General features: G+C 71.8%; 42 protein-coding genes. 23 read left to right on the forward strand and 19 right to left on the reverse strand.

Annotation, left to right across the window (positions count from 1 at the left end):
• Positions 1-39: 39 nt before the first annotated feature.
• Complete coding sequence (locus ACFVJX_RS29580) at positions 40-915, reverse strand: alpha/beta fold hydrolase (protein ID WP_384128096.1); 876 nt, start codon at positions 913-915, stop codon at positions 40-42.
• A 430-nt stretch (positions 916-1,345) separates the two neighbouring features.
• On the opposite strand from ACFVJX_RS29580, the gene ACFVJX_RS29585 reads away from it, so the two are divergent.
• Positions 1,346-2,431, forward strand: coding sequence for a S1 family peptidase (locus ACFVJX_RS29585; RefSeq protein ID WP_384128097.1), 1,086 nt, complete (start codon positions 1,346-1,348; stop codon positions 2,429-2,431).
• Positions 2,432-2,505: 74 nt separating this feature from the next.
• On the opposite strand, the gene ACFVJX_RS29590 is transcribed toward ACFVJX_RS29585, so the two are convergent.
• Positions 2,506-2,712: a DUF397 domain-containing protein gene (locus ACFVJX_RS29590; RefSeq protein ID WP_384128099.1), complete on the reverse strand. Its 207-nt coding sequence runs from the start codon at positions 2,710-2,712 to the stop codon at positions 2,506-2,508.
• Positions 2,709-3,554: a helix-turn-helix domain-containing protein gene (locus ACFVJX_RS29595; protein ID WP_384128101.1), complete on the reverse strand. Its 846-nt coding sequence runs from the start codon at positions 3,552-3,554 to the stop codon at positions 2,709-2,711. The genes ACFVJX_RS29590 and ACFVJX_RS29595 overlap by 4 nt, the downstream gene beginning before the upstream one ends.
• A 250-nt stretch (positions 3,555-3,804) precedes the next feature.
• On the opposite strand from ACFVJX_RS29595, the gene ACFVJX_RS29600 reads away from it, so the two are divergent.
• Positions 3,805-4,260, forward strand: coding sequence for an ATP-binding protein (locus tag ACFVJX_RS29600; protein WP_384128102.1), 456 nt, complete (start codon positions 3,805-3,807; stop codon positions 4,258-4,260).
• Positions 4,261-4,506: 246 nt separating this feature from the next.
• Here ACFVJX_RS29600 and ACFVJX_RS29605 read toward each other — a convergent pair whose 3' ends face one another.
• Positions 4,507-5,007, reverse strand: a complete 501-nt coding sequence (locus ACFVJX_RS29605) for a phospholipase (RefSeq protein WP_384128104.1) — start codon at positions 5,005-5,007, stop codon at positions 4,507-4,509.
• 180 nt (positions 5,008-5,187) lie between these two features.
• Positions 5,188-6,408: an MFS transporter gene (locus ACFVJX_RS29610; RefSeq protein ID WP_384128105.1), complete on the reverse strand. Its 1,221-nt coding sequence runs from the start codon at positions 6,406-6,408 to the stop codon at positions 5,188-5,190.
• A gap of 99 nt (positions 6,409-6,507) precedes the next feature.
• On the opposite strand from ACFVJX_RS29610, the gene ACFVJX_RS29615 reads away from it, so the two are divergent.
• Complete coding sequence (locus tag ACFVJX_RS29615; protein ID WP_384128107.1) at positions 6,508-7,593, forward strand: DUF5937 family protein; 1,086 nt, start codon at positions 6,508-6,510, stop codon at positions 7,591-7,593.
• An 84-nt stretch (positions 7,594-7,677) separates the two neighbouring features.
• On the opposite strand, the gene ACFVJX_RS29620 is transcribed toward ACFVJX_RS29615, so the two are convergent.
• On the reverse strand, positions 7,678-8,733 hold the full coding sequence (locus ACFVJX_RS29620) for a DUF3533 domain-containing protein (RefSeq protein WP_384128108.1): 1,056 nt from the start codon (positions 8,731-8,733) through the stop codon (positions 7,678-7,680).
• A 154-nt stretch (positions 8,734-8,887) separates the two neighbouring features.
• Here ACFVJX_RS29620 and ACFVJX_RS29625 point away from each other — a divergent pair, with 154 nt between their 5' ends.
• From ACFVJX_RS29625 to ACFVJX_RS29635, 3 genes are all read left to right on the forward strand, one after another.
• Positions 8,888-12,367 (forward strand): DNA polymerase III subunit alpha, encoded by a 3,480-nt coding sequence (locus ACFVJX_RS29625; RefSeq protein ID WP_384128110.1) that lies wholly within the window; start codon positions 8,888-8,890, stop codon positions 12,365-12,367.
• Positions 12,364-13,362, forward strand: coding sequence for a hypothetical protein (locus ACFVJX_RS29630; protein ID WP_384128111.1), 999 nt, complete (start codon positions 12,364-12,366; stop codon positions 13,360-13,362). Before ACFVJX_RS29625 ends, ACFVJX_RS29630 begins: the two co-directional genes overlap by 4 nt.
• A 187-nt stretch (positions 13,363-13,549) precedes the next feature.
• Positions 13,550-14,443, forward strand: coding sequence for an esterase/lipase family protein (locus ACFVJX_RS29635; RefSeq protein ID WP_384128113.1), 894 nt, complete (start codon positions 13,550-13,552; stop codon positions 14,441-14,443).
• 60 nt (positions 14,444-14,503) lie between these two features.
• Here ACFVJX_RS29635 and ACFVJX_RS29640 read toward each other — a convergent pair whose 3' ends face one another.
• Complete coding sequence (locus tag ACFVJX_RS29640) at positions 14,504-15,508, reverse strand: lytic polysaccharide monooxygenase (RefSeq protein ID WP_384128115.1); 1,005 nt, start codon at positions 15,506-15,508, stop codon at positions 14,504-14,506.
• Positions 15,509-15,737: 229 nt separating this feature from the next.
• Between ACFVJX_RS29640 and ACFVJX_RS29645 the strand changes: the two genes are divergently transcribed.
• Positions 15,738-17,216, forward strand: a complete 1,479-nt coding sequence (locus ACFVJX_RS29645; RefSeq protein WP_384128117.1) for a trifunctional class I SAM-dependent methyltransferase/NUDIX hydrolase/VOC family protein — start codon at positions 15,738-15,740, stop codon at positions 17,214-17,216.
• Between the two features lie 42 nt (positions 17,217-17,258).
• Here ACFVJX_RS29645 and ACFVJX_RS29650 read toward each other — a convergent pair whose 3' ends face one another.
• Together ACFVJX_RS29650 and ACFVJX_RS29655 are read right to left on the reverse strand one after the other, a co-directional pair.
• The gene (locus tag ACFVJX_RS29650) at positions 17,259-17,756 is read right to left on the reverse strand and encodes a DUF402 domain-containing protein (RefSeq protein WP_384128119.1); all 498 of its coding nucleotides are present in this window, start codon (positions 17,754-17,756) and stop codon (positions 17,259-17,261) included.
• A complete protein-coding gene (locus ACFVJX_RS29655) occupies positions 17,737-18,657 on the reverse strand; it encodes a GNAT family N-acetyltransferase (RefSeq protein ID WP_384128121.1) in 921 nt (306 codons plus the stop codon). Before ACFVJX_RS29655 ends, ACFVJX_RS29650 begins: the two co-directional genes overlap by 20 nt.
• Before the next feature lie 69 nt (positions 18,658-18,726).
• On the opposite strand from ACFVJX_RS29655, the gene ACFVJX_RS29660 reads away from it, so the two are divergent.
• The gene (locus tag ACFVJX_RS29660; RefSeq protein ID WP_384128123.1) at positions 18,727-19,101 is read left to right on the forward strand and encodes a GntR family transcriptional regulator; all 375 of its coding nucleotides are present in this window, start codon (positions 18,727-18,729) and stop codon (positions 19,099-19,101) included.
• 136 nt (positions 19,102-19,237) lie between these two features.
• Here ACFVJX_RS29660 and ACFVJX_RS29665 read toward each other — a convergent pair whose 3' ends face one another.
• On the reverse strand, positions 19,238-20,353 hold the full coding sequence (locus tag ACFVJX_RS29665) for a DUF5925 domain-containing protein (RefSeq protein WP_384128125.1): 1,116 nt from the start codon (positions 20,351-20,353) through the stop codon (positions 19,238-19,240).
• 198 nt (positions 20,354-20,551) lie between these two features.
• Between ACFVJX_RS29665 and ACFVJX_RS29670 the strand changes: the two genes are divergently transcribed.
• The 3 genes from ACFVJX_RS29670 (at position 20,552) to ACFVJX_RS29680 (ending at position 22,595) form a co-directional block, all read left to right on the forward strand.
• Positions 20,552-21,361, forward strand: coding sequence for an SGNH/GDSL hydrolase family protein (locus tag ACFVJX_RS29670; protein WP_384128127.1), 810 nt, complete (start codon positions 20,552-20,554; stop codon positions 21,359-21,361).
• Between the two features lie 185 nt (positions 21,362-21,546).
• Positions 21,547-21,810 carry a hypothetical protein gene (locus ACFVJX_RS29675; protein WP_384128129.1) on the forward strand — a complete coding sequence of 88 codons (264 nt, stop codon included), beginning with the start codon at positions 21,547-21,549 and terminating at the stop codon, positions 21,808-21,810.
• Between the two features lie 176 nt (positions 21,811-21,986).
• Positions 21,987-22,595, forward strand: a complete 609-nt coding sequence (locus tag ACFVJX_RS29680; RefSeq protein WP_384128131.1) for a TetR/AcrR family transcriptional regulator — start codon at positions 21,987-21,989, stop codon at positions 22,593-22,595.
• A gap of 15 nt (positions 22,596-22,610) precedes the next feature.
• Here the strand turns inward: ACFVJX_RS29680 and ACFVJX_RS29685 are convergent, their stop codons facing one another.
• Together ACFVJX_RS29685 and ACFVJX_RS29690 are read right to left on the reverse strand one after the other, a co-directional pair.
• Entirely contained in the window at positions 22,611-23,447 is an 837-nt protein-coding gene (locus ACFVJX_RS29685; protein WP_384128133.1) for an ABC transporter permease, read from the reverse strand.
• Positions 23,444-24,421, reverse strand: a complete 978-nt coding sequence (locus ACFVJX_RS29690; RefSeq protein WP_384128135.1) for an ATP-binding cassette domain-containing protein — start codon at positions 24,419-24,421, stop codon at positions 23,444-23,446. The genes ACFVJX_RS29685 and ACFVJX_RS29690 overlap by 4 nt, the downstream gene beginning before the upstream one ends.
• A gap of 63 nt (positions 24,422-24,484) precedes the next feature.
• On the opposite strand from ACFVJX_RS29690, the gene ACFVJX_RS29695 reads away from it, so the two are divergent.
• A complete protein-coding gene (locus tag ACFVJX_RS29695; protein ID WP_384128136.1) occupies positions 24,485-25,195 on the forward strand; it encodes a TetR/AcrR family transcriptional regulator C-terminal domain-containing protein in 711 nt (236 codons plus the stop codon).
• A 15-nt stretch (positions 25,196-25,210) separates the two neighbouring features.
• Here the strand turns inward: ACFVJX_RS29695 and ACFVJX_RS29700 are convergent, their stop codons facing one another.
• From ACFVJX_RS29700 to hmgA, 3 genes are all read right to left on the reverse strand, one after another.
• Complete coding sequence (locus tag ACFVJX_RS29700) at positions 25,211-26,365, reverse strand: type ISP restriction/modification enzyme (protein ID WP_384128250.1); 1,155 nt, start codon at positions 26,363-26,365, stop codon at positions 25,211-25,213.
• Positions 26,366-26,542: 177 nt separating this feature from the next.
• Positions 26,543-27,328, reverse strand: coding sequence for a GntR family transcriptional regulator (locus ACFVJX_RS29705; RefSeq protein ID WP_384128138.1), 786 nt, complete (start codon positions 27,326-27,328; stop codon positions 26,543-26,545).
• 43 nt (positions 27,329-27,371) lie between these two features.
• Complete coding sequence (gene hmgA / locus ACFVJX_RS29710) at positions 27,372-28,700, reverse strand: homogentisate 1,2-dioxygenase (RefSeq protein ID WP_384128140.1); 1,329 nt, start codon at positions 28,698-28,700, stop codon at positions 27,372-27,374.
• Between the two features lie 404 nt (positions 28,701-29,104).
• On the opposite strand from hmgA, the gene ACFVJX_RS29715 reads away from it, so the two are divergent.
• From ACFVJX_RS29715 to ACFVJX_RS29740, 6 genes are all read left to right on the forward strand, one after another.
• The gene (locus ACFVJX_RS29715) at positions 29,105-29,725 is read left to right on the forward strand and encodes a TetR family transcriptional regulator (protein ID WP_384128252.1); all 621 of its coding nucleotides are present in this window, start codon (positions 29,105-29,107) and stop codon (positions 29,723-29,725) included.
• Positions 29,726-29,951: 226 nt separating this feature from the next.
• The gene (locus ACFVJX_RS29720; protein WP_384128142.1) at positions 29,952-32,204 is read left to right on the forward strand and encodes a molybdopterin oxidoreductase family protein; all 2,253 of its coding nucleotides are present in this window, start codon (positions 29,952-29,954) and stop codon (positions 32,202-32,204) included.
• Between the two features lie 120 nt (positions 32,205-32,324).
• Positions 32,325-33,764, forward strand: a complete 1,440-nt coding sequence (locus tag ACFVJX_RS29725; protein WP_384128144.1) for a CitMHS family transporter — start codon at positions 32,325-32,327, stop codon at positions 33,762-33,764.
• Between the two features lie 259 nt (positions 33,765-34,023).
• On the forward strand, positions 34,024-35,385 hold the full coding sequence (locus tag ACFVJX_RS29730) for an ABC transporter ATP-binding protein (protein WP_384128145.1): 1,362 nt from the start codon (positions 34,024-34,026) through the stop codon (positions 35,383-35,385).
• 219 nt (positions 35,386-35,604) lie between these two features.
• Entirely contained in the window at positions 35,605-36,999 is a 1,395-nt protein-coding gene (locus ACFVJX_RS29735; protein WP_384128147.1) for an aldehyde dehydrogenase family protein, read from the forward strand.
• Between the two features lie 72 nt (positions 37,000-37,071).
• Positions 37,072-38,151, forward strand: coding sequence for a zinc-binding dehydrogenase (locus ACFVJX_RS29740; RefSeq protein ID WP_384128149.1), 1,080 nt, complete (start codon positions 37,072-37,074; stop codon positions 38,149-38,151).
• A gap of 18 nt (positions 38,152-38,169) precedes the next feature.
• Here the strand turns inward: ACFVJX_RS29740 and ACFVJX_RS29745 are convergent, their stop codons facing one another.
• Positions 38,170-39,180: a DMT family transporter gene (locus ACFVJX_RS29745; protein WP_384128151.1), complete on the reverse strand. Its 1,011-nt coding sequence runs from the start codon at positions 39,178-39,180 to the stop codon at positions 38,170-38,172.
• A 64-nt stretch (positions 39,181-39,244) separates the two neighbouring features.
• A complete protein-coding gene (locus tag ACFVJX_RS29750; protein WP_384128153.1) occupies positions 39,245-39,934 on the reverse strand; it encodes a TetR/AcrR family transcriptional regulator in 690 nt (229 codons plus the stop codon).
• A gap of 63 nt (positions 39,935-39,997) precedes the next feature.
• Here ACFVJX_RS29750 and ACFVJX_RS29755 point away from each other — a divergent pair, with 63 nt between their 5' ends.
• From ACFVJX_RS29755 to ACFVJX_RS29765, 3 genes are all read left to right on the forward strand, one after another.
• Positions 39,998-41,149, forward strand: a complete 1,152-nt coding sequence (locus tag ACFVJX_RS29755) for an acyl-CoA dehydrogenase family protein (RefSeq protein ID WP_384128155.1) — start codon at positions 39,998-40,000, stop codon at positions 41,147-41,149.
• Positions 41,150-41,238: 89 nt separating this feature from the next.
• On the forward strand, positions 41,239-41,529 hold the full coding sequence (locus ACFVJX_RS29760; protein WP_199884559.1) for a YiaA/YiaB family inner membrane protein: 291 nt from the start codon (positions 41,239-41,241) through the stop codon (positions 41,527-41,529).
• 96 nt (positions 41,530-41,625) lie between these two features.
• Positions 41,626-42,249, forward strand: a complete 624-nt coding sequence (locus ACFVJX_RS29765; RefSeq protein ID WP_384128157.1) for a TetR/AcrR family transcriptional regulator — start codon at positions 41,626-41,628, stop codon at positions 42,247-42,249.
• A 46-nt stretch (positions 42,250-42,295) separates the two neighbouring features.
• On the opposite strand, the gene ACFVJX_RS29770 is transcribed toward ACFVJX_RS29765, so the two are convergent.
• Positions 42,296-42,757: a MaoC family dehydratase gene (locus ACFVJX_RS29770; RefSeq protein ID WP_384128159.1), complete on the reverse strand. Its 462-nt coding sequence runs from the start codon at positions 42,755-42,757 to the stop codon at positions 42,296-42,298.
• 132 nt (positions 42,758-42,889) lie between these two features.
• Between ACFVJX_RS29770 and soxR the strand changes: the two genes are divergently transcribed.
• The gene (gene soxR, locus ACFVJX_RS29775; protein ID WP_384128161.1) at positions 42,890-43,471 is read left to right on the forward strand and encodes a redox-sensitive transcriptional activator SoxR; all 582 of its coding nucleotides are present in this window, start codon (positions 42,890-42,892) and stop codon (positions 43,469-43,471) included.
• A 72-nt stretch (positions 43,472-43,543) separates the two neighbouring features.
• On the opposite strand, the gene ACFVJX_RS29780 is transcribed toward soxR, so the two are convergent.
• Positions 43,544-44,155 carry a hypothetical protein gene (locus ACFVJX_RS29780; RefSeq protein WP_384128163.1) on the reverse strand — a complete coding sequence of 204 codons (612 nt, stop codon included), beginning with the start codon at positions 44,153-44,155 and terminating at the stop codon, positions 43,544-43,546.
• A gap of 230 nt (positions 44,156-44,385) precedes the next feature.
• On the opposite strand from ACFVJX_RS29780, the gene ACFVJX_RS29785 reads away from it, so the two are divergent.
• Complete coding sequence (locus ACFVJX_RS29785; protein WP_384128164.1) at positions 44,386-47,232, forward strand: penicillin acylase family protein; 2,847 nt, start codon at positions 44,386-44,388, stop codon at positions 47,230-47,232.
• Positions 47,233-47,334: the final 102 nt, after the last annotated feature.

Consider the following 47,334-nt stretch of genomic DNA (forward strand, 5'->3'; position numbering starts at 1 on the left):
CTTCGCCGGCCGCTCCCGCCCGTCACCGCCCTCCGCTGCTCAGCGGCCGTCCGTGTCGAGCAGCCAGGTGAGGATCCGGGGGAGGGCGTGCAGCGCGTCGAAATGCGCGGCCGTCGGCTCCACCACGACGGTGGAGCCCGTGATGCGGCTCGCCAGCCAGCGCGTGTGCCCGACCGGTGAGAAGACGTCCTTCTCACCGTGCCACAGCAGCACCGGACCGGTGATGTCGGCCGGGTCGAACCCCCAGGGGCGGCTGAACGCGAGCGCGTCGTCGATCCAGCCGTATGCCGAGGTGCGCAGCCCCTCACGGTAGTTGCGCAACAGCATGGAACGGACTCCGGCGTCGTTGACCACCAGCCGGTCGGAGTCGGTCAGCTCCCGGCGAAGGTCGTCGATGAGCCGGACCGGGTTGTTCCTGATCACCGCCGACCGTGAGATGAACGACTCCGCGAGCCCGTCCGGATCGGCGGCCGCCGTGGTGTACGCCAGCACATTGGACGCGGCCATCCCCTCGAACCAGTCGAGACCGTCGGCGTCCCAGGGGGCCAGCCCCACCAGAGCGGCGGTCCGGGTGACCCGTTCGGGCATCAGCGCGGCGCAGGCCAGGGCGTGGGAGGCACCTCCGGAACGGCCCACGACGGCGAACCGTTCGAGCCCGATATGGTCCGCGATGGCCCGGACGTCCTCCACCGCGTCGGCGACGCAACGGCCCGGCTGCCGGTCGGAGTCGCCGTAGCCCGGCCGGTCGTAGGTGATGAGCTGGGTCTTGCGCTGGTACAGCACCATGCCGCGCGGAGCCGGACCGAGCCGGCTCCCCGGCATTCCGTGCAGAAGGAAGACGGGTCTGCCACGTGGATCCCCCAGTCGCTCAACCACCAGTTGCCGTCCGTCGGTTGCGCGCACCCGACTGCGCACTCCGTGCCTCCTCGTATCCACGCGGGCACGACGTGCCCGACTTTCCCCGCACTGTTTCGATGATGGACCATCAAGGCCCGTATCGGGACAGTGCGTTGAGCGATTACGGGAGCGCTCGAAGGGGGCGCGCGGAGGCGGATCCCGCCGGATGTACCGGCAACCGGACGTGCAAGGGCGAATACCGGACAGGACTAGTCCTCACCCATTGCTGACCCCGCGTCGCACGGGGTGTTCGCGGAAGGGGACGGGAGGGCAACGGTGAGGGTCGACCCCCGATAAGTGAACGAGGTGAGGTCGAAGGGGTGGCGTCGTGTGTGCGTCCTGAAGTCGACCTTGTGTGCTACCTGCTCCGTCGGAATAGTGGGCGCCTCAACCTCCGTGTACGGACGACCCCACATCCTCCGTGCACGGCCCCCACAGGAGGTCGAAGTTGAAGCATCGACGCATATCCAAGCAGCGTGCAGTGCTCGCAGGTTCGGCGGTAGTCGCCCTGGTCGCAGCGGGTGCGACGTTCCAGAGCGCGAACGCCAGTGAGTCGACCCCCCAGGTCACCGCGCGCACGCTGACCGCCGACGCGGCCGGAAAGCTCGCCACCGGCCTCGGCAAGGAACTGGGCAGCGACGCGGCCGGTTCCTACTACGACGCCAAGTCGAAGAGCCTCGTGATGAACGTGGTCGACCAGGCCGCGGTCGAGCAGGTGCAGCAGGCGGGCGGCAAGGCCAGAGTCGTACAGAACTCGCTCGCCGATCTGAAGTCGGCGCAGAAGACCCTGGCCGGCAAGGCCTCGATCCGCGGCACCTCGTGGGCCCTCGACCCGGTCAGCAACAAGGTCGTCGTCACGGCCGACCGCACGGTCAAGGGTGCCGATCTGCAGAAGCTCACCTCGGTGGTCGAGTCGCTGGGTGGCAAGGCGCAGCTCAAGAAGTCCGCCGGTGAGTTCAAGGCGCTCATCGCGGGCGGCGACGCGATCTGGGGCAACGGCGGGCGCTGCTCGCTCGGCTTCAACGTGGTCAAGGGCGGCGAGCCGTACTTCCTGACCGCAGGGCACTGCACCGACGCGATCACCAGCTGGTCGGCGACGCAGGGCGGCTCGGTGATCGGCACCAACGCGGCGTCGGAGTTCCCCGACAACGACTTCGGCCTGGTGAAGTACACCTCGTCCACCGCGCACCCGAGCGAGGTGGACCTGTACAACGGTTCCACCCAGAAGATCACCAAGGCGGGCGCGGCGACCGTCGGTATGACGGTGACGCGCAGCGGTTCCACCACCCAGGTGCACGACGGCGAGGTGACGGGGCTGAACGCCACGGTCAACTACGGCAACGGCGACATCGTCAACGGGCTCATCCAGACGACGGTCTGCGCCGAGCCCGGTGACAGCGGCGGCTCGCTCTTCGCCGGTGACACGGCGATCGGCCTGACCTCGGGCGGCAGCGGCGACTGCTCCGCTGGAGGCGAGACGTTCTTCCAGCCGGTGCCGGAGGCGCTTTCGGCCACCGGGGCTCAGATCGGCTGACGGTTTCGACCGTCTCCGTGCAGTGACGAACGGCCCCCGGCAGTGCTTCATGCCGGGGGCCGTTTCGTGTCGCTCTATCCCCGTGCGAGCGTCACGAACGCCGCCCACCCGGTCCGGCCGACCCGCAGCACCGGCCCGCCGCCCGTGACCTTCGAGTCCCGTACGTACACGGCACCGGCACCGGCGGCCACCTCCACGCAGTCACCGCCGTCCGATCCGCTGTAGCTGCTCTTGAACCAACGCAGCTTCTCGACGTTCCCGGTTTCCTGCTCCACGCTCATGTCTCTCCCACCAGCCGTTCGATGAGCCGCGCAGACGCCTCGACGTTCAGGGCCTGCGATCGCAGCTTGCCATATCGCAATCCGAACGAGCTGACCTCTGCCGGATCACTGACGACGCACCCGACACCCTGCGACTCGAAGTAGCCGAGGTGGCGGAGTTCCTTCGTCTGGACCGTCACGAAGGGCCCGTTCTTCCCTGGATGGAACCCGAGTCCGGCAGGCATGACCTGAATCTCGGCATTACGCAACCTGCCGACCGACAAGAGATGTTGCCACTGGGCGCGCATTACCTCGCTGTCGCCCACCGGATCGCGCAACGCCTCCTCCCCGATGATGAACGACAACTCCGCCAGCGGATTCCGGGTCAGCAGCTTCTGCCTGCTCAGCCGGGCCTCCGTGTGCTGGTCGATGATCTCGTCGCTGAACGGCGGGCAGTGGCCGCCGAACACCGCCCGCGCGTACGCCTCTGTCTGCAACAGGCCCGGCACCAGCAGCGGGTCGTACGAGAAGCGGCTCAGTACCGACGCCTCGATGAGGGCGAAGTTGCGGAAGAACTTGGGGAGCTTGGCCCGGTCCACATCGTCCTGGAGTACCTCCAGCACCCCGTCCGCATCCAGCACCTGGTCCGCCGCGACCGTGAACTCCTCCTTCGCCGGCCGCCGCCCCTGCTCGACCGAGGCGACCTGCTCCAGGGAGTAGCCGATGGCGTCCCCCAGGGCAGGCTGGCTCAACCCGGCCCGTTTCCGCAGGTGCTGGAGGATTTTGCCGTAGGCCACCCACACGCCCGGCAGTTCGCTCTCCTGCTTCGCCTTCGCCGCCCGGCCGTTCCGCGTATCACGCATGCGCCTTCACGTTCCTTCCGCCGCCCGCTCGTGCCCGCCCGCAGCCATCCGTAGCCTCGCTCAACTCCATTACGGCCGGGCAAGGTTCAACGGATGAGCCCTTTCCTGGGATACGGCTCCCGTCCCGTACAGCACCCGTACAAGACCCGTACAACTCGGGGTGGCGCGCTTTCACCGGTCCCGTACCGGCTCACCTCCGTACGGCCGTCGGACCTGGTCAGCGACGTGCGCGGGGTTTCACGATGACGGGGTGAACCAACAGAAGAACGCCCAGGAGGCTCGGTGCCCGGCCCCCGAGTTCAGCCTTCGTCTGAGCGGCACTCCACGGGGCGCCCGTCTGGCCCGCACCCTCGCCGTTCAGCAGCTGACCGAGTGGTGCGGCTGCCCGTACGACTCCGACGCGGCCCGAACCGTCGCTCTGGTCACCGCGGAGCTGGCTGCCAATGCCATCACCCACGGCCGGCTCCCCGGCCGCGACTTCCGGCTGACGCTTCTCCTCCTGCCCCGCGCCCTCCGTATCGAGGTGACGGACACCCGCCCCGAGCGGCTGCCGCCCAGGCCGGCGGTCGGCCCCGCGTCCGCTGACGCGGCATCCGGCCGTGGCCTGCTGCTGGTGGAGGCCTACGCGGACCGTTGGGGGTGCACGGTCCGCGACGCGTACACCAAGGCGGTCTGGGCGGAGGTGGACCTGTCGACAGCATGGTGAGGTTGCTCGGTCCGGCCGGTCAGCCCGGAGCCGGCTCCTCGATGGTGGGGCGGGCCCGGTGCCGCGCGGGTCATTCGCGCGGTGTCTCCTTGCCGACGCGCACCCACGTGCCTTTCGTGGTCGGCGCGCCGTCATCGAGGACCGGCTCAGGGGTGACGGACCCGTAGGAACTGCTCATGCGGAGTCCGTCGGCCGAACCGGGCGGAGGCCCGGGCCGTGGCCCGGGCCTCCGAGTGGCGGTTCCGGTCAGGCGGACTGGGGCAGTCTGCCGGCACCCGCCTTCGCCGGTGCGACGCCGAAGATGTCCACCGCGTGGTAGTACGTCCAGGCCGTGGAGTTGCACGAGGTCAGCTTCGCGCCCGAGTAGGCGGCGCATACGCGCTTCAGGTCCTCGTAGAGGGCGGAGTCGATGCGGGCCTTGTTGGCGGAGAACGTGCCGGCGGCCTTGTAGTTGCGGTAGCCGAAGTCGTGGCGGGCGCAGGCCGTCTGGAAGGGGAAGCCGAACGGGTTGTCGGGCGAGGAGCTGCAGTAGTCCGTCGACCAGTCGAAGCCGTAGGCGGACCATGCGCCCTGGTTGTTGCGGGCGGCGTTCCAGGAGTTGTAGCTGGAGGCGCTCGTCTGGGTCCAGGAGCTGAGGACCTGAGGCTTGTCCGCGGGGGCGGCCGAGGCGGATGTGGCGGGCAGCAGGACGAGGGGGAGCGACAGGGCGGCCGTGGCGAGTGCTGTGGCGGCGAAGCGGCGACGCATGAGTAACCTCCGGGCGTTTTAGGGGAGTTGTTGCGGTCGTGCGTCTCGTGGATCACACGAGATCGACTAAGGATGCCGTCATGCACCTGTCAATGCCTAGCTGTTGCGTCAATTGGACACCAAGGATTGGTGTGGGCGTCGGGGGTTGAAGAGCATTCGAACGAAATGTGGCGCTACGGATCAGTCGGCCCGGACGGACGGCGGGCGGAGATCCTTCTCGGTGGCAACGGCGGAGGCGGACAGGAGCGTCGCAGTGGCGAGGCTGCCCCAGAGTGCGGCCGAGCCGTGGGAGGCGAGGGAGGTGATGGCCGCCGGGGAGACGGCCAGGCCGAAGCCCGTGGAGAGCTGGAAGCGGGCGAGGGCGCGTCCAAGGACATGGGCCGGGGCGAGCGCGGTGACGAGCGCGGTGGCGCTGCCGGCGTAGATGATCTCGCCGATGGTGCAGACCACGGACACCGCGGCGACGGCCGGAGCGACCCAGCCGTGCCCCAGCGCGGTGGCCGCGAGGAAGCCGAGGTAGGACGCGGTGAGTACCACGCCGGCAAGGGCCAGCACGGCCCGCCGGGAGAAGCGGGACATCAGGACGGTGACCGGAACCTGCAGGGTGACCACCAGCACCGTGTTCGCCACGAAGATGGCGCCCGACCACATCGGGGAGGCGTGGGTCTGCGTCAACAGGACGAGAGGCAGAGCGATTTCGGGGACGTTGAGGCAGAAGACGTAGATCACGTTGGCGGCCAGCAGCACGCGCATCCGAGGTGCGGGCCCGTCGGCCCGGTCCTCGGCCGGTGCGGTGGACGGACGCGTGCGCAGGCGGACCGACCGGGCCAGGGCCGCCGCGGCGAGATAGGCGAGCCCGGTGACGGCGGCCAGCGCCTGCAACGCGGTCGCGCCGCCCGCCAGGCACGCGGTGGCGAGGAGGGCGCCCGCGCCCAGGCCGGCGTTGCGCAGGGCGCGGCCTCCCGCGAGGGCGGCGTCGCGTTCGCGGCCGTGGGCGACCGTGGCGACGAGAGCCGCATGGGCGGCCGGCCATGCCTGGTTGCCGATGCCGAGGAAGAGCGCCGCCGTCGCGAACAGCCAGACGTGCCCGGCCGGGGCGATCAGCAGCAGCGCCACGCCCACCACCCGCACCAGCATCGACGCCGCCACGACCGTGCTGCGTGCGCCCCGGTCCAGCCAGCGGCCCACCGCGGGCATGCACACCAGACCCACGACGACGCCGGCCGTCATCGCGATGCCGGTGGCCGCCGCGGACAGCCTCAGCACCGTCACCCCGTAGAGCAGCAGAAAGGGCCGCAGCAGGCCGGTGCCGAGCGCGTCCACGAGCAGGGCGACGGCATAGCGGGGGCCGCCGGAGGCCCGGACGAGGGCGCGCGGCTGGATCTTGGTGGTGGTTGCCATGGCGTCAACGGTGCGTTCGGCCGCCGGACCGGCTGTGCCGGTTGACGGAGACCGTCAACCGACGCGGTCGTCGGCCGTCCTGCCGGTGAGAATGAGGGAATGACGTTGAGGATCGACATCGGCGGCCGGCCGTCCGGGCGGCTGCGGTTCGCCGCCTCCCCCCTGGCCGAGCTGACCGCGATGCTGCACGTGCTGGCCGAACCCGCGCACCACCCCCAGCTCGCCGGCTGGGCCGGGGACGTCTGGGCCGGGCTGCGGCCGGAGCTGGCCGAGCGGCTCAGGGAGGCGGAGTTCCTCTGGCGTTCCTCACGGGCCGACTTCCTGGTTCCCGCTCGCCCCCGGTCGACCCTCACCGACGAACTGGACGATGTGGACCGGATCGACGACGAAACCTATGTGACCGCCGCGCTCATCACCACGTGCGGCAGCAACCGGGTCCACTTCGCCGCGCCGTCACCGCTCGCCGACGCGACGGCGCGCGAGCGCGCCCTGGACCTCGCGCAGGCCCGCGGCGCGCTCCAGGAGGCCTTCGCGGAACGGCTGCTCGCGGACCCGGCAGCCGTGCGGGCGCGGGTACGTCACACCCTCGAACAGTGCGCCGAGGCCTTCTTCGACGCCGCCTGGGCGGACGTCGCCGTGCGGCTCGCCACCGACCTGCGCCTGAAGAACGACCTGCTGAAGCACCAGGGAGTCGGGGCGGCACTCGCGTCGGTCTCCGGCGCCGTCACTCTGGCACCGGACGGCAACGGCATCATCGTGGACAAGCTGCAGGACAGTGCGACGACCGCCAACGGCGCCGGCGTCACCTTCCTCCCCAGCGTCTTCGGCCGCCCGCACCTGGTGGCGGTCTACGCCCCCGGGTGGCAGCCGGTGGTGCAGTACCCCGTCGCGGAGCCGAGTCCGCCGGAGCCGGTATCGCTGGAGACGGTCACGCTCCGGCTGGAGGCGCTCGCGCATCCGGTACGGCTGCGGTTGCTGCGCACCCTGGCCCGCGGACCGCACACCACCGGGGAGCTGGCCCACGCCTGGGCACTCTCGGCCCCGGAGGTTTCCCGCCACCTCGCCGTCCTGCGCCGCGCGGGCCTGCTCACGGCCCGGCGGCAGGGCCGCTACGTCCGGTACACGGTCAATCTGCCCGATCTGACGGCACTGGGGTCGGACCTGCTGGCGGCCGTACTGCGCTGAGCGGCTCCGGTCCGCCGGAACGCGGCCGGCCGCCGCCGTCGCGACAGCGTCCGACCCGGCAGGCCGCCGGGAGCCGCATCGCCGTCAGGCCGGTGTCGAGCCGCGCCCGCCGGCGTCCACCGCGCCCGCGAGCGGGGCGCCCGCCGCCTCCGGCTTCTTCCGCATCGCCATCAGCAGGGTGACGACCGTGCCCACCACCGCCCACGCGGACAGCACCAGCAGTGATCCGGTCACCGCGTTGCCCCTGAAGTACGCGATCGAGCGCGCCGCCCACGTCCCGGCCCCCGGCGGCAGCGCGGGGCCGATCGCGCGCCAGAAGTCCGGCAGCATCGGGAGCGGGAAGGCGCCGCCCGCGCTCGGGTTGCCCGCGATCACCACGAGCAGGACGGCCAGGCCGATGCCGACGATGCCGGTGAGGGCCTGCAGGGCGAGCGTGATCATGCCGACCGCGAAGACGGTCAGCGCGCCCAGACCCGACAGCGCCCAGAAGGATCCGGGGAGCGCGCCGAGGATCGGCCCGATGATCACCGCGCCGCCGATTCCGCCCGCGATCGAGTACAGCGCCATGACCCCGGTCCTGATCACCGCGCGCTGACGGTTGGCGGGGCGGCTGCCGGCGCTGATCGCCAGGATCGAGGCGCAGAGGTAGCCGCCGACGCACCAGCCCACGACCAGGTAGAAGGACGACAGCCCGTCGAAGTCCTGGCCCGAGGCCGGGGCCACGTCCACGGGGTGCACCGTTCGCCGCTGGGAGCGGTCGGCCTCCGTGATGATCTTCGTCAGTGAGGTGGCCAGGACGGTGCCGCCGCCGGAGGCGACCAGGACGGTGTCCTCGGTGCCCCGGGGGTCGACGATCAGGGCGCCGTCGATGTCTCGGTCGAGGATCTGTCTGCGGGCGGCGGCCGCGTCGCTGACCGTGCGGGGGTCCAGCGGGCCGCCGGGAAGATCTTTCAGCTCGGTGAGGAGCCGGGCGGACATCTGCTGGGGCGCGACGACCCCGAAGGGGACGTCCGTCGCCTTCGGCTTGTGCAGTGCCCCGATGTACGACGCGATGAACAGCAGTTGCAGCGCCAGTACGCCGATGACGAGCAGTGCGGCCCGTGGAGTGACGGCTCTCTTCACCTCGTCAGCGAAAGTCATGCCCCCACGGTCCGGGCCGCCCGTCGTCCACGCAGTCGGGGCCGGGCCGAATGGCTGAGGGTGGCATGCATCTCGTGTATCGCACGAATGTTCGAACTTGGTCTATGGTGGAGAGCGAGGGGGTGGTGTTCACGGATCGGTCCAGGAGGTGCGGGTGCCAGGGTTCACGCATCTGCATACCGTTTCCGGGTTCTCCCTGCGGTACGGGGCCTCGCACCCGGAGCGGCTGGCCGAGCGCGCGGCCGAGCGGGGAATGGATGCCCTCGCGCTGACCGACCGCGACACCCTCGCGGGCGCGGTCCGGTTCGCCAAGGCCTGCGGGCGGGCGGACGTACGGCCGCTCTTCGGGGTGGAGCTCGCGGTGGCCCCCGCCGGACCTGCGGGGGGCGGCGGGGGCACGCACCGGCTGCGGACCCCGGCCCGCGGTGGTGCCTTTGTCGATGAATCCGCTCCCCGGGTCACCTTCCTCGCCCGCGACGGCGCACAGGGCTGGGCCGAACTGTGCCGCCTCGTCACCGCCGCCCATGCCGCCGTCCCCGACGGTGGCCGGCCCCTGCTCGACCGGTCCTCGCTGCCCGCCGAAGGGCTCACCGTGCTGCTCGGCCCCGCCTCCGAGGTGAGCCGGGCGCTGGCCGCCGGCCGCCCCGACCGGGCCGCCGTCCTGCTCGCCCCCTGGCGGGAGGTGTACGGCGACGACCTGCGGCTCGAAGCCGTCCACCACGGACGGGACGGCACCGGCCCCGGTTCGCTGCGGCTCGCCGCCCGTACCGTCGGCTTCGCGGCCGAACAGGGGATACGGGCCGTGCTGACCAACGCCGTCCGGTACGCCGACGCGGGGCAGGGCCCGGTCGCCGATGTGCTCGACTCGGCCCGCAGGCTCGTCCCCGTCGACCCGCGCCGTGCCCCGCTCGACAGCGGTGAGCGCTGGCTCAAGGACGCCCGCGCGATGGCGGAGACCGCCGAGCGGATCACCGCCGCCGCCGGACTCGGCCCCGGTGCCGGGGCCCGGCTGCTCGCGGAGACCCGGCACACCGCCGACGCCTGCGCCGTCGACCCCGAGGGCGACATCGGCCTCGGCTCCGTCCACTTCCCCGAACCGCACCTCGTCGGCGCGGGCCGCCGCACCGCCCAGCGGGTGCTGGCCTCCCGCGCCGCCGCGGGCATGGTGCTGCGCGGCTACGACCGCCGCCCCGGCTACTGGGACCGGATGCACCACGAGCTGGACATCATCGCCCACCACGGTTTCGCCTCGTACTTCCTGACCGTCGCTCAAGTCGTGGACGACGTGAGGGACATGAAGGTCCGGGTGGCCGCACGCGGCTCCGGGGCCGGCTCCCTGGTCAACCACCTCCTCGGCATCGCCCACGCCGACCCGGTCGAGCACGGGCTGCTGATGGAGCGCTTCCTGTCCAAGCGCCGCTTCGTGCTGCCCGACATCGACATAGACGTCGAGTCGGCCCGCCGCCTCGACGTCTACCGGGCGATCATCGGCCGCTTCGGCGCCGAACGGGTCGCCACCGTCTCCATGCCCGAGACCTACCGGGTGCGCCACGCCATCCGGGACGTCGGCGCCGCGCTCTCCATGAACCCGGCCGAGACCGACCGGCTCGCCAAGGCCTTCCCGCACATCCGCGCCCGCGACGCCCTCGCGGCCATGGAGGAACTGCCCGAACTGCGCGAGGTGGCGCGGACGAAGGAGAAGTACGGGCGGCTGTGGGAGCTGGTGGAGGCGCTGGACGCACTGCCGCGCGGTACGGCCATGCACCCGTGCGGAGTCCTCCTCTCGGACGCCTCGCTGCTGCGCCGCACCCCCGTCGTGCCCACCAGCGGCGAGGGCTTCCCGATGTCGCAGTTCGACAAGGAGGACGTGGAGGACCTCGGGCTGCTCAAGCTCGATGTGCTGGGCGTACGGATGCAGTCGGCGATGGCGCACGCGGTCACCGAGGTGAAGCGGGCCTCGGGACAGGAGGTGGACCTGGACGCCGTGCCGCCGGGCGATCCGGAGACGTACCGGCTGATCAGGACCGCCGAGACGCTGGGCTGCTTCCAGATCGAGTCGCCGGGGCAGCGCGATCTGATCGGCAGGCTCCAGCCGGCCGGTTTCCACGATCTGGTGGTCGACATATCGCTCTTCCGGCCCGGACCGGTCGCCGCCGACATGGTGCGGCCGTTCATCGAGGCCCGGCACGGCCGCGCACCCGTCCGCTACCCGCACCCCGATCTGGAGGGACCGCTGCGCGAGACGTACGGAGTGGTGGTCTTCCACGAGCAGATCATCGAGATGGTCGACATCATGACCGGCTGCGGCCGGGACGAGGCCGACCGGGTCCGGCGCGGGCTCTCCGACCCCGAGTCGCAGGGCAGGATCAGAATCTGGTTCGCCCGGCACGCCGCGGCGAGGAAGTACGACGCCGAGGTGATCGCCCGCGCCTGGGAGATCATCGAGGCGTTCGGCAGCTACGGGTTCTGCAAGGCGCACGCGGTCGCCTTCGCGGTGCCGACGTACCAGTCGGCCTGGCTGAAGGCGCACCACCCGGCGGCCTTCTACGCCGGACTGCTCACCCACGACCCCGGGATGTACCCGAAGAGGCTGCTGCTCGCGGACGCGCGGCGGCGTGGGGTGCCGGTGCTGCCACTGGACGTGAACCGGTCGGCGGCAGCCCATCGGATCGAACTGGTGTCTGATGACGGGGGAGGGGTCTGGGGACTGCGGCTGGCACTCTCGGACGTCCACGGGATCAGCGCGGCCGAGGTCGCCCGGATCGAGGCCGGAGCGCCCTACAGCTCACTGCTGGACTTCTGGCAGCGGGCCCGCCCGGGCAAGCCGGCCGCCGAACGGCTGGCCCAGGTGGGCGCGTTGGACGCGTTCGGCGCCAACCGCCGTGATCTGCTGCTGCACCTGTCCGAGCTGCACCGCGCCCAGCGGGGCGCGGGCTCCGGCGGCGGGGGCGCCCAGCTCCCGCTCGGCGGCGGACACCGGACCGGCTCCATCGGCCTGCCCGACCTCAACGAGGCGGAACGGCTCAGCGCCGAACTGGGTGTGCTGAGCATGGATGTCTCACGCCATCTGATGAGCGATCACCACGCCTTCCTGGAGGAGCTGGGCGCGGTCTCGGCCAAGCGGCTGCGCGAGGCGCGGCACGGCGAGACCGTGCTGGTCGCGGGCGCCAAGGCGGCCACCCAGACTCCGCCGGTCCGCTCCGGGCGCCGGGTCGTCTTCACCACCCTGGACGACGGCACGGGCCTGGTCGACCTGGCGTTCTTCGACGACAGCCACGCCGACTGCGCGTACACCGTCTTCCACTCCTGGCTGCTCCTGGTGCGCGGGGTGGTGCAGCGGCGCGGGCCGCGGAGCCTGAGCGTGGTGGGGGCCGCCGCCTGGAATCTCGCCGAGCTGGCCGAGCTGCGGCGGACCGGCGGACTCGACGCGGTCGCGGCCCGGCTGGCACAGGAGCCCGAGCCGGAGGAGGACGGTCACGCACCGGACGGGGCGCCGGCCGACGGGGACGACGGCCGCCGTATCCGGATGCCCACCGGTTACGAGATGAACCCCTGGTCCGACCTGCAGCCGCCCGGTGAGGGGGCGCCCACCGGAAGGAAGCTGTGGCACCAGAGCCCGGGGAGCGCGGGATGAGTGAGCAGCCCGGAATCCTCTGTCTGCGGTTCCGCCGGGTCGGCGGCGGCTCCCCGGACGGCGCGGGCTACGCGGGGCTGCTGGCCCTGCTCGGTTCGTTCACCCCGGTCGTGGAGGCGGCGCCGCCCGACGGGGCGCTCGCCGATGTGCGGGGCGCGCTGCGCTACTTCGGACGGGACGCGGCAGGTCTGGCCGCGGTGATCCGGGTCCGCGCGCTGGCCCTGCACGGTGTGGACTGCGCGATCGGGGCCGCCGAGAACCCGATGCTGGCACGGATGGCGGCGCGGCGGGCCGTGCCCGGGACGACCTTCGTGGTGCCCGTCGGAGGGGCCGCCGCCTTCCTCGCGGACCGGCCGGCCGCCGCGCTGGACGGTGTCGGGGCGGCGACGGCCCGCACCCTGTGCGGATACGGCCTCGACTCCGTCGGCCGGATCGCGGCCGCCCCGCTCGGCACCCTGCAGCGGATCACCGGGGTGCGGACCGGGCGCGAACTGTGGGAGCGGGCCCGCGGCATCGACCGTACGACGGTGGTGCCGAACGCCGCCGCCCGGTCGGTCGCCGCCGAACGGACCTTCCCGCGCGACGAGCTGGACCGCGAGCGGCAGCGCCGCGCGCTCATGTCGCTCACCGAGGAGCTGGGGGCCAGGATGCGCGGCGACGGGCAGGTGTGCCGCTCGCTCGCGGTCTCCGTCCGCTATGCCGACCGGACCGGGTACTCGACGCTGACCCGCAGCCGTACGCTCCGCGAGCCCACCGCGCACTCCGCGGAACTCACCGCGCTCGCGTACCGGATCCATGACTCGTTCGGACTGCAACGGGCCCGGGTGCGGGGGATGGCCCTGCGCGCGGAGGGGCTCGGCGAGGCGGGGCGGGCCGCTCATCAGCTGACCTTCGACCCGGTGGACGAACGGGCGCGGCGGATCGAGGCGGTGGCGGACCGGCTGCGGGCCAGATTCGGACCGCAGGCCGTGATGCCGGGGCGACTCGCCGCCTGAACCGCCGGTGGCGGGCTGTCCTGAAGCTACGGTTACCACCGCGTCAATTTTTACCGACGCGTAACTTCCCAGGAAACCTTACTCGTGCGTAAGTTGGCATGAGCACATAGAACACGTCAGAACTTGTGGTCCGGGCCGCAGGGTGCAAAGACATCGCAACTCCCTTGAGCCGCAAGGAGAACACACGATGCTGCCCTGGACCCGTGCGCCGCGGACCCCACGAGCGCGCAGAACCCTCGCCGCACTGTTCCTCGCCGTCGCCGCAGTCGCCACCCCCACGGCCACTGCCGCTGCAGCCACCCCCACTACCGTCGCCGCCACATCGAGTGGCTGGAACGACTACTCCTGCAAACCCTCCGCAGCCCACCCCCGGCCCGTGGTCCTGGTCCACGGAACCTTCGGGAACTCGGTCGACAACTGGCTCGTCCTCGCCCCCTACCTGGTGAACCGGGGCTACTGCGTCTACTCCCTCGACTACGGCCAGCTCCCCGGCGTGCCGGTCTTCAACGGCCTGGGCCCGATCGAGAAGTCGGCCGGGCAGCTCGCCACCTTCGTCGACAAGGTGCTCGCCTCCACCGGGGCACCCAAGGCGGACATCGTCGGCCACTCGCAGGGCGGCATGATGCCGAACTACTACCTGAAGTTCCTCGGCGGCTCGTCGAAGGTGAACGCCCTGATCGGGCTCGCGCCCGACAACCACGGCACCACCCTCCTCGGCCTGACCAAACTCCTGCCGTACTTCCCCGGCGCCGGGGACCTGCTCAACTCCGGCACCCCCGGACTCGCCGACCAGGTGGCCGGATCGCCCTTCGTCACCAAGCTCAACTCCCTGCCCGACACCGTGCCGGGAGTCCACTACACCGTCATCGCGACCAGGTACGACGAGGTCGTGACCCCGTACCGGACCCAGTTCCTGGACGGGCCGGACGTGCGTAACGTCCTGCTCCAGGACCTGTGCCCGGCCGATCTGTCCGAGCACGTGGCGATCGGGACCATCGACCGGGTCGCCTACCACGAGGTGGCGAACGCGCTGGACCCGGCGCACGCCAGCCCGACCACCTGCGCCTCGGCCGTCGAGTAGTCAGGTAGTCAGGCAGTCAGGACCGGACGGCCCCGGGCGTGCCCGGGGCCGTCCGCCCGCTCAGCGGCCGTGCCGCGCGGCGGACGCCGCCCGGCGTCGGACCGAGGCGAACAGCGCGGCCGCGCCCACGGCGAGTGCGGCAGCACCGCCGATCGTCAGGTACGAGGTGCTGCCGCCGCCACCCGTCTCGGCGAGGTTCGCGCCGGCCGCGGCGGGTGCGGCGGAGGCGCTGTCCGGCTCGGGGGCGTTGGCCGCCGCGGCGGGTGTGCCGGCCGCTTCCGGGGCGTCGGCCGCCTCGGTGACCTTCGCGCCCGTAGCGGCGTCGTCGTCACCGTGGCCGCCGTGCTCGACCGACGACTCGGCCTCGCCCTCGGTGATCTCCTGCTCGGACGGGGCGGAGGCGGACGCACCTCCCGCGGCCCCGTCGAACACCACGTCGGAGCAGGCGTAGAACGCCTCCGGTGAGTCGGACCGCTGCCAGACGGTGTAGATCAGCTGCCGCCCCGCGCCCTGCGGCACGGTGCCGTCGAAGACGTACGACCCGTCCACCAGCTCCGGGTCGGTCGCCGTGACGAACGGCTTCTCCGCCAGGTCCGACCACTTCAGCGGCTTCGCCGGGTCGTAGGAGGCCTTGGTCAGATACAGCTCGAACGAACCCTTGTGCGGGGCCGTGGCCCGGAAGCGGAAGGTGTGGCTGCCCGCCGCCAGCTTCGTCGCCGGCCAGTCGGCGCGCGGCAGATCGAGCCCCTTGAACTTGTCGTTGCCCGCACTGCACAGCTTGCCGTCCGGGATCAACTGACGGTGGTTGCCGGCAGCGTTGGCGATATTGACCCCGTTCCAGTCGTACAGCGCCTGGGTGCCGCCCGCCTCGACCGCCGCCACGCAGGCCGCGGACTTCGGGCTCTCGGGCCCTTCGGCGAAACAGGCCGAGACCCGGCTGACCGGGTCCGACAGCGAGCCGTGCGCGGCGGCCGGGGCCGCGGCCAGAACGGTCAGCGCGAGCGGTGCCGCACCGAGCACGGCGATACCGGCGGCCCTGCGACGGGCGGTGGTGATGACGGCCATGGTGGTGGTACTCCTTCGGCGGTCCACGACTGGGTGCGGGGCGCCCCGGAACGTGTGCCGGGGGCCCGGGAACAGCAAGCTAGCCGCTGATCTGCCTCCGCCCCGGCCCGAAAAGGGCCTGGTGGCGATCGTTATGACGGTCTTAAGGAGGGCATCGGAAGCGATTAAGAACGGACGTCGGCATCGGCCGGCCCGTACCGCTGTCGGTGGCGGATGGCACGATCGGTGCATGACGACGATCGACTGGGACTCCGCCGCCGATTCCTTCGACGAGGAGCCCGACCACGGTCTGCTCGACCCCGTGGTCAGGCACGCCTGGGCGGGGCGGCTGGAGAGCTGGCTGCCCCGGGAGCGCTCCGAGGTGCTCGATCTGGGGTGCGGCACCGGCAGCCTGGCGCTGCTCGTCGCCGGGCAGGGGCACCGGGTCACGGGTGTCGACCGGTCGCCGCGCATGGTGGAGCAGGCGCGCGCCAAGCTGGCCGGGACGGGGACCGAGGTGCATGTCGGGGACGCGGCCCGGCCCCCGGTCGGCAGGCAGCAGTTCGACGTGATCCTGGCCCGGCACGTGGTGTGGCTGCTGCCCGACCCCGCCGAGGCCCTGCGGCACTGGTTCGGCCTGCTGCGGCCCGGTGGAAGGCTGGTGCTGATCGAGGGCGTGTGGAACGGGGTCGGGCTGTCGGCCGGGCAACTGACCGCGCTGCTCGCCCCGTTCACCGAACGCGTCCACCACGAGCGGCTCTCCGGCGACCGCGACCTCTGGGGCAGGGAGGTCGACGACGAGCGCTACGCCCTGGTGGCCCGCGCCGAACCGCCGCGCCGGCACACCGAGGTCGTCGATGTCCATCTGATCCTCCGTCGCGGCTCCGAGGTCCTGCTCGCCCGCCGGGCCGGTACGGGGTACGCGGACGGGCTGCTGCACGCCCCGTCGGGGCACGTCGAGGACGGTGAGGACGTCCGCGAGGGCATGATCCGCGAGGCGGCCGAGGAGATCGGGATCGCCCTCGCCCCGGAGGAGTTGCGCGTGGCCCTGGTCATGCAGCACCGCGCGCCCGCCGGCGCCTCCAGGACCGGCTGGTTCTTCGAGGCCCAGTTCGATCCGGACCGGCCGCCGTACAACCGTGAACCGGACAAGTGCTCGGAGCTCGGCTGGTTCCCGCTGGACGCCCTGCCGGACGACATGGTCGCGTACTGCCGCGCCGGACTCGACGGCTACCGGGCCGGTGAGCACTTCCTGATCCACTGGCACGAGGACGGCGACACCGTCGCGTACGAACCGCACGGGCCCCGGCGCGCGGTCCCGCTGCCGGCCGGCGGGGTCCGTACCGGGCGCGTCCACCACATCGAGCTGTGGGTACCCGATCTGGCGGCGGCCACGGCCGGGTGGGGCTGGCTCCTGGGCGAGCTGGGCCATGTCCCGTACCAGCAGTGGGCGCACGGGCGCAGCTGGCGGCGGGGCGACAGCTATGTGGTCGTCGAGCAGTCGCCCGACCTGGCTCCGGGGGCGCACGAGCGGCGCCGTCCCGGCCTCAACCACCTGGCGTTCCACGTGGCGGACCGGGCCGCTCTGGACGCCCTGGTGGCCCGCGCCCCGGACCACGGCTGGCGGCTCCTCTTCGCGGACCGCCATCCGCACGCCGGCGGAGACGAGCACGTGGCCGCGTACCTGGAGGACGCGGCGGGGTACGAGGTGGAGCTGGTGGTGGGCTGAGGGCCCCGTCGGCCGGGGAGGCAGGCCGGAGGGAGGCCGGGGTCAGCCCAGCAGGCCGGCGAAGCCCTCCGGTGTGCGGGCGAGGCGTTCCAGCTCGTCCAGTGCCTCCACGGCGGCACGTGCCGCCGCCGGGTCGCGTCCGGCGAGCCCGCTCTCCCCGAACTCGTCCTCGTCCAGGCGCAGCACGTCGGAGCGGTCCGCCGACACCCACAGATCGAGATCCAGGTCCTCGACGACCAGCTCACCCTCGCGCAGCACCGCCGGCCGGGTCACATCGCAGTACCAGCCCTTGAGTTCGCCCGCGCCGGTGCGGACCTCCTTCACCGCGAACCAGGCGTCGCGCCAGTAGTGCTCGGTGAGCACATCACCCGGTTCGAACCGGACGAAGCCGAAGTCACGGACGCGCGGGGAGGCCCAGGGGGCCCGAACCGTCACCCGGGTGCCGTCGTCGGCGACCAGACCGGCCGGGTAGCGGATCTTGGTCTTCCCCGCCTTGACCAGGACGACGGTCAGTGCGGCGTCAGCCGGTCCTGCGGACATGACGTACCTCCGTGGCGCAGATCTCGTAGCCGAACCAGCGGTTGACCGCCAGCATCGGGCCGTTGTCGGCGTCGTTGCCGGTGAAGGCGTCGGTGTACCCGGCGGCGCGCGCCCGGTGCAGCGAGTCGTTCTTGGCGAGCTTCGCGAGCCCACGGTTGCGGTGGGCGCGCCGGGTGCCGGTCATCCCCGACCAGTAGCGGTCCACCCCGTCGGTCTCCGCCGCGCTGAACGCCACCACCTCGCCGTCGGCGACCACCACGGAGGTCAGCGCGTGGTCGAGCCCCGGGCTGCGCCAGGTCTCGCGGAGCCACTCCTCGTAGTCCGTCAGCCGCGCCGGTGTGTCGCTGGGCTCGTCGGCCGTGGTCTCGGCGTCCACCTCGAAGAGCGGGCGCGGATCGTCGGCGAAGTCGGCGGCGGTGCGCAGTTCGACACCGGCCGGGAGTTCCTGGCGCGGCGGCAGCGTGCCGCCGGCCAGATCGAGGTGGAGGAAGTGCGCCGGACGGCTCGGCTCGTAGCCGCGCTTCTCGGCGAACGAGCGGTTGCCGGGGGTGTCCAGAACCCAGGTGTAGACCGAGGTCGCACCGGCCAGGGCCAGATACTCCTCGGCCGTGCGCAGCAGCAGGCCGCCCGCTCCCCGGCCGGTCCGCTCCGGATGGGTGTACGGGTTGCAGAAGGACTGTCCGGGCTCGGGGCTCTCATGGGCCAGGCCCACCTGGGCCGTTCCGATGATCTCGCCGTCCTCCTCCGCGACCAGCAACCGGTACCGCTTGGCCGGATGGGCGGAGACCAGTTCGGCGACGACCCGTTCCGCGGTGGTGACCATGAACGGGAGCGCCGCGCGACGCACCCTGACCCAGTCCTCGGCGTCGGCCGGCCGGAAATCGCGCACGATGACAGTCATGGGCCGGACGCTATCCACGACTCGGCCCCGGGCGCCTCCGAATTTCCGGCGGTGGGGGAGAATCGGGCCGTGACCATGAAGATCTCCGTTGACCCGGATGCCGGCATCGCCCCGTACGAGCAGTTGCGTACGCAGATCTCCGAACTGGCCCGCTCCGGCGCGCTGCCGGTCGGGTACAGACTCCCGACCGTACGCGCCTTCGCCGAGGAGCTGGGCCTCGCCGCCAACACGGTTGCCAAGGCGTACCGGGCGCTGGAGGCGGACGGAGTGATCGAGACGCGGGGCCGCAACGGTACGTTCGTGGCCGCCGCGGGGGACGCCGCCGAGCGCAATGCCGCGTCCGCGGCGCGGGAGTACGCGGAGCGGGTGCGGCGGCTGGGGGTGTCGAGGGCCCGGGCTGGGGAGTTGGCGGAGGACGCGGTACGGGCGGTGTACGAGGGGTGAGGCGGGTGGCGTGCGTGGTGCCGTGGTCCGGCGGGACGCTCCGTCCCCGATCGCCGGACGGGCCGAGGAGATGTCCTCGAAGGCCCGCACGGGTCTGACCGTGCGGGCCTGAAGCCGGTCAGAGGTATCAGAGGTATCAGAGGTACAGGCCCGCGTCCGCGCCCGATTCCTGTCTGGGGACCGATGCGGGGCTCGTGCCGCGGCGCAGTGCGTACAGCTCCGCCAGCGTCGTGCCCTCGTGGGCGGCGTCGCGGCCCAGCCCCTCGTCCGTGCCCAGCCAGGCCACCGACTCCTTGCGGGTCAGCGGGCCCACCTCGATCCGGGCCAGGCAGCGGCCGGGCCTGACGACCGCAGGGTGCAGCCGCTCCAGGTCCTCGTTGGTGGTCACCCCCACGAGCACGTTGCGGCCCTGGCCCAGCAGCCCGTCCGTGAGGTTCAGCAGCCGGGACAGCGCCTGGCCGGCCGTGTGCTTGGCCTCGCCGCGGATCAGCTCGTCGCAGTCCTCCAGGAGCAGCAGCCGCCAGCGGCCCTTCGCCGTGCCGTCGTCCTCGCCGATCGCGATGTCCATCAGATAGCCGACGTCGTTGAAGAGCCGCTCGGGGTCGAGCACGCAGTCGACCTGGCACCAGTCCCGCCAGGACCGCGCCAGGGTGCGCAGCGCCGAGGTCTTGCCGGTGCCCGGCGGGCCGTGCAGCAGGAGGAGCCGGCCCGCGATGTCGTCCGGGGTCACCTTCATCAGCCGGTCCATGGCGTCGGCCACCGGCGCGGTGTAGTTGGGGCGGACCTCGTCCCAGGTGCCGGCGGCGATCTGACGCGTCGTGCGGTACGGGCCGCGGCGCGGCGACACGTACCAGAAGCCCATGGTCACGTTGTCCGGCTGGGGTTCGGGCTCGTCCTGGGCGCCTTCCGTGGCCTGGTCCAGGACCTTCTGGGCCAGTTCGGGGGTGGTGGCGGTGACCGTGACGTCGGCGCCGCGGTGCCAGCGGGAGACGAGCAGCGTCCAGCCCTCGCCCTCGGCGAGCGTGGCGCTGCGGTCGTCGTCACGGGCGGCGCGCAGCACCTTGGCTGCCGGGGGCAGCAGCGTCGCCCCGGTCCTGACCCGGTCCAGGGAGGAGCTGTGCGAGTACGGCTGCTCGCCCGTCGCGAAACGGCCGAGGAACAGCGCGTCGACGACGTCGGACGGGGAGTCGCTGTCGTCGACGTTGAGCCGGATCGGCAGTGCTGACTCGGGGTTGGCAGGCATGGCGCACATGATCCGGCACGGGGGCACCCGGCGCACCCGGGTTTCGTCACCTGCCCACCCCGGGCCGGGGTGCGGAGTGACGCCTCCTCAGGGGACGGGCGCGAAAAGGTCATCCGATGGACTTGGCATGCACACTTCCGGAATCACCGCCGCTGCTGCTACCACGTATGTGGCAGAGATCCTGCTGGTCGGTCCAAGGGAGATTTCATGAAAATGTCCAGACTCGTGGCGTTCTCGTCCTCGCTCCTGCTCGGTGCCGTCATCGCCCTGACAGGGGCGGCCACCGCGAACGCCGCTCCGTCCGTCCAGGCCGTCGACTACGTCGCCCTCGGCGACTCCTACTCCTCGGGTGTCGGCTCGGGCAGCTACATCAGCTCCAGTGGGGACTGTAAGCGCAGTACCCTCGCCTACCCCTCGCTCTGGGCGGCGGCCAACTCGCCCGCCTCGTTCGCCTTCACCGCCTGCTCGGGGGCGCGTACCGGCGACGTGACCGCCGGTCAGCTCGGACCGCTCAACTCCTCGACCGACCTCGTCTCCATCTCCATCGGCGGCAATGACGCCGGGTTCTCGGACGTCATGACGACCTGTGTCCTCCAGTCCGAGGCCACCTGTCTCAACCGGATCGCCACCGCGCGCAGTTATGTCGACTCCACGCTGCCCGGAAAGCTCGACTCGGTGTACGGCGCGATCCGCGCCAAGGCGCCGTCCGCCCATGTCGTCGTCCTCGGCTACCCGCGCTTCTACAAGATCGGCGGCAGCTGTGTCGTCGGCCTGAGCGACACGGTGCGCGCCGCCATCAACGGCGCCTCCGACTATCTGAACGCCGCCACCGCCAAGCGCGCCGCTGACCACGGCTTCACCTTCGGTGATGTCGCGGGGAAGTTCACCGGGCACGAGATCTGCTCCGGAAGTGCCTGGCTGCACAGCCTCAACGTGCTCAACATCGGTGAGTCGTACCACCCCTTCGCCGCCGGGCAGTCCGGTGGCTACCTGCCCGTCCTCAACTCGGCCGCCTGACCGTCGCTGGACACCCGGCCCTTGATGATCTGTCCAACTCGCCCTGGAATCGGGCGGATTCGGAGAAGGGTCGTCAACCTCCGTATGTGTGTGCTCAATCCTGTGACCGGGATACACGAGTGTCGCCGCGGGGGGATAGGGTTAACCTGCCCGGGCCGGGTGCCCTCGTACGGGTGGGGAGTGACATGGAACAGATAACGGTGCGCAGCAGGGCGCGAGTGCCTGCTATTACCTGCGGGAGCGGTGCGACGAGTTCGCGCCTCGACCGCCATCTCGCGGTGCTGGGCGGCCCTGTCGTCCCGCAGCGCGAGTCCGCCGAAGCGACGCTGCTGATGCGCGAGCTGACCTCGCGCGACGCCGCGCACACGCGTCGGAGCAAGAGCGCGCGGGTCTCGCTCTTCGCGCCGCTGCGACGGCTGCGACGCTCTCTCTTCGGCAGCCGCCGCTGACCCGACGGCCCGGTCCAGGTATCGCGCTGCTGCCCGCTCTTCCGTCATCCCCGGAGTCGGCAGTGGCGCGTCGCCATGTCCGCGTGAGGCGCCTGCCGTGGCCGTGCTGGTGGTCTGCTCCGCGGTGACGTGGATGTCTAGGTAATTCGGTCCCGAACTACTTCTAGACTGGCCGCATGCCCGAGAAGCGAGCCGCGCGCCTGAGCCCCGACGAGCGAAGGGCGCAGCTGGTATCGATTGGCGTGGACATGCTCGCCGATCGCTCGCTGGACGAGCTCTCCACCGACGATGTGGCACGCCGCGCCGGGATATCCCGTGGCCTGCTCTTCCACTACTTCGACTCCAAGCGCGACTTCTACCGCTCGGTGGTGCGCCGGCAGTGCGACGACTTCGCCGCGGCCACGGAACCGGACCCCTCGCTGGAGCCCGTCCCCTGGCTGCGGTCGTTCATCGCCGGATTCGCGGTGTACGTCACGGAGCACCGCAAGGTCTATCTGGCGCTGGTCCGGGGCGCGGCCGGGAGCCATCCCGCCGTGGAGGAGATCGTCGAGTCCACCCGCGCCACCCTGGCCCGGCGGGTCGAGGAGGGGCAGCGGCGGCTGGGGATGCCGGATTCACCTCGGCTGCTCGTCGCCGCGCGGGCCTGGATGGCCTTCGCCGAGGAGGCCGTCACCAGCTGGCCGCTCGACGAACCGGATGCTCTCGCGGAGCTCGGCGTCTTCCTGGAGTCGAGCTTCGTCCGTCTGCTGGGCGCGCTCGACCAACCCGCCGCACTGCCCGGCTGAGCGCCCTACGCCCCGTCACTCGCCGCCGCGCGCGTACCGCCGTACCGCCAGCGGCACGGCGGCGGCGAGCAGGACCGCCGACCAGAGCAGCGTCCCGGCCACCGGATGGGCGACCGGCCACGCGGCATCGGCGGCCGGTGCGGCGTCGCCGGTCAGATCGCGGACGGCCGCGGCGACTGCGCTGATCGGATTCCACTCCGCGAGCGTGCGCAGCCAGCCCGGCAGATTGCCGGTCGGGATGTACGCGTTGGAGAGCAGCGGCAGGATGAACGTGGACGCGCCCACCTGGCCGGCCGCCTCCTCGTCCCGGATCAGCAGCCCGAGCCAGCAGCCCACCCATGAGGTGGCGAACCGGAACAGCAGCAGCAGTCCGAAAGCCCCCAGTGCGGCGGCCGGACCGCCCTCGACCCGCCAGCCCACCGCGAGACCCACCAGCATCAGCGGGACCAGCCCGACGGCCGTGGTCAGCAGATCGGCCGCGGTCTGTCCGAACGGCACCGCGGAACGGCTCATCGGCAGTGTGCGGAAGCGCTCCATCACGCCCCGGTGGCAGTCCTGGGCGGACTGGAACATCCCGGTCATGATGCCGTTCGCGGCGGTGGCCGCCAGCAGCCCCGGCACCAGGAAGGCGCGGTACTCCTGGCCGGGCACGGCGAGCGCGCTGCCGAAGACGTACCCGAAGAACAGCAGCATCGTGATCGGCATCGTCTGGGTCAGGATCAGTACGCCGGGTGAGGCCTTGATCCGTTGCAGATGGCGGCCCAGGACGGCCAGTCCGTCCGCGACCGGGGTGTTGGCGCTTCTCGCGGTGCCCGGTGCGGGCCGTCCCGTCGTGAGTGTGCCGCCGCTCATGCCGCCATCTCCTTCACCGGTGGGACGTCTGGGCCGGTGCCGCGGCCGGTCAGTCTGAGGAAGACCTCGTCGAGGGTGGGCGGCCGAAGGCTCGCGTCGATGACCGCCGCGCCCGCGGCGTCCAGTTCGCGCACGATCCGGGGCAGGGTGAGCGTGGGGTCGGAGGCGACGACGCCCACCGTGCGGCGGTCGTGGTCCAGGACCGGTTCGGCGCCCGTCAGCCGGTCCAGGACGGCGGCGGCCGGGGCGAGTGCCGACGGATGGCCGACGACCACCTCGGCGTAGCTGCCGATCTGCGCCTTGAGTTCGGCGGGGGTGCCCCGGTGGGCCGCCCGGCCGCTGTCGACGAGCACGATGTCGTCCGCCAGCTGGTCGGCCTCCTCCAGGTACTGCGTCGTGAGCAGGACGGTCGTGCCGCTGTCCGCCAGCTCCCGTACCGCGGACCAGATCTGGTTGCGGCTGTGCGGGTCGAGGCCGGTGGTCGGCTCGTCCAGGAACAGCACCTGCGGCCGGGCCAGCAGACTGGCAGCGAGGTCCAGCCGGCGCCGCATGCCGCCGGAGTAGGTGCGGGCCGGCCGGTCGGCCGCGTCCGCCAGCTCGAAGCGTTCGAGGAGTTCCTCGGTCCGGCCGCGCACCGCCTCGCCGCGGAACTTGAGCAGTCTGGCGAAGAGCCGCAGATTCTGCCGTCCGGACAGCTCGCCGTCGACCGAGGCGCTCTGCCCGGTGACGCCGATCGCCGCCCGCACCGCAGCGGCCCCGCGCACCACGTCGTGCCCGGCGACCCGCGCGCTGCCGCCGTCGGGCGCGGTCAACGTGGTGAGCACCCGGACGGCGGTGGTCTTGCCGGCTCCGTTGGGACCCAGTACTCCGCAGACGGTGCCTTCGGCCACGGCCAGATCGAGGCCGCGCAGTGCCCGCACCTCGCCATAGCGCTTTTCCAGACCTTCACTAAGTACAGCGTACGTAGTTTTCATATCGCAACCGTACCGCACTACGTACGGCGTACGTAACTACCATGGTGGTCGAGGTGATGATCAATGGTGGGGCGACCCGCTGTACCCGAAGTGATCTGGGCGCGTCCCGAGCGGGCGGGCCGCGGGCCCCGGCCCGCGTTCAGCCGTGCGGACATCGCGGCGGCCGCCGTGCGCATCGCGGACGCCGAGGGCCTGGACGCGGTGTCGATGCGGAAGGTGGCGGCCGAGCTGGGCTGCGGCACGATGTCGCTGTACAACTACGTGCCCCGCAAGGAGGACCTGCACGAGCTGATGCTCGACGCGGTCAGCGGCGGCTACGAGTACCCGGATCCCTCCGGTGACTGGCGCGCCGACCTCATCGTCCTCGCGCACCAGGCCCGGGAGATGATGCACCGCCACACCTGGGTGCCCCGGCTGATGTCGCCCGTGTACGGATTCAGCCCGAACGCCCTGCGCTACCTGGAGTACACGCTGAGCCTGCTGGACGGGATCGACGCCCGGTTCGGCGAGAAGATGGAACTCATCGCCATGGTCAACGGCGTGGTCACCACCTACGTTTCCAACGAGATCGCCACGGCGGAGCGCAGCCGCTCGCTGCCCTGGACCGAGGAGCAGGAGCAGGCCGCCCGCACCGGCTATCTGATCAGCCAGATCGCCACCGGGAAGTATCCGCGGATGGCGGCGGGTTTCGCCGAGGACCCCGGTCCGATCGACCTGGACGGGGTCTTCGACCGGGCCCTCACCCGGGTGCTGGACTCCTTCGACCGCGGCTGACGGACGGCTGTCCCGTCACAGCAGCGCGAACTGGCCGTCCGGGCCCTCCTCCTGGTGGTCGAGCACGGAGGCCGGCCGCCGGACCGCCGCCGCCACCGGCAGCACGCCCGCCGCACGCAGCTCATCCGTGCCGATCCAGGGGCCGTGGGCCAGTTCGTCCTGCCGGGGCCGCAGTTCGGCGAGCAGGGCGAGCAGTGTGATCAGTTCCAGCAGCTCGGACGTCCACTCCTGCGGCCAGGCCCGCGGCCTTACGGCATCGAGTCCCTCCGCCCCGTCCGCCGCCGTACGCCGCTCGAACCACAGCTCCAGAATCCGTACGTCCCCCACCCGGAACTCCCACGCCCCTTCGGGCACCGGGGAGATGCGGCCCGTGCCGAGGGTCAGCACCTGTTCCCCGGGGTCGTACGTCAGGGCCGGCGGAACGGGCGGCACCGCGGCCCGCACGTAGGGGCGGCGCCCGCCGGGCAGCCGCGGCCGCTCCCCGCCGCGGGCCCCGCGCAGCTGGAGCCGCAGCAGCTCCTGCCCGAGCTCCACCCCCGCCGCCCAGTGGGCCGGCTCGGCGGGCAGCGGCACCACACAGCCGGCCGGTGAGTGACGGGCCGCCGCGAGTATCCACGCGAGTACGGACTCCGCGGAGACCCCGTCCCCGTGCCGGTCGCGCAGCAGGGCGAGCAGCCCGGGTGCCAGATTGGGTTCGAGGCCGCCGGGACGCCGGTAGAGGGGGCGGATCCGGCCGGGGCGGCCCGCGGGGGAGTGGCCGTCGGGCAGCAGCGCGGTCACGGACAGGGCGGGGCCGGTGTCCTGGGGAACGCGGCCGTGCTCGACGGCGAAGATCTGGTGCCCGTCGGCGACCCGCCACAGTTCGGGCCTGGCGGCGTCGATCAGCCGGTGGTCGGGAAGCAGCCACTGCTCGTCGAACGGACCGTGCAGGATCCGTACCGGCTCGGGGCAGGGGCCCGGGTCACGCGCGAACCGGCCGGTCCCGGCGGTCTGTCCGGGCAGCGCTGCCACCGGAGTCCGCGGAGTGCGCGAACGGGTGGGGCCGAACAGCCGCTCACGCTCGGCGTCCCCGGCCCGTACGAGGCGCTCCCAGCGGGCCCTGAGCGACGCCGCGTCCGGCGCCGTCACCCAGGGGCGTCCGGTCCGCAACGGCCGTACGGACCAGGGCATCAGGTCGTCGAGGAGCGGGCCGTCCGGGCTCGCGCCGGAGCCGGCCGCCGGGTCTGCCACCGTGTCGTCCTCCCCGTCGCCACGTCTGCCGCCTTCCTTGGCATCGTAACGGCGCCGCGGGAACCGGCGTCAGGGCGCCTTCGCACACGGGCCGCGACGGGCGGCACCGACGTGGTGTCAGTGCGCCTCCACCGTGACCGAGAAGGAGAACCGGTCGCCCCGGTAGTGGATCTGCGCCACATCGACCACCCGGCCGCTCTCCTCGTACGTCACGCCCGTGTAGTACAGGATCGGGCTGAGCAGCGGGACCCGCAGCAGTCCGGCGGTGACCGGGTCGGCGAGCCGGGCCTCGACCGTGTCGGTGATCCTCGCGATCCGGACGCCGACGCGGTCGCGCAGCACCTTGGTCATCGGCCAGCGCTCCAGGTCGGCCGGATCGAGCCCGGCCGCGACCTCCGGATGGATCCAGTTCCGGGCCCAGTTGGTGGGCTCGCCGCTGTCCTCCTCGGACCGCAGCCGCCGGTAGCCGACGACCTCCGCGCAGCCGGGGAAGAACTCCGCGACATCGCCGGGGACGGGGGCCGGGCCGTGATCGAGGAGTGTGGTCCGCTCGCCCGACTGCTGGGCGACGATCGCGTCGATCGAGCCCATCAGCCGGACCGGCGAAACCCGGCGGGCGCGCGGCTCGATGAACGTGCCGCGCCGTCGGTGCCGGCTGATCAGCCCCTCCGTCTCCAGCTCCTTGAGCGCCTGGCGCATGGTCAGCACGCTGACGCCGTAGTGCGCGGCGAGCTGTTCCTCGGTCGGCAGCCGCAGGGTGGCGTCCGGGGTGCGGCCGAGTATCGAGGCCCGCAACGACTGCGAGACCTGGTACCACAGGGGCAGCTTGCGGTTCAGGACCAGTGAGTCGGGCGCGAAGGCGGCCCCCTGGGGCGCGGGGGGCTTCGGAGGGGGCTGCGGCACCTGGTCACCTGCATTCGTCGTCACTGGCACGGGGGTCCCGCCGCTACGGCCTGAAGTTGCGGCTCAGACCCTGCCACACGTCGTCGTAGCCGCGCTGGAGGTGTCCGGCGCCCGCCGCCTGACCAGTGGCGGTCACGGGCCAGCGGGTCTCGAACATGAAGGCCAGACCGTCGTCGATCCTCTGCGGCTTCAGCTCCGCCGCGCTCGCCCGGTCGAAGGTCTCCCGGTCCGGGCCGTGTGCCGACATCATGTTGTGCAGCGAGCCGCCGCCGGGCACGAAGCCCCCCTTGCCGGCCGTCTTCGCGTCGTACGCGCCCTCGATCAGGCCCATGTACTCGCTCATCACGTTGCGATGGAAGTACGGCGGCCGGAAGGTGTCCTCGCCGACCAGCCAGCGCGGCGCGAACACCACGAAGTCGACCCCGGCCAGACCGGGGGTGTCCGACGGCGAGGTCAGCACCGTGAAGATCGACGGGTCCGGGTGGTCGTAGCTGATCGAGCCCATGACGTTGAAGCGGTGCAGGTCGTAGACGTACGGGGTGTGGTTGCCGTGCCAGGCGACCACATCGAGCGGGGAGTGGTCGTACGTCGCCGACCAGAGGTTGCCGCAGAACTTGTTGACCACCTCGACCGGGCGCTCGACGTCCTCGAACGCGGCCACCGGGGCGAGGAAGTCCCGCGCGTTGGCCAGGCCGTTGGCACCGATCGGGCCCAGCTCGGGGAGGACGAAGGGCTGTCCGTAGTTCTCGCAGACGTACCCGCGGGCGGTCGTGTCGAGCAGCTCGACCCGGAAGCGGACACCGCGCGGGATCAGCGCGACATGGCCCGGCTCGGCGCGCAGCAGGCCCAGTTCGGTCCGGATCAGCAGTCCGCCGTGCTCGGGGACGATCAGCAGCTCGCCGTCGCTGTCGCTGAACACCCGGTCCTTCATGGCGGAGTCGGCGTGGTAGAGGTGCACGGCCATGCCGGTGCGCTGCCCGGCGTCACCGTTGCCGCCCAGCGTCCACAGGCCGGACAGGAAGTCCGTACCGGGGGCCGGCTCCGGGAGCGGATCCCAGCGCAGCCGGTTGGGATCGGGCACGGATTCGGTGAACGGCGCTGTGCGGACGGCCCCGTTGTCGATCCGGACGAAGGGCGGGTGGGCGGCGGAGGGGCGGATCCGGTAGAGCCACGAGCGGCGGTTGTGGGCGCGCGGTTCGGTGAAGGCGGAGCCGCTCAACTGCTCCGCGTAGAGCCCCAGGGGCGCGCGCTGCGGCGAGTTGCGGCCGTGCGGCAGCGCCCCGGGCACCGCCTCCGAGCTGTGTTCATTTCCGAAACCGGCGGAATGCTCCAGCCCCTCCGCCGTCTTCCTCGCCTGCTCGATGCCGCTCATGTGCGCTCCAGGTGCCGAAGGAATCCTATGGGTAACCGTAGGAATCAAAGGAGGGCGAGTCAACGGCATTCGTGGTGCATGGGGGGTTGTATAAGTTGAACAATGCTCTACTCTCCGCCGGTAGGACGTCGACGCGGTCACGGCGCCGGGCAGGAACATCGCGATCCTGCCCGGCCGCTACGAGGAGGGGCCTCGCTGCCGGCCCCGGCGGGGGAGTGGGCACGGCCGTCGGTGTCGTCGCCGCCCACGACCGCTCCGCACGGCTCTTCCCGCCCGGACGTGCGACGGCCGGCCGGCTCCCGCTGCCGGTCCTGATGGTCGCGTACACCATCGGCGGGCTGTCCCTGCTCATCGCCCGAGACCCGCGCGCACCTTTATGCCGGGCGGAGGAGGCCCACGGCATCATGGAGTCCGTGCCCCATGCGAACACGAACCTCCGTCGCGCCCCCGTGCAGCAGCGCAGCGCCGAGCGCCTCGCCCGGATACTCGACGCCTGTGCCGAACTCCTCGACGAGACCGGCTACGAGCAGCTCTCGACCAGGGCCGTGGCCGTGCGCGCCGAGGTCCCCATCGGCTCCGTCTACCGGTTCTTCTCCAACAAGCGCGCCCTGGCCGATGCCCTGGCCCGCCGCAACCTGGACAGTTACGCCGAGCGCATCACCGCCCGGCTGGCCACCATCCCGGCCACCGACTGGCGCCGCGCCATCGACGCCGTGCTCGACGAGTACCTGGCGATGAAGCGCTCGGTCCCGGGCTTCGCGCTCGTCGACTTCGGCGCACCGGCCCCCGACGAGGACCCGGCCGACGACGCCAACCACCGGGTCGCGAGCCGGCTCACCGACCTCCTCGCCGGGCACCTGGGCCGCGCATCCGACGCGGACCTGCTGCGCACGATCCTGGTCTGCGTGGAGGCCACCGACGCCCTGCTCAAGCTCGCCTTCCGCACCGACCCGTCCGGCGACCGGGCGATCGTCGCCGAGACCCGGGTGCTGCTGCGGTCCTACCTCGCCCGAGTGCTGGACTGAGGCGACCGCGCACACCGTGAGTGGAGGGGCGGCAGCGTGAGCGGACGGGCAGCAAGGTGAGTGGACGGGCAGCAAGGTGAGTGGACGGGCAGCAAGGTGAGTGGACGGGCGGCAACCTCCTCGCCGCAACACCTCCCCGGCATGCGTACCGGTCGGTATGCTCGGCCGTGCTTGCCCGCGCGCCCGCGTACCCGCGCCATCGATGCCGCCGCCCCGGGGAGGGCCCATGTCGCACGACCCCAGCAGTACCCGCACCGCCCTGCGCGTCTGCCCCCTCTGCGAAGCCACCTGCGGGCTCAGCCTCACCATCGAGGGGACCGCGGTCACCGGGGCCCGCGGGGACCGCGACGACGTGTTCAGCCATGGCTTCATCTGTCCCAAGGGCGCGTCCATCGGCGGACTCGACGCCGACCCGGACCGGCTGCGCACCCCGCTCGTCCGCAAGGACGGAGTCCTGACGGAGACGAGCTGGAGCGAGGCGTTCGACACGATCGCGCGTGCCCTGCCCGCCGTCACGCAGGAGCACGGCCCGCACTCCGTCGGTGTCGTGCTCGGCAATCCCAATGTGCACACCATGGCCGGCGCCCTCTATCCGTCCGCCCTGCTCGCCGCTCTGCGGACCCGCGCCCTGTTCACCGCGAGCACCCTGGACCAGATGCCCAAGCACGTGTCCAGCGGGCTCCTCTTCGGTGACCCGAACACGATCGCCGTGCCCGACCTGGACCGCACCGGTCATCTGCTGCTGCTCGGCGCCAACCCGCTCGAATCCAACGGCAGTCTCTGCACCGCACCCGACTTCCCCGGAAAACTCAAGGCGCTGCGCCGCCGCGGCGGCAGCCTCACCGTCGTCGACCCGCGCCGCACCCGTACCGCGCGCCTCGCCGACCGGCACGTCGCCATCCGCCCGGGAACCGACGCGCTCCTGCTCGCCGCCCTCACCCACGTACTGTTCGAGGAGAAGCTGACCGACCCCGGAGCGCTCGCGGACCACGTGCAGGGCATCGAGGAAGTCGCCGACGCCGTACGGGACTTCTCGCCGGAAGCGGTGGCCGGAGCCTGCGACGTGGAGGCCGGCACCATCCGCGCGATCGCCCGTGAGCTCGCGGCCGCCCCCACCGCCGCCGTCTACGGCCGTATCGGCAGCTGCACCGTCGAACACGGCACCCTCGCCAGCTGGCTCGTCGACGTCCTCAACATCCTCACCGGCAACCTCGACCGCCCCGGTGGCGCCCTCTTCCCGCTCTCCGCCACCGCCCGCGCGCCGCGGCCCGCGGCGCCCGGCAAGGGTTTCGCCCTCGGGCGCTGGGCGAGCCGGGTCTCCGGACACCCCGAGGCCAAGGGTGAACTGCCCATCTCCGCACTGGCCGAGGAGATCGTGACACCGGGCGAGGGGCGGATCCGCGCACTGATCGTCCTGGCCGCCAACCCCGTGCTGTCGGCACCCGACGGCGACCGGCTCGACCGGGCCCTGTCCGACGGGCTGGACTTCATGGTGAGCGTCGACCCGTACCTCAACGAGACCTCGCGCCACGCCGATGTGGTGCTTCCCCCTCCGCCGCCCTCACAGAGCGCCCACTTCGACTTCGCGTTCAACGCCCTCGCCGTCCGCAACCAGGTCCGCTACACCCGGCCCGCAGTGCCCCTGGACGCGGACCGGATGGACGAGAGCGAGATCCTCGCCCGGCTCGTCCTCGCCGCCTCCGGAGCGCACGGGACGGAGCCGGGCGCGGTGGACGCCATGGTCATCGAGCGGGCCCTGGGCAAGGCGGTCGCCGACCCGCACTCATCCGTGCACGGCCGGGACCCCGCCGGGATCGCCGCCGCGCTCACCGGCCGCACCGGACCGGAACGCCGGCTCGACCTCATGCTGCGCCTCGGCCCGTACGGCGACGGCTTCGGCGCCGACCCCGAGGGCCTCACCCTGGAACGGCTGCTCGCGCATCCGCACGGCATCGACCTCGGCCCGCTCACCCCGCGCGTCCCGCAGGTCCTCACCACCCCCAGCGGGCGCATCGAGCTGTTCCCCGCACCCATAGCCGCCGACCTGCCCAGGCTGCGCCGCGCCCTCGCCGGGCGCAGGGACCCCGAGGCGCTCGTCCTCATCGGCCGCCGCCATCTGCGGTCCAACAACAGCTGGATGCACAACGTGGCGGCGCTCAGCGGCGGTTCCAACGTCTGCACCCTTCAGATGCACCCCGATGACGCGGCCCGTCTCGGGCTGGCGGACGGCGCCACCGCTACGGTGACGGCGGACGGCGGTGAGCTGAGCGCCCCCGTCGAGATCACCGACGGCGTGCGGACCGGAGTGGTGAGCCTTCCGCACGGCTGGGGGCACAGCCGTCCCGGCACCCGGATGTCGGTCGCCGCGGCGCAGCCCGGCGTCAACGTCAATCAACTGCTCGACGGCACCCGGCTCGACCCGCTCTCCGGCACCGCCGTACTCAACGGGATCCCCGTCACCGTGGCACCCACGTCTTGACCTGGGGTTTTGCTCGTATTGCTCGCATGTCAACGCCTTGTTAACGCCTCATGGCGCGCCCTAACGTCGTCCGAACCGCCGGCTCCGGTGGCAGTTCAAGGGTGAACGTTAGGTATCCACATGCTGACAATCCTCGGCTTTGCCATGATCACGACCTTCCTGGCCCTGATCATGATGAAGAAGATGTCGCCGATCGCGGCGCTCGTCCTGATCCCCGCACTGTTCTGCGTGGCCGTGGGGCAGGGTGCGAAGCTCGGCGACTACGTCATCGACGGCGTCGGCAACCTCGCCCCGACCGCCGCCATGCTGATGTTCGCGATCGTCTACTTCGGCGTGATGATCGACGTCGGGCTCTTCGATCCGGTCGTCCGGGGCATCCTGCGCTTCTGCAGGGCGGACCCGATGCGGATCGTCGTCGGGACGGCGGTTCTCGCCGCGATCGTCTCGCTGGACGGTGACGGCTCCACCACCTTCATGATCACCGTCTCGGCGCTGTACCCGCTCTACAAGCGGCTGGGGATGAGCCTGGTCGTGATGACCGGCGTCGCCGCCACGGCCAACGGGGTCATGAACACGCTGCCCTGGGGCGGCCCCACCGCCCGTGCCGCGACCGCCCTGAAGCTGGACGCGAGCGACATCTTCGTCCCGATGATCCCCGCGCTCGCCGTCGGGCTGCTCGCCGTGCTCCTGCTGGCCGTCGTCCTGGGCCGGCGCGAGCGCAGGCGACTGGGCACCCTCACCCTCGACGAGGCACTGGTGGCCGACCCGGAGACGGTCCTCGTCGCCGCGGGCGGTGGCGACGACCGCGTCCGCAAGGCCTCAGGCGGAGCCGGTACCGGCGACGGCGCGGCCCCCGGCGACGGCGCGGCCCCCGGCGACGGCGCGGCCCCCGGCGCCGGAGCGGCCGACGACGGTGGCTTCAAGGGCCTCGACCCGCACCGTGCCACCCTGCGGCCGAGGCTCTACTGGTTCAACGCCGCGCTCACCGTCGTCCTGCTCGCCGCGATGATCATGGAGCTGATGCCGATCCCGGTGCTCTTCCTCCTCGGCGCGGCCCTCGCCCTCACCGTCAACTTCCCCCACATGCCGGACCAGCGGGCCAGGATCGCCGCCCACGCCGACAACGTCCTCAACGTCTCCGGCATGGTCTTCGCCGCCGCGGTCTTCACGGGTGTGCTGTCCGGCACCGGCATGGTCGACCACATGGCCGCCTGGCTGGTCGGCGCGATCCCCGACGCCATGGGGCCGCACATGGCTCTCGTCACCGGCGTTCTGAGCATCCCGCTCACCTACTTCATGTCCAACGACGGCTTCTACTTCGGCGTCGTGCCGGTACTCGCCGAGGCGGGTGCGGCGCACGGGGTCTCCCCGCTGGAGATCGCCCGTGCCTCGCTGGCCGGCCAGCCCCTGCACATGTCGTCCCCGCTGGTGCCCGCCGTCTACGTGCTGGTCGGCATGGCCGGGGTCGAGTTCGGCGACCACACCCGGTTCACCGTCAAGTGGGCGGCGATCACCTCCGTGGTGGTGCTCGGCGCCGCACTCCTCTTCGGGATCATCTGACCCGGGCCGGCCGTCACGGAGCTGGCCGTCACGGGGCCGGTCGTCACGGGGCCGGTCGTCACCGGGCCGGCGTCACCGGGCCCGCCCGCCCGGTCGCCCGGTCCTGCCCGAACCGGAATCCCACCTGGCACTTCCGGCCCGGGAGACCTCGGTACCGCTCAACCTTTGCGCGAGTCATTCCCTCACCCCGCGTAGTGGGTTAATTTCAGGCCACTGCCGCTCCCCACCGCTCCACCATCATCCTCCCGGGCGGAACCACATGACTCGCGCCATCACTCTGAACAATGTCAGCAAGGCGTACGGGCGGTCCTCGCGTGCCGTCGACCGTCTCTCGCTCTCCATCGACCCCGGCGAGTTCGTCGTCCTGCTGGGCCCATCGGGATGCGGCAAGTCGACCGTGCTCCGCATGATCGCCGGACTCGAGGACGTCACCGATGGCGAGGTGCTGCTCGACGGCGAGCCGGCCAACCACCTCACCCCCCGCGAACGCGAAATGGCCATGGTCTTCCAGAACTTCGCGCTCTACCCGACCATGACCAACCGTGCCAACATCGGCTTCCCGCTGAAGCTGGAGAACCGCCGGCTCGACCACAGCGAGCGCATCGAGAACACCGCCCGGATGCTCGGGATCGAGAGCGTCCTGGACCGCTTCCCCGGCCAGCTCTCCGGCGGCGAGCGCCAACGGGTGGCGATGGGCCGGGCCATCTCCCGCCAGCCCTCCGCGTTCCTTATGGACGAGCCGCTCTCGAACCTCGACGCGAAGCTCCGCAACCATCTGCGCGCCGAGATATCCCAGCTGACCAAGGAACTCGGTGTCACCACGGTCTATGTGACACACGATCAGGCCGAGGCGATGTCGCTGGGGCACCGCGTCGCCGTGATGCGGGGAGGGGTCCTCCAGCAGGTCAGCCCGCCGCGCGAGGTGTACGCCCTGCCGGAGAACGTGTTCGTCGCCGCGTTCATCGGCACCCCGCGGATCAATCTGCTGCAGGCCGTCGTCCACGCGCCGCTGGAGGGGCGGATGTCGATCGATCTCGGCCGCCAGCGCCTCCCACTGCCCGAACCCCTCAGCCCCGACCACCAGTTGCTGCGCATCCAGCAGGGCCGCCGCATCATCGTGGGACTGCGCTCGGAGGCGGTCCGGATCGCCCCGCCGAGCCAGGCCCGCCCCGGAGAGGTCGCGCTCAGCGGCATCGTGGAGCACGTCGAGTACCAGGGGCACGAGGCGCTGGTCCATCTCAACACCGGCTCGCAGCCCGCCGTGGTGCCGGATCTGGAATCGCCCCGGCCGGAGCGCGGCACCCCGCGAAGGCGCCGCAGCGCAGAGGGCGGGGTCGGTGTGCTGGAACGGCTCAAGGAGCGTGCAACCGCCCACATCAGCGGCCCCGGCGTCGCCCTGGACGAACCGTCGTCCGAGGCCGCCTTCGCGCCGGGCACGCGCAGCCCCGACCGCCCCGCGGTCATGGCCAGCGACCTCGTGGTGCGCACCGGGCCCGACATGCGGCTGCGCACCGGGGGTCAGGTCCCGCTCCTGGTGGATCTGGCCCACCTCTACGTCTTCGACCACCAGGGCCGCCGGATCTGCCCGCTGCCGAAGGACGTACCGGGCCTGGACATGTAGGGGACGGGCGGCCGCCCCGGGGCCCGGCCGGCGGATGCCGTCGCCGGGCCCCGGGGCGATTCGGCACCTGGCCGCCCGGGCGGATGCGGGGGGAGTGGTCCGCCTCGGCCGGGCGATCTCCGTGACCGGCGTGACCGGCGTCTCTGGCGTCTGAAAACTAACAGCGCTAGTTTGGGGCGCGGACGACCACGTCCTTCACCGCGTCCGGGAGGAACAGCCATGAAGGCCCATGACGGCATGTACATCGGCGGCGCATGGCGGCCCGCCGCGGGAACGGACACGATCGCGGTCGTGAACCCGGCCGATGAGCAGGTCATCGCCCACGTCCCCGCCGGAACGTCGGCCGACGTCGACGAGGCGGTACGGGCCGCGCGGGCCGCGTTCCCCGGCTGGGCCGCGACCCCGCCCGCCGAGCGCGCCGCCCTCATCGGCGCGCTGCGCGATGTCCTGGCAGCGCGCAACGACGAGATCGCCGAGACGGTGACGGCGGAACTCGGTTCACCGCTGCCCATGTCGCAGGCCGTGCACGCGGGCGTCCCGGTACTGGTGGCCGGCTCGTACGCCGAACTCGCCGCGACGTACGCCTTCGAGGAGCGGCACGGCAACTCCACCGTGCTGCTGGAGCCCGTCGGCGTGGTCGGTGCGATCACCCCGTGGAACTACCCGCTGCACCAGATCGTCGCCAAGGTCGCTCCCGCGCTCGCCGCGGGCTGCACCGTCGTGCTCAAGCCGGCCGAGGACACCCCGCTCACCGCACAGCTCTTCGCCGAGGCCACCGAGGAGGCCGGGCTGCCCGCCGGGGTCTTCAACCTCGTCACCGGTCTCGGCCCGGTCGCCGGACAGGCCCTCGCCGCGCACGAGGACGTGGACCTGGTCTCCTTCACGGGCTCCACCGCCGTCGGCCGGCGGATCGGTGCCACCGCGGGCGGCGCCGTCAAGCGTGTCGCCCTGGAGCTCGGCGGCAAGTCCGCCAACGTCATCCTGCCCGGCGCCGATCTGGCCAAGGCGGTCAACGTCGGCATCGCCAACGTGATGTCCAACTCCGGCCAGACGTGCAGCGCCTGGACCCGGATGCTGGTGGATGCCGAGCGGTACGAGGAGGCCGTCGCGCTCGCCACCGCGGCCGTCGCGAAGTACGTGCCTGGGGAGCGGGTCGGCCCGCTCGTCAACGCCAAGCAGCAGGCCCGGGTGCGCGGTTACATCGAGAAGGGCGTCGAGGAGGGCGCCCGCGTCGTCGTCGGCGGCCCCGAAGCGCCGCTCGCCACGGGGTACTACGTCAGCCCCACGGTGTTCGCCGACGTCACCCCGGAGATGACCATCGCCCAGGAGGAGATCTTCGGCCCGGTCGTCTCGATCCTGAAGTACGAGGACGAGGAAGACGCCCTCCGGATCGCCAACGGCACCGTGTACGGGCTGGCCGGCGCCGTCTGGGCGGCCGACGACGCGGAGGCCGTCGCCTTCGCCCGCCGGATGGACACCGGGCAGGTCGACATCAACGGCGGCCGCTTCAACCCGCTGGCCCCCTTCGGCGGCTACAAGCAGTCCGGCATCGGCCGCGAACTCGGTACACACGGTCTCGCCGAGTATCTGCAGACCAAGTCCCTCCAGTTCTGAGCCGGTTCCCCCGAACCCGCTGCCGGCATCCCGGCTCCCGTCAACCGTTTCCCCTCTGCAAGGAGTCAGTCCGTGGTCCGCGCCGCCGTACTGTCCGCCGTCGGAGCTCCGCTGGAGATCACCGACATCGCGCTCCCGGAGCCCGGCCCGGGCCAGGTTCGCGTCCGTCTCGCAGCGGCCGGGGTCTGTCACTCCGACCTCTCGCTGTCCAACGGCACGATGCGGGTCCCCGTGCCCGCCGTCCTCGGTCACGAGGGCGCGGGCACCGTCGTCTCCGTGGGGCATGACGTCGGACATGTCGCCCCCGGTGACGCGGTGGTGCTCAACTGGGCGCCGTCCTGCGGGAACTGCCACCACTGCGGGATCGGCGAGGTCTGGCTCTGCGCCAACGCCCTGGCCGGGGCGTCGAACATCCACGCCCGCACGGCCGACGGCACCGAACTGCACCCCGGGCTGAACGTCGCCGCGTTCGCGCAGGAGACCGTCGTCGCCGCGAACTGCGTACTGCCCGCCCCGGACGGCATCCCGCTCACCGACGCGGCCCTGCTCGGCTGCGCCGTGCTGACCGGCTACGGCGCGGTGCACCACAGCGCACGGGTCCGTGACGGCGAGTCCGTCGTCGTGTTCGGCGTCGGCGGCGTCGGCCTCGCGGTGCTCCAGTCCGCCCGGATCGCGGGCGCCTCGAAGATCATCGCGGTGGACGTCTCCCCGGAGAAGGAGGAGCTGGCCCGGCGGGCGGGCGCCACCGACTACGTCATCGCCTCCGCCACCACACCCCGCGAGATCCGCGGGCTCACCGCGGGCCAGGGCGCGGACGTCGCGGTCGAGTGCGTCGGCCGCGCCACCACCGTCCGGGCCGCCTGGGAGTCCACCCGCAGGGGCGGCCGCACCACCGTCGTCGGTATCGGCGGCAAGGACCAGGAGGTGACCTTCAACGCCCTGGAGATCTTCCACTGGGGCCGGTCCCTGACGGGTTGCGTGTACGGGAACAGCGATCCGGCGCGCGATCTGCCGGTACTGGCCGAGCACATCCTGGCGGGTCGTTTCGACCTCTCGATGATGGTCACCGAGCGGATCGCGCTGGACGGCATCCCGGCGGCCTTCGACAACATGCTCGCAGGCAAGGGCGGCCGGGCCCTGGTGGTCTTCTAGCCGGGCCCCGGCGGTCTTCTAGGGGGCGTCCGGCGCTGCTCCGGCCACCGGCAGGTCCGCCGCTCGGCCCTCCGGCCCATGAGAGGGCTCCGCCACGGGCCGGACCGGGCTGTCCCGCGGCGGAGCGGTCCGCGTACGCAGCCGGGAGACCGCCACCCCGGCCAGGCAGAGCAGCCCGCCGCCGACGGTGAGCGGCGCGGGCACCTCGTCCAGCAGCAGCCACGACATCAGCACCACCAGGGCGGGCACCGCGTAGGTGGTGGCGCCCATCCGGCCGGCGGTGGTGCGGGCGAGCGCGTAGGCCCAGGTGGTGAAGGCCAGTGCGGTCGGGAAGAGGCCCAGGTAGACCATGTTCAGCGTCGCGGACACGGGCGCGCCGGCCGCCTCGGAGACCAGCGCCCCGGAGAACGGCAGACACGCCACCGCGCCGACCAGGCAGCCGAACGTGGTGATCTGCAGGGCCGAGCCGTGCCGCAGCGCGGGCTTCTGCCCGACCACTCCGCCCGCGTACGCCGCGGCCGCCAGCAGGCAGAGCAGCACACCCAGGACGGAGGAGCCCCCCTTCCCCGACATGGACAGGCCCACGACCACGGCGCCCGCGAAGGAGACGGCCATGCCCAGCAGCAGCCTGCGCGGCAGCCCCTCGCCGAGCAGCCGGGCGCCGAGCAGCGCGATCAGGAGGGGTCCGATGTTCACCACCATGGCGGCCGTCCCCGCGTCCACCTGCTGCTCGCCCCAGTTGAGCACCACCATGTACAGGCCGAACCAGAGAAGTCCGGAGGTGATGATGCCCGGCCAGGCCGCGCGCGACGGCATTCCCTCGCGCCGTACGAGCAGGAGGGCGCCCAGCGCCAGGGAACCGGTCAGCAGCCGCCCGAGGGCCAGCGCGCCGGGGGAGTAGGCCTCGCCCGCGCTGCGGATGGAGACAAAGGCGGAGGCCCACAGCACCACGGTGGTGCAGGCCGCGGCGGTGGCCGGCCAGTCGCGGGGCGCCGCGTCGGTGCCGCCCGGGGCGGATGTCGTCGTCATGGGGCCGACGCTATGCGGTGGACGCTTCGGCACCCAACGAATTGTCACGGGCCGCCGCGGACCGTCAGGCGCTCTCCGGGGCAGCCGAGGTGCGGGCCGGCCGGCCCGTCCGCACCGGTGGCAGTTGCTCGTACTGCATGACGAGCCCGTCGACCAGGGCCCGCAGCCCGGTCTCGAAGGCGCCCTCGTCGACCTGCTGGCGCCGGTCGGCCAGCAGATGGGCCTGGCCGAGGTGCGGGTAGTCGGCGGGGTCGTACGCCGTCTCGTCGTCCACGAAGCCCCGGGCGAAGGAGCCGAGTGCCGAGCCGGTGATGAAGTAGCGCATCAGCGCGCCGATGTACGTGGCCTGGGCGGGCGGCCAGCCCGCGCGGACCATGGCGCCGAAGACGGCGTCCGCGACCCGCAGCCCGGCCGGGCGGCGGCCTGGGCCCTGGGCGAGCACCGGGACGATGTGCGGGTGCTCGGTGAGCGCCGCACGGTAGGAGACGGCCCAGTCGTGCAGGGCGGCGCGCCAGTCGCGGTCGTCGGACTCCTCGAACATCGACAGGTCGACCTGCGCGGAGACGGCGTCGGCGACCGCGTCGAGGATCTCGTCCTTGTTGCGGAAGTGGTTGTAGAGCGACGGCCCGCTGACCCCGAGCTCGGCCGCCAGCCGCCGGGTCGAGACGGCATCGAGCCCCTCGGCGTCCACGAGGGCGCTCGCCGTCGCGACGATGCGGTCTCTGCTGAGGAGGGGCTTGCGCGGGCGGGCCATGCGGCACATAGTAGGGCCCAGCCATTAAACTAGCAGTGCTAATTAAAACCGGAGGGCCGAACGATGAACCTGGAGCTCAGCGAGGAGCAGGAGGCCGTCCGGCAGCTCGCCAAGGACTTCGTCGCCCGTGACATCGCGCCGCACGTCGTCGAGTGGGACCGGTCGGAGAACGTCGACAAGTCGATCGTGAAGAAGCTGGGTTCCCTCGGCTTCCTCGGGCTGACCGTGTCGGAGGAGTACGGCGGCTCGGGCGGCGACCACCTCGCGTACTGCCTGGTGACCGAGGAGCTCGGCCGCGGTGACTCCTCGGTGCGAGGCATCGTCTCCGTCTCCCTCGGGCTGGTCGCCAAGACCATCGCCGCCTGGGGCGACGAGGAGCAGAAGCGGCAGTGGCTGCCCCGGCTCACCGCCGGTGACGCGGTCGGCTGCTTCGGCCTCACCGAACCCGGCACCGGTTCCGACGCCGGGAACCTCACGACGAAGGCCGTCCGGGACGGTGGTGACTACGTCATCAACGGCTCCAAGATGTTCATCACCAACGGCACCTGGGCCGATGTGGTGCTGCTCTTCGCCCGTACCAACGACACCCCTGGCCCCAAGGGCATCTCCGCCTTCCTGGTCCCCACCGACACTCCCGGCCTGACCCGCCGCACCATCCACGGCAAGCTCGGCCTGCGCGGCCAGGCGACCGCCGAGGTGGTCCTGGAGGACGTCCGGGTCCCCGCGACCACCCTCATGGGCCCCGAGGGCAAGGGCTTCTCGATCGCCATGTCCGCCCTCGCCAAGGGGCGGATGTCGGTGGCGGCCGGCTGTGTCGGCATCGCGCAGGCGGCCCTGGACGCAGCCGTCGGGTACGCGGGTGAGCGCGAGCAGTTCGGCAGGCCCATCGCGGGCTACCAGCTCGTCCAGGAGCTCATCAGCGACATCTCCGTGGACGTCGACGCCGCCCGGCTGCTGACCTGGCGGGTGGCGGACCTGATCGACCGCGGCCAGGAGTTCGCCACCGCCGCCTCCAAGGCCAAGCTCTTCGCCTCCGAGGCCGCCGTGCGAGCCGCCAACAACGCCCTCCAGGTGTTCGGCGGCTACGGCTACATCGATGAGTACCCGGTCGGCAAGCTGCTCCGCGACGCCCGGGTGATGACGCTGTACGAGGGCACCAGCCAGATCCAGAAACTGATCATCGGCCGGGCGCTCACGGGCGTCTCCGCCTTCTGAGGCCGCCGCCCGCCCGGACGGGCGTCTGAGTACGTGGCTGAGTACGCGGACGGATGTGGTGTGCGCCACGCCGCCCGATGCTGAGCGACATGAGTGAGACGACATCGGTCAAGCAGCAGAGCACCGCCGCCTTCTACGGCCAGGCCGTCGCGTCCTTCGGGGTGGCGATGGGCGCGGTGGCCCTCGGGATCTACTTCCTCGACGCTGACGCCTGGGTGCGGGGATTCCTCGCCATCGGCGTCCTGTATCTGGTCACGTCCTGCTTCACCCTGGCCAAGGTCATCAGGGACCGGCAGGAGGCGGGACAGCTGGTCAGCCGGGTCGACCAGGCCAGGCTGGAGAAGATCCTCGCCGAGCACGACCCCTTCCAGAAGCTCTGACGATCTCAGCCGGCGAGATCCGGGACAAGGGCCCTAAGCGCTTGCTCAGGATCGGGGTATGGTGTTCGTCCTGCTGACCGAGAGGGGCGACTGACGATGAGCACGGCGGAGGAGACCGACGGCGAGAGCGCGCCGTGGGGCGAAGTGACGCCTGAGGCCGCCCGGCGGCTCCTCGTCGCCGCCGTCGACGCCTTCGCCGAGCGCGGGTACCACGCGACCACCACCCGTGACATCGCGGGCCGCGCCGGAATGAGCCCCGCCGCCCTCTACATCCACTACAAGACGAAGGAAGAGCTGCTCCACCGGATCAGCAGGATCGGTCACGACCGCGCCCTGTTCGTCCTGGAGGCGGCCGCCGACAGCGACGGCACGGCAGCCGAGCGGCTCGCCGACGCCGTACGCTCCTTCGTCCGCTGGCACGCCGAGCGGCACACCACCGCCCGCGTGGTCCAGTACGAACTCGACGCCCTCGGCGAGGAACACCGCGCCGAGATCGTCGAACTGCGCCGCAGGAGCGACGCGGTGGTGCGCCGGATCATCGGTGAGGGCGTGGCGGCAGGGGAGTTCGACGTCCCCGACGTGCCAGGCACCACGCTCGCCGTGCTCTCGCTCTGCATCGACGTGGCGCGGTGGTTCAACACCCGGGGCAGCCGGACGCCGGACGAGGTCGGCGAACTGTACGCCGGCCTCGTGCTCCGCATGGTCGCGGCGAAACGCTGATCCCACCGCCCCGGGCCCGTCGGCCGCGGGACGGCCGGTCCGGACCTCAGAAGTAGTACCGCGACACCGACTCGGCCACGCAGGCCGGCTTGTCGGCGCCCTCGCGCTCGATCGTGACGACGGCGGTGACCTGCACGCCGCCACCCGCCTCCTCGACGCTCTGCAGGACGGCCGTCGCCCGCAGCCGCGATCCCACGGGAACCGTGGAGGGGAAGCGGACCTTGTTGGTCCCGTAGTTGATGCCCATCTTCATGCCCTCGACCCGCAGGACCTGGGGCACGAGCGCCGGGAGCAGCGAGAGCGTGAGGTAGCCGTGCGCGATCGTCGTGCCGAACGGCCCGGCGGCGGCGCGCTCCGGGTCCACGTGGATCCACTGGTGGTCGCCGGTGGCGTCGGCGAAGAGGTCGATCCTCTTCTGCTCGATCTCCAGCCAGTCGCTGTGTCCCAGCTGCTCGCCCACTCCGTCGCGCAGCTCCTGCGCGGACGTGAAGATCCTCGGCTCTGCCATGTCCCTGGTCCCTGCCTTCCCGCTCTCGACCAACCAATACCGGCGCTGTCTAAGCGCTTGCTCAGCATGGTTCGCGGGTGCGTTCCTGTCAACGACGGACCGGCCGGGAACGGGCCACGTAGGGTTCGAGGGGTGCCCCAGATCCCGCAGACACTCCATGAACTCTCGGTCGGCCAGCTCTCCGCGCGCAGCGGCGCCGCGGTCTCGGCCCTGCACTTCTACGAGGCCAAGGGCCTGATCAGCAGCCGCCGCACCAGTGGCAACCAGCGCCGTTACGACAGGGACGCGCTGCGCCGGGTGGCCTTCGTCCGCGCGGCGCAGCGGGTCGGCATCCCCCTCGCCACCATCCGGGACGCGCTGGCCGAGCTACCGGAGGAGCGCACCCCGAACCGCGACGACTGGGCGCGGCTCTCCGAGGCGTGGCGCTCCGAACTGGACGAGCGGATCGAACAACTGGCGCGGCTGCGGGACCATCTCACCGACTGCATCGGCTGCGGCTGTCTGTCGCTGGAGAACTGCGTGCTGTCCAACCCGAACGACATCTCCGGTGAGCGGATCAGCGGTTCGCGTCTGATGCCGGAGCGCCGCAAGCCGGAACGCGGGGGCGCGGGGGCAGGGGGCGGCGGTGCGGCGCGCAGGGGCGCGCAGGACAGGGGTGCGCGACGTGAGTGCGCGCAGGACGAGGACGCCGAACATCCCTCGGGCGGCTGCTGAGGCGGCAGGTCCCGGTATGTCGCCCGTCCGGCAGCCGCGCGTCGTCGGACGCCGGGCGGGCCGCTCCGTTCCTCAGGCCACCGATGCCAGATCGCTGATCCGGGTCCGCCGGGCCTTGGCCAGCGCCGCCTCGGTGAGTACCGGCTGCGGCACCACGATCCCGCACCCCGTGCAGACCGGACCGGCCCACGGTTCGCTGTGCAGATCCTGCCGCCACGCGATCCGGGCCTGTGCGCACACCGGACACGCGGTGCCGGGCCCCGACTCCAGGGCGGAGATCAGCCGGGCCAGCACCTCCGCGAGCGGCGCCGCCGGGTGGACGGCCGGGTCGTCGCACCGGGCGACCCCGTTCCCGCCCCAGGTGCGCCGGTGCCAGTCGTCGAACGCGCCCGGCCTGCGCAGTCCGTCGTGCTTCTCCCGCCGGCGGCGCTCGGCGAACCCCGCCTCGTAACCCAGCCAGACCGCCCGGGCCGTCTCCAGCTCCTCCAGCGCGTGCATCAGCCGCACCGGATCGGGGGCCCGGTCCTCGGGTCCGATTCCGTGCCGGGCGCACAGGTGGTCCCATGTCGCCCGGTGCCCGTAAGGGGCGAAGCGCTCCAGGCACTTGCGCAGCGAATACCGCCGCAGCGCCAGATCGCTCCGCGGATCGCGGACCTGTCTCGCAAGACTCCGGAAACCGGCCATTGCGCTGCCACCTCCGTCGCTCGTACTCCGTCGCCCGAAATTCGGCGTCAATGAATGGACGTACAACTGCCCGGATCGGTGCCATCCAAAGGTCCGGTCGTCCATCTGGTGAGATGACCGTTCGTCACGTGACGGGATGTGGTGATTCGGAAAAGGTGACCGATGTTCACCTTACCGACGGTTCATACCGCCGGTAACCTCCGGCGCATCGGCCTCTCCGAGGAGCATGCATGCCCCCACGCACCGGCACTTCCGCCCGCACCGGCAAGTCCCGAGCCGCCACGATCGCGGCCGTCCTCGCACTCGGTGCCTCCCTGCTCGCCACCGCGCCCCACGCGGGCGCCGCCGAGCCGGATCCCGTACCCGTCGCCGACTACTGCCAGGGGCAGTGCGACGACATCCTGCCGCCCGGCGAGAACGGCAACGCCACCCTCGTGGACATCCTGGGCAACAAGGCGTTCGGTACGCACCCCGCGCACAGCGACGACCAGCTCGACCGCTACAACGGGCTGGTCGACGGGCATACCGGCCTCACCGACCAGAAGCTGACCGACTTCTTCAACGACGCCTCCTTCGGCGTCGCGAAGGACCAGGTCGAATCGGTCACCTCGCCCCGCGACGACGTCACCATCACCCGCGACAAGGTGTCCGGCGTCCCGCACATCAAGGGCACCACCCGGTACGGCACCGAGTTCGGCGCCGGGTTCGCGGCCGGACAGGACCGGCTCTGGCTGATGGACCTCTTCCGCCACATCGGACGCGGGGAACTGACCTCGTTCGCCGGCGGCGCACTGGCCAACCAGGGCCTGGAGCAGGAGTTCTGGCCGCAGGCCCCGTACACCGAGGCCGATCTGCAGGCCCAGGTCGAGTACATCAGGACCCATGAGGGCGCCCGCGGCGAACAGGCCATGGCCGACGCCCAGGCCTATGTGGACGGCATCAACTCCTATCGGGACAAGTCGAAGAAGGGCCGATACTTCCCCGGCGAGTACGTCCTCACCGGCAAGATCGACGCCATCACCAACATCGGCGAGATCCAGCCGTTCCAGCTGACCGACCTGATCTCGATCGCCTCCGTCGTCGGCGGCCAGTTCGGCGGGGGCGGTGGCGGCGAGGTGCAGGCGGCGCTCTCGCTGCTGTCCGCCCAGCAGAAGTACGGCGTCGCCGAAGGCACGAAGGTCTGGGAGTCGTTCCGGCAGCGCAACGATCCCGAGGCCGTGCTGACCGTCCACGACGGCACCTCGTTCCCGTACGCGAACAAGCCCGACAACGCCGTCGGAACGGCCCTTCCCGATCCCGGGTCCGTCACCCCCGAACCGCTGATCCACGACCGCACCGGCTCCGCCGGCACCAACGAGAAGGCCCCGGTCAGGGCCCCGGCCGAACTCAAGAAGGCCCAGGGCATCTACGACGACGGAGTCATCCCGGAGGGCTCGCTCCCGGGCTCCGGCTCCGGCGCGCAGAAGCGCGGCATGTCCAACGCCCTGCTGGTCGCCGGGAAGAGCACCGCGAGCGGAAACCCGATCGCCGTGTTCGGTCCGCAGACCGGCTACTTCGCCCCGCAGCTGATGATGCTCCAGGAGCTCCAGGGCCCCGGCATCAGCGCTCGCGGTGTCTCCTTCGCCGGTGTCGGCATGTACATCCAGATGGGCCGCGGCCAGGACTACGCCTGGAGCGCCACCTCGGCCGGCCAGGACATCACCGACACCTACACCGTCGAACTCTGCGAGCCCGACGGCTCCGCCCCCACCAAGGACTCCACGCACTACCTCTACCGCGGCGAGTGCACTGCCATGGAGAAGCTGGAGCGCTCCAACTCCTGGAAGCCGACGGTCGCCGACTCCACGGCCAAGGGCTCCTACCGGATGCAGGTGTGGCGCACCGGCTACGGCATCGTCACCGACCGCGCCACGGTGGACGGCAAGCCCGTCGCGTACACCACGCTGCGCAGCACCTACCGGCACGAGGCCGACTCGATCATCGGCTTCCAGATGCTCAACGACCCGGCGTACGTCACCGACGCCACCTCCTTCCAGCAGGCGGCGAGCAACATCGACTACGCCTTCAACTGGTTCTACGCCGACTCGCGCACCACCGCCTACTACAACAGCGGCATGAACCCGGTGCGCGCTCCCGGCGTCGATCCGGCGCTGCCCGTCAAGGCCGAGAAGGCGTACGAGTGGAAGGGCTACGACCCGGCGGCCAACACCGCCGAACACACCCCCTTCGCCGAGCACCCGCACTCCAGCGGCCAGGACTACTACGTGTCCTGGAACAACAAGCAGGCCGAGGGCTACGCCTCCGCGGGCTTCGGTCTCAGCGCCGTGCACCGGGCCGACCTGCTCGACGAGCGGGTGTCGAAGCTGGTGGAGGAGGGCGGCGTGACCCGCGCCTCCCTCACCCGCGCGATGGAGGACGCCGCTCTCACCGACCTGCGCGGTGAGCAGCTGCTGCCAGAGCTGCTGAAGGTGATCCGCTCCGAGCCCGTCACCGACCCGGAGCTGAACGCGGTGGTCCAGCAGCTGGACTCCTGGCGGGCGGCGGGAGCCCAGCGCAAGGAGAGCAGCCCGGGTTCGCACGCGTACACCTACGCCGACGCGGTACGGATCATGGACGCGTGGTGGCCCGGGCTGATCGAGGCGGAGTTCAAGCCCGGGCTCGGCGACGACCTGTACGGGGCACTGACAACCAACCTCGCCACCGACGAGTCCCCGGCGGCCAGCCACGGGCCGAGCGGCGCGCACAGCGGTTCGGCCTTCCAGTACGGCTGGTGGGGCTTCGCCGACAAGGACCTGCGCCAGGTGCTCGGACAGCCGGTCAAGGGTCCGCTGGCCAAGTCCTACTGCGGCAACGGTGATCTGAGCAGCTGCCGCGCGGCGCTGCTGTCCTCGCTGAAGCAGGCGGCGGCGGCACCGGCGGCCGAGGTCTACCCGGCGGACGACAACTGCAAGGCCGGCGAGCAGTGGTGCACCGACTCGATCATCCACCGGGCACTGGGCGGGATCGCGCAGAAGGCGATCCACTGGCAGAACCGACCGACGTACCAGCAGGTGGTCGAGTTCCCCGGCCACCGCTGAACCGGCTCGCCCGGGCGGTGGCGGGGGAGGCGGGGGGTCCGTTCTTCTCGGCCTCCGCGTCGGAGTTCATCGAGATGATCGTGGGTGTGGGCGCCTCACGGG

Source organism: Streptomyces sp. NPDC127177 (assembly GCF_042672475.1).
GTDB lineage: Bacteria > Actinomycetota > Actinomycetes > Streptomycetales > Streptomycetaceae > Streptomyces.

Bases quoted from the DNA above. Each gene is read 5' to 3' on its own strand.
- ACFVJX_RS29780 (WP_384128163.1), bottom strand. From the start codon at position 44,155: ATGGCCGGTTTCCGGAGTCTTGCGAGACAGGTCCGCGATCCGCGGAGC.
- ACFVJX_RS29675 (WP_384128129.1), top strand. From the start codon at position 21,547: ATGGAACAGATAACGGTGCGCAGCAGGGCGCGAGTGCCTGCTATTACC.
- ACFVJX_RS29725 (WP_384128144.1), top strand. From the start codon at position 32,325: ATGCTGACAATCCTCGGCTTTGCCATGATCACGACCTTCCTGGCCCTG.
- ACFVJX_RS29755 (WP_384128155.1), top strand. From the start codon at position 39,998: ATGAACCTGGAGCTCAGCGAGGAGCAGGAGGCCGTCCGGCAGCTCGCC.
- ACFVJX_RS29760 (WP_199884559.1), top strand. From the start codon at position 41,239: ATGAGTGAGACGACATCGGTCAAGCAGCAGAGCACCGCCGCCTTCTAC.
- ACFVJX_RS29720 (WP_384128142.1), top strand. From the start codon at position 29,952: ATGTCGCACGACCCCAGCAGTACCCGCACCGCCCTGCGCGTCTGCCCC.
- ACFVJX_RS29595 (WP_384128101.1), bottom strand. From the start codon at position 3,554: ATGCGTGATACGCGGAACGGCCGGGCGGCGAAGGCGAAGCAGGAGAGC.
- ACFVJX_RS29765 (WP_384128157.1), top strand. From the start codon at position 41,626: ATGAGCACGGCGGAGGAGACCGACGGCGAGAGCGCGCCGTGGGGCGAA.
- ACFVJX_RS29695 (WP_384128136.1), top strand. From the start codon at position 24,485: ATGGTGGGGCGACCCGCTGTACCCGAAGTGATCTGGGCGCGTCCCGAG.
- hmgA (WP_384128140.1), bottom strand. From the start codon at position 28,700: ATGAGCGGCATCGAGCAGGCGAGGAAGACGGCGGAGGGGCTGGAGCAT.
- ACFVJX_RS29645 (WP_384128117.1), top strand. From the start codon at position 15,738: ATGACGACGATCGACTGGGACTCCGCCGCCGATTCCTTCGACGAGGAG.
- ACFVJX_RS29665 (WP_384128125.1), bottom strand. From the start codon at position 20,353: ATGTGCGCCATGCCTGCCAACCCCGAGTCAGCACTGCCGATCCGGCTC.
- ACFVJX_RS29715 (WP_384128252.1), top strand. From the start codon at position 29,105: ATGGAGTCCGTGCCCCATGCGAACACGAACCTCCGTCGCGCCCCCGTG.
- ACFVJX_RS29650 (WP_384128119.1), bottom strand. From the start codon at position 17,756: ATGTCCGCAGGACCGGCTGACGCCGCACTGACCGTCGTCCTGGTCAAG.
- ACFVJX_RS29685 (WP_384128133.1), bottom strand. From the start codon at position 23,447: ATGAGCGGCGGCACACTCACGACGGGACGGCCCGCACCGGGCACCGCG.
- ACFVJX_RS29735 (WP_384128147.1), top strand. From the start codon at position 35,605: ATGAAGGCCCATGACGGCATGTACATCGGCGGCGCATGGCGGCCCGCC.
- ACFVJX_RS29770 (WP_384128159.1), bottom strand. From the start codon at position 42,757: ATGGCAGAGCCGAGGATCTTCACGTCCGCGCAGGAGCTGCGCGACGGA.
- ACFVJX_RS29730 (WP_384128145.1), top strand. From the start codon at position 34,024: ATGACTCGCGCCATCACTCTGAACAATGTCAGCAAGGCGTACGGGCGG.
- ACFVJX_RS29785 (WP_384128164.1), top strand. From the start codon at position 44,386: ATGCCCCCACGCACCGGCACTTCCGCCCGCACCGGCAAGTCCCGAGCC.
- ACFVJX_RS29630 (WP_384128111.1), top strand. From the start codon at position 12,364: ATGAGTGAGCAGCCCGGAATCCTCTGTCTGCGGTTCCGCCGGGTCGGC.
- ACFVJX_RS29620 (WP_384128108.1), bottom strand. From the start codon at position 8,733: ATGACTTTCGCTGACGAGGTGAAGAGAGCCGTCACTCCACGGGCCGCA.
- ACFVJX_RS29605 (WP_384128104.1), bottom strand. From the start codon at position 5,007: ATGCGTCGCCGCTTCGCCGCCACAGCACTCGCCACGGCCGCCCTGTCG.
- ACFVJX_RS29590 (WP_384128099.1), bottom strand. From the start codon at position 2,712: ATGAGCGTGGAGCAGGAAACCGGGAACGTCGAGAAGCTGCGTTGGTTC.
- ACFVJX_RS29655 (WP_384128121.1), bottom strand. From the start codon at position 18,657: ATGACTGTCATCGTGCGCGATTTCCGGCCGGCCGACGCCGAGGACTGG.
- ACFVJX_RS29670 (WP_384128127.1), top strand. From the start codon at position 20,552: ATGAAAATGTCCAGACTCGTGGCGTTCTCGTCCTCGCTCCTGCTCGGT.
- ACFVJX_RS29640 (WP_384128115.1), bottom strand. From the start codon at position 15,508: ATGGCCGTCATCACCACCGCCCGTCGCAGGGCCGCCGGTATCGCCGTG.
- ACFVJX_RS29745 (WP_384128151.1), bottom strand. From the start codon at position 39,180: ATGACGACGACATCCGCCCCGGGCGGCACCGACGCGGCGCCCCGCGAC.
- ACFVJX_RS29635 (WP_384128113.1), top strand. From the start codon at position 13,550: ATGCTGCCCTGGACCCGTGCGCCGCGGACCCCACGAGCGCGCAGAACC.
- ACFVJX_RS29700 (WP_384128250.1), bottom strand. From the start codon at position 26,365: ATGCCCTGGTCCGTACGGCCGTTGCGGACCGGACGCCCCTGGGTGACG.
- ACFVJX_RS29615 (WP_384128107.1), top strand. From the start codon at position 6,508: ATGACGTTGAGGATCGACATCGGCGGCCGGCCGTCCGGGCGGCTGCGG.
- ACFVJX_RS29690 (WP_384128135.1), bottom strand. From the start codon at position 24,421: ATGAAAACTACGTACGCTGTACTTAGTGAAGGTCTGGAAAAGCGCTAT.
- ACFVJX_RS29750 (WP_384128153.1), bottom strand. From the start codon at position 39,934: ATGGCCCGCCCGCGCAAGCCCCTCCTCAGCAGAGACCGCATCGTCGCG.
- ACFVJX_RS29680 (WP_384128131.1), top strand. From the start codon at position 21,987: ATGCCCGAGAAGCGAGCCGCGCGCCTGAGCCCCGACGAGCGAAGGGCG.
- ACFVJX_RS29610 (WP_384128105.1), bottom strand. From the start codon at position 6,408: ATGGCAACCACCACCAAGATCCAGCCGCGCGCCCTCGTCCGGGCCTCC.